Consider the following 57,671-nt stretch of genomic DNA (forward strand, 5'->3'; position numbering starts at 1 on the left):
CCGCCGATTAAGGTCCCCAAGTTATGGCTAAGTGGGAAAGGAAGTGGAAATCCCAAAACAACCAGGATGTTGGCTTAGAAGCAGCCATCATTTAAAGAAAGCGTAACAGCTCACTGGTCTAAATAAGGGTTTCTGCGCCGAAAATGTAACGGGGCTAAAGCCATACACCGAAGTCGCGGGCTCGCAAGAGCGGTAGCAGAGCGTTCCGCAAGTCAGTGAAGGGATACCCGCGAGGGATCCTGGAGATACCGGAAGTGCGAATGTTGACATGAGTAACGATAAAGGGGGTGAGAGACCCCCTCGCCGAAAGTCCAAGGGTTCCTGCTTAAAGTTAATCTGAGCAGGGTTAGTCGGCCCCTAAGGCGAGGCCGAAAGGCGTAGTCGATGGGAAGCAGGTTAATATTCCTGCACCCGGAGGTAGTGACGAATGCCGTAAATCGTCATCCCTTATCGGATTGGGATGGCGGTGATGGTGTTCCGGGAAATAGCTCCTCCGTACGGACCGTACCCGAAACCGACACAGGTGGACAGGTAGAGTATACCAAGGCGCTTGAGAGAACTATGTTGAAGGAACTCGGCAAATTGCACGCGTAACTTCGGAAGAAGCGTGACCCTTTTGCGGGCAACCGCGGGAGGGTGGCACAGACCAGGGGGTAGCGACTGTTTATCAAAAACACAGGGCTCTGCGAAGTCGCAAGACGACGTATAGGGTCTGACGCCTGCCCGGTGCCGGAAGGTTAAGAGGAGAGGTGCAAGCCTTGAATTGAAGCCCCGGTAAACGGCGGCCGTAACTATAACGGTCCTAAGGTAGCGAAATTCCTTGTCGGGTAAGTTCCGACCTGCACGAATGGCGTAACGACTTCCCCGCTGTCTCCAACATAGACTCAGTGAAATTGAATTCCCCGTGAAGATGCGGGGTTCCTGCGGTTAGACGGAAAGACCCCGTGCACCTTTACTATAGCTTCACACTGGTATTCGCCAAGGCATGTGTAGGATAGGTGGTAGGCTTTGAAACCCGGGCGCCAGCTCGGGTGGAGCCACCCTTGAAATACCACCCTTATCTTCGTGGATATCTAACCGCGGCCCGTTATCCGGGTCCGGGACCGTGTGTGGTGGGTAGTTTGACTGGGGCGGTCGCCTCCTAAAGAGTAACGGAGGCGCGCGATGGTGGGCTCAGAACGGTCGGAAATCGTTCGCTGAGTGCAATGGCATAAGCCTGCCTGACTGCGAGACTGACAAGTCGAGCAGAGACGAAAGTCGGTCATAGTGATCCGGTGGTCCCGCGTGGAAGGGCCATCGCTCAACGGATAAAAGGTACGCCGGGGATAACAGGCTGATGACCCCCAAGAGTCCATATCGACGGGGTTGTTTGGCACCTCGATGTCGACTCATCGCATCCTGGGGCTGGAGCAGGTCCCAAGGGTATGGCTGTTCGCCATTTAAAGCGGTACGTGAGTTGGGTTCAGAACGTCGTGAGACAGTTCGGTCCCTATCTGCCGTGGGTGTAGGAATATTGATTGGATCTGTCCCTAGTACGAGAGGACCGGGATGGACACACCGCTGGTGGACCTGTTGTCCTGCCAAGGGCATTGCAGGGTAGCTATGTGTGGAACGGATAACCGCTGAAGGCATCTAAGCGGGAAACCGGCCAAAAAACGAGTATTCCCTGAGAGTCGTGGAAGACGACCACGTTGATAGGCTGGGTGTGGAAGTGCGGCAACGCATGAAGCTTACCAGTACTAATAGCTCGATCGGCTTGATTCGTTCTCATTGCTCATGTCCATGGCTCACGCCGTGGCTTGGCGCCAGCTTCTCATCTGTTTTGCGTTTGGCCGACCTGGTGGTTATTGCGGGGCGGCTGCACCCGTTCCCATTCCGAACACGGCCGTGAAACGCCCCAGCGCCGATGGTACTTCGTCTTAAGACGCGGGAGAGTAGGTCGCTGCCAGGTCTGCCAAACGCAAAACAGCTTCTCGATCACGATGTTTCTTCGCTTCCCTGCCTTTCTCCGCACGGAGGCGTATGCCGTCCGCCCCATACGCTGGTTTTGCGATGGTCGGCCGGCTGCCAGCCGGGTCTTCTTGGAACCGGTACATCTTTGGCGCGGGGTGGAGCAGCCCGGTAGCTCGTCAGGCTCATAACCTGAAGGTCGCAGGTTCAAATCCTGCCCCCGCAACCAAACAAGTCATTGAATTTGAATGATATTTCGGCCCGCCCTTTCGGCGGGCTTTTTGCGTTTTGGCGCATGTCGCCACCATGTCGCCACGGTGAATCTGACCCGCTCCCCTTTGAGCCCGCGCTGATAGGTTAGCTCTGTTCAGGTTTTGAAGTGCTACTCTTTTTGGATCGCACCGAACCGGAACCTCCGGGGTTTATGTCTCATGCGGCGGAACTGAGAAGCACCTGTCGTTCGACCATCCGCATGCAAAAGGGATGGCGAGACGGTCGTTGAACCACAAGATATTTGTTCAAGCCGCATTTGGTCACGTTCCTTGTGGGGAATGAATTGTCGCAGCCTGCTCGCCAGTTAGCCCGGTTCGCTTGAATGGATTGCAGGCAAAGCATTTTCGGTCACCAGCCGCATGCCCAGATGCGGGGGCGGGGCGCCGACCGCGCAGCCGCCGCGCGCCGGATCGCGCACGAGGAACGGGATTACCGCCTCGTGTTCACCGCCGACATGGTAGGCAGGACACATCGGTGTCTTGGCGGTGTCCGAATCGTCGATGTAGCAATCCTGCGTCCATTCCCAGACACTGCCGTTCAGGTCGGCGATTCCCTCTTCGGTTGTCGACCATGAACCGCTGGGTTGGAGACGACGCCCCGTCCGTTGCTCCAGCAGATAGTCCGACGCCCATGACAGGGACGGATCGGTGAAGATCGGGTCGGGTTCTTCCGGCAGCACGGGTTCTGCCATCGCGTACCATTCCCGAGCGGTGGGCAGCCGGAAGCGGTGTCGGGACACGCGGTTGATCCAGTTCAGATATTCGTTCACATCGAGCCAGTTCAGGCCCGTCGCCGGCCATTGTTCCGCTTCACCGCCCCGAGGTGGCCTCAGCAAAAGCGTACACGCGCCATCGGCGTGACACCGGTTCCATTCGGCGATGGTGACTTCATGGGCTTGAACGTAGAGTGGTCCACCGCTTTCGGAGATCACTGGCCTTTCCGCCATCTGCGGGACGTAGTCCATATTCGGACCGCGCCCGGTCACCAATGCGGAGACGATGACGACGCACACAGCCAGCAGCAAAAGGGAAGCCGTTCCAAGCCGCTCCGATCGTGACATCGCCATCATCGCTCATGTCTCCGCCGTCAGCCCTCGAACGGCCTTGGCGCCACGACCTGCTCCATCAGATCGTTGTCCCAGGGACCCTCGACCACGAAGTGGGCCGTCGCGCCCTTGAGCGCCGCGATGATCAGATTGTGGTTGACGTAGGCGTAAACGCCCGGCTGTTCGAAAGTATACATCGCCGCCGCCGCGCAGCCGCCGCGGACAAACCATGTCTCGACGCCCGTCAGGGGCGGATCGGTGAACGAGGTCTCCCAGACGAAGTTGCCGTGCCCGCCGATCAGGTGTGGGCGGCTGTCCACATTGCAGGAGTTGTGCACCATGAGCACTGTCTGGCCGACCTGCGCTTTGAGGGCGTTTGCACCGGTCAGCGCGCCGACCGCACCGTTGAAGACCTGGTGCGTGGGAACGAGCGTCGCCATCGCCTCAAGGCTGTCGGTATAATCGTCGCCGGCGGTATCATAGAGCTTGAAGTCCCCATTCTCGTCGCGCGGGAGGTAGTAGTCCTGTTCACCGAAATAGGCGATCGAGTCATAGCGCAGAGGATTGCCCTCGGCATCCTTGAGGCCGTCGCGCGGCAGAACCATGATGGCGCCGTTCATGCCGTGGCAGACATGGTAGGGGATCATCGCGCCGCCAGGCGCGCAGTGATAGGTGAAGCAACCCGTCTTGGTCGCCTTCCAGCGCAGTACCGTTTCCTCACCCGGATAGATGTGGGTCAGCCCGCCTCCACCGAGCGCGCCTGTGGAGGCATGGAAGTCGATATTGTGCTCCATCGCGCTTTCGACCGGATTGCGCAGCGTCAGTTCCACGTAATCGTCCTGATGGACGATGATCAGCGGACCGGGAACCGAACCGTTGTAGGTCAGCGCCCAGATGCTCGCGCCGGTATCCTCGTCGATCGTCATCAGCCGCTCATGGGTCACCATTTCGATCTCGACGATCTTCGGCGGGCCGCTGGCGACCTGCTCGTGCTCGGGCGCGAAGGGCGGGTCAACCAGTTCCTGGCGAACCCGCTCGAGACCGGACAGATCGGCGGGCGCGGCCTCGGCCATTTCGCCCGACGCCGATTCCACCGTAATCACCGGGCTCGAGCGGTGCATCCGTGGCACGGATGGCACCGGACGCGGCATCATCGACGCATGAGCGACGCCGCCCGTCAGGGCCGCCGCTCCGGCAAGCGCCGTGCCGCGTAAGACGTTACGGCGGCTCGTGACGACTTTTTCGGCGTTGATGGATTTTTTCATTGCAGCCTCCTTGGCTAGTGCGTGCGTGACGCGGCGGGTTTAGGTGCCGCGCCGATCCGCGATCACAGGTTTGAGAGTTGGGCTTCGAAGCGCTTGCGCGCGCGTGGCGGGATGCGCCCTTCGAGATAGTTCTGCGGCGCCTCGCTCACCTCGCCGACGGCCAGCGTCATGACCATGCCCATGGCGTAGTGCGGCAGGCACTTGATGCCGTACAGACCTTCGGCATCGAAGGTGATCTCGATCTCCTCGTTGATCTTGCCCTTGAAGGGCTCGGCCCCTTCGGGGATCATTTCGAGAATGGATTCTGCGTTGTGAGCGGGATCGGTCGCGATGAACTTGACCGTGTCGCCGGGTTCGATCCGAAGAAGATCCGGCTCGAAAACCATCGCGCCGGCTTCCCCCCGGTTGAGCATCTGGACTTCATGCATTTCAGCAAAGGCCGATCCGGCCATCGCCACGCCAATAGCCAGAGCGGCTGTCATCACGCGCAACATCTGTCATTCCTTTCTTGACTTGCCCTTGTTTGATGCGACCTTATCGGCGAGCGCAGCTGAAACGTTGTGCTGCCACAAACAAATCACGGGCTCTTCAAGGAACGGCGAACCGACCGACAAGGAGGAGGCGTCGTCGCCACAAAACCTGACAAGGGGGCGTCTCGGGTGCGAGCGGTCGAAAGAGCAAAACACGCGCGGAGACTTGACGAGAGCCTGCTGGATCAGGTCGGACCGTTTGCGAGGCTGACCGCCGCCGAACGCCGCCAAATCCTCGATCGTGCCGTTTCCAGTCGTTTTGAGCAGGGGGCGCAGATTTTCGAGGAGGGTGCGGTCGCCGACCGGTTCTACCTGCTGCTGGACGGCTATGTGCGCGTCGTGCGTCAGACAAAAGACGGCGAACAGGTGATCATGCTGCACATTCCCAGCGGGCAGTTGATCGGGATCGCCCAGGCCTTTGACCGCGACACCTATCCGGCCACCGCCGTCGCCGCCAGCGAATGCGTGGCGCTTGCCTGGCCGGTGTCGTTCTGGAACGTCCTCGTCGAAGACTATCCGGGCTTTGCGGGCGCGGCGATGAAGACGATCGGCCTGCGGGTCAAGGAGTTCAACGAGCGGGTCGTGGAGATGGCGACGCTGCAGGTCGAACAGCGCATCGCGCACATGGTCCTGCGCCTGGTCAATCAGGCCGGCCGCAAGTCAGCCGATGGGATCGAGATCGCCATGCCCGTGACGAGACAGGATCTTTCGGAAATGACCGGCTCGACCCTGCATACGGTCAGCCGTCTGCTGAGCGCCTGGGAAAAGAAGGGTTGGGTCAAGAGCGGCCGCCGCCGCATCATCGTCAGGGAACCGCATCAGCTGGTTCTGTTGAGCGAAGGGCGAAGCTGAGCCCCAATGGCCCGGTGCAGGTCGGCGCGAAATGATTGCTCATCGACACCGTGCTCCCTGCAGGCGTCGATGACCGTATGAAAGGGCGCGATGAGGCAACCAACGCAGAGCAGCCGATAGTCGAGAAAGACCCGAATGGTTTCGGGCCATCGCGTCATCAGCTCGTCAAGTGGCAGATCGGGGTTTTCAATAGGATGTGACATCGCAATTGCCTTGACCTGGAACGACAAGCCTAATTCGGAAAGCGGACGCAACGTTGTGCGATCGCAAACTCGACGTAATCAGGCATTTGCGACGGGCACGTTCGCTCATCGGTCACGGCAGCGGGCTGACGCCGAAAAGGACTGGGTGGATTGCGACAAAAACCAGGTAGAGAACCATTGCGATCAAAAGGCGCGCGGCGAAACGAGGACCAAAACGCCTGAAGTCGAGCGATCGGCCGTGCCGCCGGGCGTGATCGAGTTCATCCCATCGCGCTCCGAGTTCACGCCGCTTGCGGCGATCGACGAGGCGTTGTCCAGCCAGCGCAAAAACCGCGAAGGTTCCGAAAAGGAGGACATGGGCCAGATCGCCATTGGGCACGATATGGGCGCCCGCCCACAAGCCGAGCGCCATGAGGAGCGGATGGCGGGTCCATCCGACAATGCCGGGGCGCGCCGGATCGAATGCGTCGTTGTTCGCGCCACCGAAGCAGAACGGGTTCGGACGGGCAACGGAGAGCGCGACGATCAGGCACACCGGCGCCATGACGATCAGCGGGACGTAGGGTTGCCACGGCGCCCAGGGCCAGAGCTGCAGATAGGGTGCGCGATCGGCCGCGACGATCAGCCATCCGAGGGCGGCCAGCGACAGCGCGGAATAGGCGAGGATGAAGCCGCGGCCGCCGATCCATCCGGCGATGCGCTCCCGGATCGGTCTTCTCACCGGCACCGAATGAGACACAAAGAAGAAGCCGGCGGCGGCGGCGAATTCGGTCCAGCCCATGGCTCATGACCTTGACCGTGGCGCGATCAGCAGCCGGCCATAGATCAGGGCGAACCCGAAGAAGGCGCAGAACCAGGCCAGCCCGGAAACCAGATGAAGGATGGCGGCCACATCGGCAAAGGCGCCCGAGGTGAGGCGCGCCAGCGTCGCCGCAACGACCAGCAGGTAGATCGCCGTCGTGGCGGGGCCTGCGGTGAGTTCCTGGCCGGTGTGGCCAAGCGTGGCGCGCGTCATAACGGCGAGCGTCATCAGCCCGATCCCGCCCGCCATCCACAGATGTTGCGCAGCCGTCACGCCAGCCAGATTGGTGGAAAGAACGGAAAAACCGACGACGATGGCGCCCAGGGGCACAAAGGCATAACCGGCGTGCAGCACCCAGACCAGCGGTTCGGCGCCGGTGCGGAAGCCAGCCCAACGGACGAGGCGCGCCGCATGCGCCAACCCGGCCAGAAGCAGCAAAGAGCCGGCGACCGAGGAATCCGGTCGCGCGATCCATACCAGGAGCGCCGCCAGAAGCGTCAGTAGCGCCACTTTGTCGAAACGCCCCATGGGCGGCGATGGCAGCTGCCCTGCGCCGCGCTTGACCAGCCAGTTTCGCGTGAACGAGGGAACGATGCGCCCGCCGATCAAGCCAATCAGCATAATGGCCGTCGCCAGGCCGATACGCAGGCCGTAACCTTGCGCTGCAAAATCACCCCGCGCGGCCTCCCAGTGGAAGGTGCCGTTGCCCGCGACCAGGGCGGCGAACAGCCCGAGCACCATCAGGTTGCGCCGGTTCTTACCGGCGACGATCTCACGTGCGATGACCAGCGCAAACAGGACCGGAAAGGCCAGATCGACGAAGGCGACCGTGGCCGGCGACCAGAATGCCGACGTCGCGATCGCCACGCGACCCGAGAGCCACAGCAGGAAAAGCCCGCCGAGCGGCCAGCCGGCGATTGGCAGACGGCCCGTCCAGTTGGGCACGGCGGTCAGAAGGAACCCGGCGATTATGGCGCCGAGATAGCCGAAGAGGAACTCATGGGCGTGCCACGATATCGGATCCAGCCGCGTCGGGAGCTCCACGGCCCCCGCCAGCATCGCCAGCCACAACACCATGGCAAGCGCCGCCCAGATCGCGCCGCCGAGGAAAAACGGCCTGAACCCGTAGCTCAATATTGCTGGGCCCCGCCAGGCGCGGGACCGTTCCATGGTGCCGACCGCATTCATGGCAGCACCCGTGTGCGGTCGGCAAGAATCGTGCGGCTGGTGTTGATGACGCGTCCTGCCGCATCGCAGGTCAGTCGAACCTGCCGTCCGGCGTGCCAAAAAGTGAGCCGATAGCGTCCCTCGTCTTCCCCGGCGCCTTTCTCAACCCGACCGGTTATCTCGCCGGCGCGCATGAGCGGTTGCACATCCTTGGGGTCTATGCCGAAGTGGCCGGCGAATAAGTCGACCGACACGGTTACGTCGCCGTCATCAATCTCCACGATCATCTGGCATCTCCCAAAGTCGGAAAGCTGAACGGCGCACGCGGCGAAAGCGCGCAGTCGGCCAGGGTGTGGGCGTTCAGATCGTCCAGGAACCGCGAACGCGCATCGGCCAGAATGCCTTTCAGGCGACAGCTCGGCGTGATGACACAGGCGCCACCATCGGCCTGGAAGCACTCCACCAGTGCCGACTTGCGTTCCAGAACCGCAACGATGTCGCCCAAACGCAATTGCTCTGGGGCAGAAGCAAGGACGGCACCGCCACCGGTGCCTCGCCGTGTCTCGACAATTCCCGCGGCGGCCAGTGCCTGAACGGCCTTGGTCAGATGGTGGCGCGAGATGCCGAACTCGGCCGCGATCTCGGCGGTCGAGTGCGCGCGGTCAGGCTCGCTGGCCATACGCATCAGCGCGCGCAGGCCGAAATCGGTGAAGCTGGTCAGGCGCATGTTAAAAGTCGTCTTCCGTAATCAGGTTTTATGGGCCTTGCGTAGCTTAGCAGCAATAAGCGGTATTTGAAATACTAATTGGAGCTGATCAAGGGGACCGCGAGCGTCAGCGAATGGATGTCAACTATGACCGCGAGGCGCAGCGTTCGGCTCGTGGTCGGGTGCGCGCCTGCACGATCTGCGCTTCACAGGTCCGGAAGGCGCCAAGGGCTTCGCAACGCTTCCGCTTCAAACCTGACAGGACGGAGGAGTTGGGTTCCATGCCCAACTCTCGCGGAAAGCGCGGATCAGGGATTCACCCTTATTGGTGCGATTGCCATATAAGGCTGCAAAAACAAAATCTTAGGCTTTTGCAGAAGCGGACATCTGTCGGTTGTCTTGCGACGCTCGGGACCGTTGGCCCTGTCTAAATCGACGGGCAGGAGAAGTCAGGCACGATGCCGCTGCGAGAGATGAACCTTTCCGTATCAAGCCCTGCAAACAATCCATGATCGCGCACCAATACGGTGCGGGTACCTGCCGCCCTGCCACCCAAAATGTCGGTGTGAAGCGTGTCGCCGACCATGGCGATACGGCGGGGCTCAATGGTTCCAAGCCGATCCATGGCATCGTTGAACGCATCGTTGAACGGCTTGCCAAACAAGACAGGGCTGTTGCCAACCGCATCGGCGATTTGATGCGCGTAATATCCCGGTTCTTGGCTCAGGCCATTCTCGCGCGGTGCCACCAGGTCCGGGTTGGCAACAATGAGTGGGCGAGGTCGGTCGTCCAAGGCCTCGCGAAGCGCCTGTACGTGCTGATCAGTCAGTGACACGCTTGAGAGAAACACAAACCCATCGACGTCCTGGCCGCGCCAATGGTCGATGGCCACATCAAAGTCCTCAAAGCGATCATCGGGCGATGCGAGTGCACCCCAACGACCATCGGGCAAGAACGCGCCAAGGCGCCGCGCGGCCACATCGCGGCTCGAGATGACCTCATCCGCTTCGAAATCAAATCCAAGGCGGCGGTAGCGCTCGACCGCTGTCGCGAGCGTGTAGCTCGCCGCATTGGTCAGGACGATGAGCTTCTTGCCCGCAGCCCTGAGCGAAGACAGACACGCCACCGCTCCGTCGATCGCGGTCTCGCCCACATTCAGGACGCCAAAGCTGTCGAGCAGAAACGCATCGAACTGGTCCGCGATCTCCAGCAGGCCAGCGCACGCCTGGGTTGCTTGCGGGAATGTCGCGCTTGGTAGCCGATGGCGTATCTGTTCGTAGCGGTCAATGGCCGCCGCAGCTGAAAGCGTCTGGGCGTAGGTCATCAGAGGGGGCGATGCCGATCCGATTTGGGGTCATCGGACCGGTGGTTTTCGCAGATGAGCGTTGGGGCGATGCCCTCCCAGCCGCGCAGCAGGGCCGCCATCGGTGTGTCACGGTTAGCCCCGATCATACGCTTGAATATCCGCCTTCAATCATCATCAAGGCCCCATTGACGAGGTCGGAGGCGGGCGAGGCGAGATAGAGCGCCATGTCGGCGATTTCGACCGGCTCGCCGAATCTGCCAAGCGGTGTCGCCGCGATCATGGGGCCAGATTTTTCCGGTGGGCTCCAGACCTTTTTGCCCATTTCGGTCATCACAACGGTTGGGCAGATCGCGTTCACCTGAATGTTGTGCGGCGCCAACTCAGTCATCAGCGATTTCGTCAGCGCGTTCAGCCCACCCTTGGACGAAGCGTAGGCTGCATGGTCGGCCAGCGCGATAACACCCGTCTGCGAGGAGATGTTGATGATCTTGCCTGCGCCTTGCGCGATCATAGGTGGCGCGAGCGACTGCGCGAGCAGAAACGGTGCCCGCAAATTGATGGCCATCGTGCGGTCCCAATCCTCGGCGGAGAAGGCAAGAGCGGGGCCAACAAGGGCGACGCCGGCAGAGTTGACGAGGATATCGATGCACGGGTGGATCGCCAGCGCCTCACGCGCCAACAGTCGGCACCCTTCAACGCTTGCAAGGTCGGCGACGATGGTGCGGCAGCCCGTCCTGTCGGCAAGTGCGTCCAGGCGCTCTGCGGATTGGCCCGCTCCTATGACCTTCGCGCCCGCTTCGGTGAACACCGAGACAATCTCAGCACCGATGCCCGAGGACGCGCCGGTGACCAGTGCCGTCTTGCCGGAGATTGAAAAGCGATCCTTCCAGCTCACCGGTTCACTCCAGATTTGTGTGATTGGCGCGCATCGTGTCCGGCGGGATCCTTAGCTTGTCACGCAAATGCAGGATGAGCAGTTCGAAGAAAATGAACTGGGTCGCTTCGAACAGCGAACCCATGGGCAAGATGGATGTCGGTGCGCCCCGATCGTTGGCCATGGTCTGGGCTGGCAGATGAACGAGGTGATCAGCCGACTGCGGCGCTGCACCAGCTGGTTCCGCGGTCACGCACATGGTCGCCGCGCCGGCACTCTTTGCGGCCGATAGAAGCGCTGAAACCGTCGAAAAATCGCCAGGTCCAGCGCTGACGATCAGCAGATCGCCTGCGCCTATCGGCGGCGTTGTCATGTCGCCAACGACATGGGCATCGAGGCCGAGATGAAACAGCCGCATGGCTAGAGACTTCATCATCAGCCCCTCGCGTCCGACACCGTACAGAGCGATGCGCTTTGTCTGCTCGATGGGACCGGCCATGACGTGCAATTGGTCGGGGAGCGCCGCATCCAGCACGTCTCCCACTTCGAACAAGGCCTGTCTGGCGGTTTCCTGTCCGATCATTCCGCCGCCTGCTGGTTGCCATAAGTGAGCTTTGGCATGACTGCAGCGAGAGCCGCGTCGGTCAGACCGGTGTCCTCTAGAAAATCGAAGATCGTGTAGCGGCGCCGGATGAAGGCGGCCGCGCGCATCGTTCGCATCAGATGACCGGCATCGACGCCGATATGCGCCCCGTGTGTTGGAGCACCAGCTCGTTGCAGCATGGTGACCATTGTATCAGCGCGAAGCAGATGATCCCTCAGTCGCGTGCGCAGGGCTGGCCATGTTGCTATGATGTGAAGAAGACGTTCTCGTTGCTGCGGTTGGCCAATGTGTTTCGCAGCAACCTCCACCATCGCCTTGTTGGCGATGGAGGGATCGGCGATAGCCTGTCTTGCGGCCACGTGCTTTCCTGAAAGATTGGATGATGATGCAAGCACCGCGTCAACATCAAGGCCCGTCAGATCCTGATCGAGAAGCCAGTCGAACAGTGCGAGCACCGCAACGCAGCCTACCGAAACCGCTGCACCATGGCTGACTTTCCTGCCTTCATACGTGTGGCCTTCCATTTCCCACATGTGGGCAATCTGGTGGTCTGCACCTGACGCCGGTCGTGACGAGCCATGGAATTCCATCGCGAAGCCCACGGCGGTCAACCCGACAAAAAGACGGGCAACCGCATCGGGGTCGCTGGCCGCGATTCCCTGAGAGCCCGAAAGCCAGAAGCGCAAATGATCTTGAACGAGTGGCCAGGCCAGATCGTCAATCGGTTCAACGCCCAGTGCGTCGGCAAGCAGCCAATCGCCGCCTGCCGGCACCTTTCCAGCCAGGTCGCCATAGCCCCAACCGTTCATTTCTGCGGGCGCCGCCGCAATCACCTCCAGATCAGCCACCATTGCGATTGGTGCGCGTGTCGGGATGGTCACCTTGAAGCCGTCCCGCGCCAACGGCGCTCCCGCGCTGGTGTAGCCATCCATTGAAGCCGCTGTCGCCACGGTCACATAGGGGCGATCGGTTTCCTTCGCCGCCCACTTGACCAGATCATTGATGACGCCAGAACCAACGGAAACTGGAAACATGCTCGAATCAGAGGCGAGACGCGCCCTGAAAGGCTCTGCCTCCTCGACTGAAGCGACGGGGAGCGGGTCGCTTGGCAAAACCAGCGTCTCCACGTCAAAGCCACTGGATTGCAGTGTCTCCACCACCGGGGCACCGGCAGCAGCGAAGCCGGCATCGTCCGCCATTACCAGCACGCGCGATGCGCCTCCGACCGTTGCCATTGCGCGCCTGACGACCTGGCCGGTCTCGGCAAGCGCACCGTGACCGATGATCACTTCATGCGTGACCTTCGATCTGGCCACTGCCGGGTCGATGAGTTCGGTGATCTGTGCGGACCAACTGGTCAAAGTTCACATGCCTTCGTCAGAGTGCTTGCCCATCGGCACCGAACCGATGAAGGCGCTCGGGTGGAAACGCGAGTCGTACTTGATCTCCCTGGTTCACCGCATCTTCGCCATCGGTCTTGATGACGATTTGCTCGCCATCTTCGGAGCGAGCGTAAAGATAGCTCTCTCCGCCAAGCTGTTCCTTCACCGTCACCTGCACAGGCAGTCCTGTTTCGGCGATGCGCACATGCTCGGGCCGAATGCCGATCTTGGCTGCTCCCGCACCGCCGACGACCTCGCCGAGCTTGCTCTGCGCCGCCATGATGTTCATCGCGGGCGATCCGATAAAGCCGGCGACGAACTCGCTTGCGGGCTTGTTGTACAACTCCAGAGGCGCACCAACCTGCTCAACCTTACCGCCGTTGAGCACCACGATCTGGTCGGCCATTGTCATCGCTTCGACCTGATCGTGGGTGACGTAGATCATCGTTGCACCGAGTTCCGTGTGCAGCGACTCAAGCTCGATGCGCATCTGCACCCGCAGCTTCGCATCGAGGTTGGAAAGCGGTTCGTCGAAAAGAAAAACCTTGGGGTGTTTGACGATTGATCGCCCAATGGCAACGCGCTGGCGCTGGCCGCCAGACAGCTGTCCCGGCTTCCGATCAAGCAACTCGGACAGCTGGAGAATGCGTGCGGCGTCCTGAACTCTGCGCGCTCGCTCATCGGCTGGTATGCCGTTGACCTTCATGCCGAATTCAATGTTCGCCCGAACCGTCATATGGGGATAAAGCGCGTAGGACTGGAAGACCATGGAGAGGTCGCGGTCTGCCGGATTGAGGTCCGTTACGTCGCGTCCATCGATAGTGATCGTGCCGCGGTCCACACCCTCCAGCCCAGCGATGCAGCGCAGAAGCGTCGACTTTCCGCATCCCGAGGGGCCCACAAAAACAACAAAAGCGCCATCGGAAATGTCGAGCGAAACGCCCGACAATGCCTGCAGCGATCCATAGAACTTGTCGATCGTTTCAAGATGCACAGTCGCCACGAATTCCTGATCCCCCGCTTCACGGCCAGAGATGCCCCTCCAAACGCCCATACATTTTTATGTTGACAGATACAACTGTTTTTACATTTGTATAGACAGAGCGACAAAAATATCGCCTCAATGAGTCACCAAGGGAGGAGACAACCATGAAACTGAAGAGCCTTCTTGCGACCACCGCGCTGTGCGCTGGCATCGCATCACCCACCATCGCAGGCGCCTGGAGCCTGGAGGAGGCCGCCGCCCCCTATGCTGGAACGACCGTTGATGTCGTTTTCCTGCTGCGCCCGGGCTACGAGGCCATCGAAGCGATGTTGCCGGCCTTCGAGGAAGCCACCGGCATTGATGTGAATATCATCAAACATCCCTATGAGAACGCGCTCGGTGAGCAGGTGCGTGATTTTGTTGCCGGTGGTGATCTCGATATCGCCCTGATCGATCTCGTTTGGATCGGCAACTTCGTCGAAAATGAGTGGGTCGTCTCCGTCGATGAAATCATGGAGACCTATCCGGACATCATCGATCCGGAACTCAACATGGACGACTTCTTCCCGCTCGTGCTGAACGCGTTCGGCGGCTGGAACGACACCATCTATGGCCTGCCTTTCGACAATTACTCCGGCCTGATGTTCTATAATCGCTGCATGCTTGAAGAGGCTGGTTTCGATGGCCCTCCCGAGACCTGGCAGCAGCTGATGGATGAGTATGGCCCGGCTCTGACCACCGGTGATCAATACGCCTACGCGCTGCAGTCCAAGCGCAATGAGACCCAGTCCGCAGACAGCTTCGCCCGCATGCTGTGGCCTTTCGGCGGCTCGTTCCTTGACGCCGACTTCCGCTCGAACTTGCTGAGTGAAGAGAGCCAGGCCGGTCTTCAGTTCCGCCAGGAACTGATGCAGTACATGCCAGACGGCATCGTCGCCTTTGACCATGCAGAGACGGTGAACGCGTTCGCCCAAGGCGAGGTCGCCATGATCACCGAATGGTCGGCATTCTACTCGACAGTTGTCGACCCTGACACGTCGCGTGTTGCTGATTGCGTCGGAATCGCGCCGGAGCCGATGGGACCGGCGGGCCGTAAGCCAGCCCTTGGCGGCTTCTCGCTGGCCGTCGCCTCTCAGGCCGACGAAAACGAGAAAGCGGCAGCTTGGCTTTTCATCCAGTGGGCAACCTCCGCAGCGAATGCGGTCGAGTACCTTGAGCGTGGCGGTGTTCCTGCTCGCCAGTCGGCCTATGCTGATCCGGCGCTGGCCGAGACCTACACATTCATCCCCGCGCTGGTGGAAAGCTGGCAGGATGGCGTGCCGGAGTTCCGCCCACGCTTCGCCGAATGGCCAGAAATCTCCGAAGTCGTTCAGGAGTGGGGTACCCGGATGATGCTTGGTGAGGTCTCCGTTGAGGAAGGCGCCGCCGAGATCGGCACCCGGATGGAAGACATCCTGGAATCGGCCGGCTACTACAGCGGCGACAAACCGCTCGCGCAGTAACCGATCTATCATCTGAGCTTGTCGGGGCGGCCTCGCGCCGCCCCGATTGTCGCATTCGCCTTTCTGAGGACCAACGCCTATGCGCGGCAAGGCTTCCCGCAAGACGATCTTTGGGTTTGTCGGCCCCGCGGTCATCGCGCTTGCCGTCATCGGCATTGCGCCGCTCCTCTACGCCGCCTGGACCTCCCTGCATTTCTTCAATCTGACGCGCCTTCGCCAGCTTCGATTTGTGGGCCTTGAAAACTACGGAACCGTACTGACCGATCCGGTGTTCTGGCAGGCCATGGGCCGCACGTTTTTCCTTCTGGTCACATCCCTGCCTCTACAGATCGCATTGGGTTTGGGCATTGCCCTTGTGCTGCATCAGCCGGGCCTTAGCCTCGTCAAGACGCTGTGCCGGTTGAGTCTCGTGCTCCCGATGGCCACGACCTATGCAGTTGTTGGCCTGCTTGGCCAAGTCATGTTCAACCAGCGCTTTGGCGTGGTGAATCAGCTGATGGGCGGCGCGGACATCAACTGGATCGGCGATCCGACCAATGCATTCATCATGATCGTCTTCTGGGACGTGTGGCAGTGGACGCCCTTCGTGGCACTGGTGCTGCTCGCCGGCCTCAGCATGGTGCCCGGAGAGATCGAGGAGGCGGCAAAGCTCGAAACCAAGAAGTGGTTCACCATTCTCCGTTACGTGCAACTCCCCTTCCTGATCCCGGGACTTGTGGCGGTGCTCATTTTGCGTACCGCCGATACGCTGAAGCTGTTCGACATGGTTTTCACGCTCACCCGAGGTGGCCCGGGCGCATCGACCGAGTTCATTTCGCTGATGATCCAGCGTGTCGGCTTCCGCGCTTTTGATCAGGGCCTTGCATCGGCGCAGGCAATTATCCTTCTGATCATCACCATCATTCTGGCGCAGATCTACATCCGCGTCTTCTACAAGGAGGTCTGAGGTAATGAATTTGTCTCAGCGCTCCGCTTTCATTCAGCTGTTGCTGTTGTTCGCAATCATCCTCGTGTGCGTATTCCCCTTTTACTGGATGGTGACCACGTCGCTGAAAACGCAGGTTGTCGCGCTTGAAGCGCCACCTGTCTGGCTCTTCGAGCCGACGCTCGACAATTACCGCGAGGCGCTGTTCGAGGACGGCGTTTTGCAAACGCTGATCAACTCGTTGATCATCGCGATTTCAACCACCGCGCTGGCGTTGGTGCTCGGGATACCGGCTGCCTTCGCGCTGGCCCGGTTTGAGTTCCGCGGCAAAAAGGACCTCTGGTTTTGGTTCATTACAAACCGGATGATCTCGCCCATTGTACTGGCGCTTCCATTCTTTCTGATCGCCCGCAATCTCAACCTGCTCGATCAGCACATCACGCTTATCCTGATCTATCTGACGTTCAACCTGCCCATTGTCATTTGGATCGTCACCGATCAGTTTCGCGGAATACCCATTGAACTCGATGAAGCCGCCCGTATGGAAGGTGCGTCACAGTTCACAATCATGAGCAAAATCTGCCTGCCGCTCGCCATGCCCGGCGTGGCGGTCTCCGCAATCTTTTCGTTCATCTTCTCATGGAACGAGTTGATGTTTGGCCTGGTGCTGACGCGAACCGACGCCAAAACCGCGCCAGCGATGGCGGTGTCCTTCATGGAGGGCTACAACCTGCCTTATGGGAAGATCATGGCGACGTCGACCCTCATCGTGATCCCCGTCTTGATCTTTGCGCTCATTGCTTCCAAGCAGCTTGTCCGAGGCCTCACGATGGGCGCCGTGAAGTGAGGATCAAACGTGTCCCGGAAGCCGAAAACTGAAATTCTCGATGCCGAGGAACAGTTGCTTGTCCGCCTTGCCTACGCCTGCGAAGTGCAGGGTCTGACACAGGGGCAGGCTGCCGAAACCTTCGGCATTACACGCCTTCGGGTCAACAAGGCCCTTGCGGAGGCGCGGGAACGCGGCCTGGTCCGGGTGTCGATCAACTCTCCGCTCGGCGCATGTGTCGAGCTGGAACACGAACTGTGCGATGCTTTCGATCTCGACAGCGCGACCGTTGCACCTGTCGCCGGCGAGAACTTCAATATTCATACCATTTTGGGTTCCGCGCTTGGGCAGTTTCTGACCCGGTTTCTGGCGCGCGAGGAGGTATGCCTGTTCGGTATGTCATGGGGTAACACCTTGAACATGGCCACCCGCTTCATTGAGCCTCTGGACCGCCCTGATCTGGAAATCACATCGGTGATGGGCGGCCTTGCCAAAGGCTCTGACGTCAACAGCTATGAAATCACCACGCGTCTCGCCGACCTTTGCAACGCGGCTCACAGCTACTTCACCGCGCCGGTCTACACTGCGAGCCTCGAAAGCCGGAACATCCTGCGGGCCCAGCAGGAGTTCCGCCGCTCAATCGAGAAAATCCGCGCGGCAGACGGTCTTGCTCTGGCCGCCGGCGACATGGCGAACTCCCTGCTACTCGCAGATGGTCTGCCTGATGATGTGACGATCGCCGAGCTGGTGGAAGCGGGGGCGGTGGGCGACATCATGGGCTATTTTCTCGACCAGTACGGCCAACCGATCGACCACGAGATCAATCAACGTATCCTCGGTCTCGACATTGAGGATCTTAATGACTTGCCCAACGTGATCGTCGCCGCCGGCGGGATCAACAAAGTTCCGATAATCCGCGCAATCTTGAAGCGTGGCTGCGTCAATCATCTTGTTATCGATGAACGCGCGGCGTTGTGCCTGCTGGAGCCTGTCCGGTGATTGTCGCCGGCATTGATCTGGGCACTTCCGGTATTAAGGTAGCCTTGGTTGATGAGGGCGGAACGTGCGTCGCAAGCGCGAGCCGTCCCTCTCCGGTGGACGCACCCCACCCGGGATGGAGCCAGCAGCACCCTGATCAATGGGTGCGGCTTACCTTTGAAATCCTTGATGAGCTGGCCACGGATCATGGGCCGTTGATGGCGCGTCTGCGAGCCGTATCGCTGTCCGGTCACATGCTCGGTCAGGTGCTTCTCGATACAAGCGACAGCCCCACAACGCCTTGTATTCTCTGGAACGATCAACGGTCGACCGCTGAATGCGCTGAGCTGCTGGAGCGCGTACCCGATATAGGTTGGCGCACCAATGGTCAACCCGATCCGGGGCTAACTGCGCCAAAGTTGCTGTGGCTGGCCAAACATAAACCTGACGCGTTGCGGACCGCAGACACGCTTATGCTGCCCAAGGACTATGTTCGCCTGCATTTGACAGGAGAGCGGGCAACGGAAGTCACTGATGCGTCTGGAACGATGCTACTCGACTGCGCATCGAGCAGTTGGGATGATCAGTTGCTGGCGGTTGTGGGCTGGGATCGCACACGACTGCCACCGCTTCTGAAATCCTGCGACTATGCAGGCCAGCTTCGCTCCGAGCTTTGTGCGCGTTGGGGGACACCGAACACCGTTATGTTCGCTGCGGGAAGCGGCGACAATTACGCTGGCGCTTTGGGCGTGGGGGCGGCAGTTCCCGGCCGTGCCGCCTTGAGCATAGGCACGTCGGGTGTCCTGAGCGCCGTCGATGGCAGTTTCCATCCGGCGCCGGACAAGGCGATCCTTACGACGCCCCATGCGGTGGATGGTACGTTCTTGTCCATGGGTGTGGTGATGGCGGCGACCCAGGCGCTGGACTGGCTGGCGCGGCTCACCGGTACGCCCGCTGGGGAGTTGGCGGGGCTGGCCGCACAGCTGACGCCGCATGAGATCGAGCGTTGCCCGGTATCCCGAGCATCGATCACCGGGGTCCGGACGCCGGACAACCGGCCAGACGCATCCGGATTCATCGGCGGGCTTAGAGGGGGGCACAGCAAAGCCGAACTCGCCTACAGCATCATGGAGGGCGTGGCGATGCAGTTTCTCGCCGCCTATCGCGCGCAACGCGCATCGAAAGTCCCCATTGCATCAATCCAGGCAGTGGGCGGCGGAACGCGTTCCGTATTCTGGACCGGCCTCATAGCCACCTTGCTCGAAACAACCTTGGCGGTGCCTAGACAAGGCGAACTCGCCGCATGTTTGGGCGCAGCCCGCATGGCTGCAGCCGCACTGGACCCGGCAAACGCCAAAAGCATCTTGGGCGCTGTGCCGGTCTCAACCAGGAAGATTGAGCCGAACCGGGTGCTGCACGAGGCGTTGCATGATCGCTTCGAGATGCACCTTAGGCTGCCGTTCGCGACATAGGGCGTGATGTTGGCAACCATCGACCCTGCTGACGCCCTTGGCTGTATTTGACGGCCGGAGCCGCTCTTTATTAGCCAAGCAGAACATTTGTGGGCTCCGGCGCGTCGATATCGCCAAGCTTCTGGGTTTCGGCTCTGAGTTGCGGCGGTACGGAGTTTGGCATGCGTGTTTCCTCTATGCTTGTGTCTTCGCAGACGTCATTCCGCACACTCAGCAAGTCTTAGTCCCCCCCCCCCGGCATTTTTCTTTTGTGGCAGAGCGGCTTGCATCCGCTTCGGGGGTGTCTAGAGCACGTCTGGTTCAGGTTGGTTCATATCCGGCGTTTTGAAGCAGTTGGCGCATTCGTGCGGTGACAGGGTTGGGACCAACCGGCCAACATGACGCCATGTGTCTTCAACGGATCGTTTTTGTGCCGTGCGCATCCAGTGCTTGATCTTGGAGAAGCTCTGCTCCATCGGGTTGAGGTCCGTCGAATATGGCGGCAGGTACGACAGCCGCGCGTCAGCGGCGTTGATGGCCGCGCGGACGGCCTTTGATTGGTGACTGCCCAGATTGTCCACAACGACGATGTCACCTGCATGAAGGGTGGGCACCAGATGCTGTTCGACCCAGGCCCGGAAGCATTCGCCATTGATCGGGCCGTCAAACACGCAAGGCGCGTTCCGAAGTTTCCGCAACGCCGCACCAAGATGAACGCTTCGTTAGCTCTGATCGGTACCCGGCGACACGGCCCCCGAACGCCTTTTCCGGCGAACAGGATACCAAGCCGCCAATAGGCGAGCCGGCCACGCGCATCGGCCGATCCGCGCAACTTCCTGCACAGGACAGCGTCGTCACGATCCGGTTGGTGGCGCTGAAAGACAGACCGACAAAGGTTCGCCAATTGGCGCGCTCGGCTCTCCGCGAGGCCATGCCGTTCAATCGGGGCCCGAGCATCGTGCTTCTGTCGACGTTCGGTTGCTCACATTCGGACATGTCCAAGCCATTGGGGGCTCAGCAACCGTGAGATACGATCGCCGCCAGACGGTCTCACAAGCACTCTTCGAATAGCTTGCGGGTGTTTTCCGCTGTCATCTTGACCGGGTTGCCGCCGACGCTCGGATCTTCGAGCGCCGCGGCGGTCAGCGTGTCGAGATCGGGGGCGGTGACGCCCAATTCGGTGAGCGTCGCCGGGATGCCCAACGCGGTGTTTTGCGCCGAGACGAAATCGCAGAAGCCCTCATAGCCGCCCGCAATGCCCATATAGGCCGCGGCGCGGGCAAGCGGTTCAGCGACCGCTTCACAGTTGAAGCGCAGCACCGCCGGCATCACCACGGCGTTCGTCGTTCCATGATGGGTGTGATGGTGGGCGCCGATCGGGTGGCTCAGCGCATGAATGGCGCCCAGACCCTTCTGAAATGCGGTCGCGCCCATGGCCGCGGCGGCCATCATGTGGCTCCGCGCTTCGATATCGGTGCCATCGGCATAGGCGCGCGGCAGATAGTCCTTGACCAGCCGCATGCCCTCGAGCGCGATGCCCTGGCTCATCGGATGGTAGTGCGGCGAACAATAGGCCTCCAGACAATGGGCGAACGCATCGAGCCCGGTGCCTGCGGTCACGTGCGGCGGCAGTCCGACGGTCAGTTCGGGATCGCAGATCACAACGGCCGGCAGCATTTTGGGATGGAAGATGATCTTCTTTTCCCTGGTGGCCGTGTTGGTCAGCACGCCGGCGCGGCCAACCTCGGAGCCGGTGCCCGCCGTGGTCGGAACCGCCACGATCGGATGGATGCCGCACGGGTCGGCACGCGTCCACCAGTCGCCGACATCCTCGAAATCCCAGACGTGTCGGCTCTGGCCCGCCATGAACGCCAGCACCTTGCCCAGATCGAGCCCGGAGCCGCCGCCAAAGGCCACCACGCCGTCGAACCCGCCCGCGCGATAGGTTTCGAGCGCTTCATCGAGATTCTCGCCGGTCGGATTGGGGTCGACGGCGGAAAAGAGCGCGTCGCCAAGCCCGGCATCTGCCATGTGTTGGCGCGTGGCATGCGTGATGTCGAGCTCGGCGAGCCCCCGGTCGGTCACCAGAAGCGGCCGCGAGATCCCCGCCGTCTGGCACGCCTCGCCAATTTCAGCGATCCGGCCCGCGCCGAAGCGGATGGTCGTGGGATAGGACCAGTTACCGTTGAGTTGCATCGGGTCAGACCTTCTTCAGATGGTAGGATTTGGGGCGTGTCAATGCGTGATAGGCCAGAACCGACAGGCCCGTGCCGCGACCGGTGTCCTTGCAGCCTGTCCAGCACAGCGCCGGGTCCAGATAGTCGCAACGGTTCATGAAGACGGTGCCGGTCTGCACCTTGGCGCCGATGTCCAATGCTGCCTGCACATCGCGCGTCCACAGCGAAACGGTCAGGCCGAAATCGCTGTCATTGATGCGTTGGATCGCCTCGGCATCGTCCTTGACGGCCATGATGCCGACAACGGGACCGAAGGTCTCATCGCGCATGACGCGCATGTCATGGGTCACTGCCGTCAGGATCTGCGGGGTCAGATAGGCGGCACCGTCATCCTCGGGAAACGGCGCGATATGGGCCATGGCACCAGCGGCAACCGCCTCGCTGATCTGGGCCCGCGCCTCGGCGGCAAAGCGCACATGCGCCATCGGGCCGATCGTCGTCTCCTCATCGAGCGGGTTGCCAAGCCTGTAACCCTTCACCAGCGCGACAGCCTTGTCGACAAAGGCGTCGTACAGGCTGTCATGCACGTAGATCCGTTCGATCCCGCAGCAGCACTGGCCCGAATTGAACATCGCCCCGTCGATCAGCGTGTCCACGGCCGCGTCGAGATCGGCATCGGCGCGAACATAGCCCGGATCCTTGCCGCCGAGTTCCGTTGCCACCTGCGTGAACGTGCCTGCCGCGGCCCGCTCCATGGCCCGGCCGCCGCCCACCGAGCCGGTGAAGTTGACGACGTCGAAGGCCCGTGCCGCGATCAGCTGCGCCGTCGTGTCATGGTCGAGAACGAGGTTCTGGAAGACGTCGGCCGGCACACCAACGGCATGAAACGCCTCGGCAAGCCGCTCGCCGACCAGAAGAGTCTGGGCGGCGTGCTTGAGCACCACGGTGTTGCCGGCGATCAGCGCGGGCGCAATCGTGTTGATTGCGGTCATATAGGGGTAGTTCCACGGTGCAACGACGAAGACCACGCCTTGCGGCTCGCGCAGAATCTGGCGCAGGAAGCTGTCGCTGTCCTCAATGACCAGTGGCGCAAGCCCTTCTTCGGCCAGTTCGGCCATCTTCCCGGCCCGCTCGGCAAACCCGCCGAATTCGCCGCCGTAGCGCACCGGGCGGCCCATCTGGTTCGCAAGTTCCACCGCCATGCGATCGGTGGTCTTGCCCACCTCTGCAACTGCCGCAAGCACAAGCGCGATCCGTTTGTCGAGCGGGCGCGCGGCCCATGCCGGCTGGGCGGCGCGCGCGCGCGAAGCGGCCGCATGGGCAAGATCGGCCGCCATCACCGGGCGCTCGAGATAGACCGATCCGTCGATCGGGGAAATCAGGCTTACTGTCGCTGACACGCTAGGTCCCTCAATGGTGTGGAGGTGGCAGTTCCGGCATCAGCGCCGGAGCGCTCATGCCCGCTCGAACCCGCGGGCGATCTCCCAATCGGTCACCACCCGGTCGAACTCTTCCTGCTCCCATTCGGCGCAGCGCACGTAATGGTCGATCACCTCGTCACCCATGGCCGTGCGCAACATGGCCGAGCCGCGCAGAGCCTCGGTCGCATGACGCAGGGTGCGCGGAATGTGATCGTCGTCGCCCGCTTCGTAGAGATCGCCCTTTGTTGCCGGGCCAAGGTCCAGCCCCTCCTCGATGCCGCGCAATCCGGCCGCAAGCAGTGCCGCCTCGGCAAGGTAGGGATTGAGATCGGAGCCGCCGATCCGGCACTCGATGCGCACGGCAGGCGTGTCTTCGCCACACAGACGGAAGCCGGCCGTGCGGTTGTCGACGGACCAGCCGGTCTTGGTCGGAGCAAAGCTGCCCTTCACGAAGCGCTTGTAGCTGTTGACGTAAGGCGCGAGGAACACTGTGCAGTCGCCGGCATATTTGATCTGGCCGGCGAGGAACTGGCGCATCGGCATCGACATGCCGTGCTGCGCGCCCTGCTCGAAGAAAAGCGGCTTGCCGTCATGCCACAGCGACATGTGCACATGGCTGGCGCTGCCGACCTTGTCATGATGCCATTTGGGCAGGAACGAGGCCGCCCGGCCAAGCATCCAGGCGATTTCCTTGACGGCATGTTTGGCGATGGTGTGGTGATCGGCACAGCTCAGCGCATCGGCATACCGGATGTTCAGCTCTTGCTGGCCGGTCTCCGCCTCGCCCTTGGAGTTTTCCACCGGGATACCGGAGGCGACCAGATGATTGCGCACCGGCCGCATCACCGGCTCCTCCTTGGTGGTCTGAAGAATGTGGTAATCCTCATTGTAGCCGGAGATCGGCTCCAGATCGCGAAAGCCGGATTTTCGGATATCGTCATAGCTCTTGGCGAACAGGAAGAATTCGAGCTCCGTGGCCATCATCGGCACAAAGCCCATCGCCTCTGCCCGTTCGATCTGCGTCTTGAGAATGGTGCGAGGGTCGTGGGGTACCGGTGTGTGGCCGTGATGGTCCAGCACGTCGCACAGCACCAAAGCCGTTCCTTCGAGCCAGTCCACTCGACGCAGTGTCGCCAGATCCGGGCGCATCATGTAATCGCCATAGCCCTGACGCCAGCTCGTTGCGGCATATCCGTCGGGCGTCGCCATCTCCAGATCGGTGGCCAGCAGGTAATTGCAGCAATGGGTCTCCGAATGTGCCTTTTCGACGAAATGGGTCGCGTGGAAGCGCTTGCCCATCAACCGCCCCTGCATGTCCACCAGGCAAACAAGCACCGTATCGATTGTGCCGCCGGCGACCTCGGCTTTCAGTGCCTCGAAACTCAGATTACCGCTCACTGCCATCCCCTCTCATGCTGATATCCCGTCCAATGGCCTGGCTTGGCATCGGTCTTCGCGCCGCCTCGGCCGATGCCAGGCAACGGCACACAGGGCGATGCTGACTGCATCGAGTCGGCCGTACCTGGTCTTGGCGGCTATCGCGCATCGGCACGTCCAGCCAACCCGATTCCGACCCTGTCCAGTCCGCGCGCAAGCGGCCGCGCAAGACCGTGCGCCGTGCGTGCAACGCCCGCGGGCATGGCGAGCAGATCGTTGCGCAATTCCAGCATCACGTTTGGCAGGCCACGCGGTATAGCATGTCGCTTGAGCGTATGCGTGACCCCGTCGGACGCGTCATATGGCGCGTTGAGCTGCGCGTTCAGCGTCAATGTGCCGGCCGCTTCCGTCAGCATTGCCCGAGCCAAGGTAGGGTCGGCGTCATGCAACAGCCCCAGTTCTACGCGCCGCGGCTCGCCGTGATAGATCGGCGTGAAGCTGTGAACCGTGACCAGCGCAACCGGGGCGCCCGCCAGCTTGTCCGTTTGGGCATCGAGCGCGCCCGACAGGCAATCACGGAAGGGCTCGTAAACCGCGCGTATGCGAGCCTCGCGGTCTGCTTCACTCAGGTCACGATTGCCCGGAACATCGAAAACCTCGCTGCGGGCAGGCATGGCATCGGGCGCATGTGGCGGGCGGTTGCAGTCGTAGACGAGGCGCGAAATGCGTGAGGCCACAAGGGGCGCGTCGAAAGCCGCGCTCAACTCCAGCGCCAGATCGAACGCGCCAATGTCCCAAGCCGCATGCGAGCGCGCCACGTCCGCGCTGATCCCCAAGCCATCCAAAGCTGAGGGGATGAAGCGGCTCGCATGGTCGCAAACGAAGACGATCGGCGCCCGCCCGCCGGCATTGTACACCCGTGCCGCCGGCCTCTCGAAATCGGCCAGGAACGGTGACACCGTCGGCCTTGCGCCGCCATTGGCGGCCAAAACGCCTCGGTCATCCGTCGGCTCGCCGCTGTCGTGTGCTTCGATCATGATGGCACGGATTCCGGTTCGGGCATTGCAGCGCCGTGCAGCAGGGCGGTCGCCCCCATTTCTTCTAGACCCTTGAAAGATGTTCGACCCAGCGCGGATCGTGCATGATCGCGCGGCCGCGGAGCAGCTTCCACGCGCCGTACTTGAAGAAATCGAAGTCGAGCTGCGAAACGCGCTGCTGCACATAGGACCAGAAGGCCCATTTGATGTCCGCCAACGCCTTGTGGACGATGACGCGCGCATAGGTCTGTTCGCTCACCGAACCGAAATAGGCCTCGAGCAGCTCCATCTCGATCTCGCGGGAGAAGAACATCTCGCCGAACCAGATGCCGAAATCGTAGCATCGATCGTTCATGGAGGCATATTCGTAGTCGATCAGCATGATCGAGCCGTCGGAACCGATCATGAAGTTGCCGGCCATGGGATCGTTGAAGCACGGCACCAGATCAAGCCCGGAAGCCTCCAGCGCCCGTCGCGCCATGCGGTACTGGTCCATCAGCCAGGGATAGTCCGGCGGGCGCCAGCCGCCGAGCTCGGTGATCTGACGATCGTGCTCCTCGATCATGTCGAAGACAGTCTTGGTCAGGGATAGCGGCGCCACCGCGTGGAAGGCACGATAGGCCTCAATCGCCGCCAGCCGCGGGCCGGGCTGTCCGAAATCGGTGTTGGTGCAGGAGCGCCGGTCGGACATGAAGTCGTTGATCTCGATTCCATCCTCGTAAAGATCGTCATAGACGCGCGGTCCCACGCCTTGCGCGGCCGCCTTGCGGCTGGCGTCAAAGGCGGCCGCCCGGTCGATGAACATCTCGGTGCCGGCGCCCGGTATCTTGACGAAGTAATGCTTGCCATCCTCCGCCGTGGTGACGCGGAAATTGGGGTTGCTGATGCCGCCCGCAACGGGCCGGTAGCTCAGCGTCTTGCCCTGGAACAGGGCGGCGCGCGCCAGCGCGGCTTCGAGCGTGTGTTCCGCCTCGCTGGCAGCTTGGCCGGGCGTCTTGTCGGTCATGAAAAGCCTCCTGCCTCCGAACCGGTCAGAGTTTGCGCAGACGTTCTTCGAACTGCGGCTGCAGCATTGCCTGCCGGCAGCGCAGAAGCCGCCACTCGGCATATTTGCGGAATTCGACATGCACGCGCGGCGAGGTTTCGGCGCTCAGCATCGCCCAGAGAGCCCACATCAAATCGTCGGCCGCGCCATAGACCACGGTCCGGTTGAGCAGCGCGGTGTCGGCCCGGCCGGCCCAGTGCTCGACATAGGGTTCGCGTTCGCTGGCAAAGGCGCAGACTTCGGTCAGGAGCACGGCCAGATCGTATGCCGGATCGTTCATGCCGGCACGGTCATAGTCGAGAAGCTTCACCGCGCCTTCCGGCCCGATCATGATGTTGGACGACACCCCGTCATTGCGACAGGGAACCAGATCATGGCCGGCGGCCGCGATCGCCTTCTCGATGGCGCTGCCCTGTTCCAGCATCCACCAGCCATCGGCGGGCAATGCAATATTGGCGGCTATGAGCCGGGCCTCAAGCGCGCGAATTTCGGCGAAGACGTCAAAACGCACGGGCAATGCGGCACCGGCCTGAAACGCGCGTGCGGCGTCCAGGGCCGCTTTCATCACCCGCGCCTCCTGCAGGTCGGCCAGACTGGCGGTGCGCCAGCCCTTTCCGAGATGTTCCATCGCGACGGCACCGCCGTCTGCATCGGCCCAGATGATGCCTGGCCCCGCGCCGGTCTCGCCGGCGAGTTGCGCGCCGGTGGCACCCGCAGCACGATCGAACAATCCGTCCATGTCCGGACGAGGCACTTTCAGCACGCCGGCGGCACCACCCTCAGGCTCGACCAGCCAAAGCGCGCCCGCCACCCCGCGATGCATCGGCGATACGACATCGGGGCACAGCTGCGCATAGGCGGAGGCAGACGTTGCCCATTGCGGCACCTGCGCGATCAGCGCCTCGACCGCCGCCTCCTCGTCGGTCCTTGCGCGTCCCAATGCGGTCATGTGGCACCCCTTCCTTCCGACCGGGCGGTTGCAGCGTCGAGATCCCCTTCGGCTTCGTGCAGCCGCCACAGCATCGCAGCCAGCACGTTCGCGCCGCGCTCGCAATCCTCTGGCGTCGTGTATTCGTCCGGATGATGCAGGATGCCGCCAACACTCGGCACGGCGATCACGATGCCCGGACAATACCGGCTTAGTGGCACCGCGTCGTGGCCGCCGATCGTTTCCAGGCGCATCGTCTCGAGCCCCTGTGCCGCCGCTTCGGCTTCGCACAGTGCCACAAGACGCGGGTCGAACCGGCCCGCCTGACGGCGGTCGATCGAAATCACCTCGTGGCCGACGCTCGCGCGTGCCGCGCTTTCCTCGAGGAGCACCATCAACTCCGCTTCGGCCTCTTCGAGCATGGGCTGTTCGGGCGCGCGCAGCTCGATGAACATGGTGGCGCGCTCGGGCACCATGTTGGGCGAATTGGGTTCGACCACCAGGCGGCCCACCGACGTGTAGAGCGCCCCGTCGCGCTTGTCCGACATGGCCCGCAGTCCGGCCATCACGTAGGCAGCGCCGAGACCGGCGTCCTTGCGTTCGGCCATGACGGTCGGCCCGGTATGGGCGCGCTCACCCAGCATGGCGGCCCGCACCTTCAGCGCGCCCCAATAGCGTTCGAACGGGCCGATATGGCGCCCGCTTTGCTCGAGCGCCGTATCGCCTTCGACATGGAACTCGATGTAGCAATCGGCCCTGGGCGCGGCATCGGTGCCGGCATAGCCGATGCGGGCCAGTTCCGCTCCCACCGAGACGCCGTCGCCGTCCTCGCGGGCGAGCGCGAAATCAAGATCGAGTTCCCCCGCATAGACGCCCGAACCCAGAAGGCTGGGCTGGAAGCGCGCCCCCTCTTCATTGGTCCAGTCGACCACCGCGAAATTGCAGCCGGGCGCTTCGCCGCGCGCGTCGAGATGGGCGCGTACCGCTTCGATGGCGGCAAGGGCGGCGACGACGCCATAGGCGCCGTCGAAACGCCCGCCATTGGGCTGGCTGTCCAGATGCGAGCCGACCAGGACCAGCGGCGCGTCCGGACCGGCCGTTTCGAGCACGCCGAACACGTTGCCGACCGGATCGACACGCACCTCGTACCCGCGGCGTTCCATCAGCGAACACAGCCAGTCGCGCGCCTTTCCATGCTCGGTGGTGGCGGCCATGCGGTTGAGCGCGCCCGGTTCGCCGGTGGCCCCGAATGCGGAAACCTCTTCCATCATGGCATCGAGCCAGGGGCGGTCGACGGCAAGGCGGTCATTGGCAAGCGTTTGGGTCATGAGGCGACGGGTTCCGGTTGAAGCAGATGGCATGCGGCGCGGTCATGGTCGCCGCGATAGACAGGCTGGGGGTTGATCTTGCGGCAGCGGTCAAAGGCCGAGGGGCAGCGTGAAGCGAATGCGCAGCCCGGCGGCAGGTCGATGGGACTGGGCGGTTCGCCCTCCAGCAGGCAGTCTTCCGGGCGGTATCGGCGGTCTTCCAGCGTCGGTGCCGCGCTCAACAGCGCCTTGGAGTAGGGGTGACCGGGATTGAAGAACAGGCGCTCGTTGGCGGCGAGCTCGACCACTTCGCCCAGATACATCACGGCGATGCGCGCGCACACGCGCCGCACCAGCGCGATGTCGTGTGAGATGAACAGATAGGTGAAGCCATGCTGTGCCTGCAGCCGCTCGAACAGATCGATCAGCCGGCTCTGCTCGGTCTGGTCGAGCGCAGACAGCGTCTCGTCCATTATCATCAGGCGCGGTTCGAGTATCATCGCACGCGCCACGTTCACGCGCTGGCGCTGGCCGGCTGTCAGTCTGGTGGGCAGCGATTCGTAGAGCGACCTGTCGAGGCCGACTTCGCCCATCATGTCGAGCGCGCGGGTGCGGCGCTGCCGGCGGTCGCCCTCGTTATGGATCACCAGCGGCTCGGAAATGATCTCACCGATTGAACTCTGCGGCGGCAGGGAACCGAAAGGGTCCTGAAGGACAAGTTGCACCTCGCGCCGAAAGCGCCGTGTGCCGGCACGCCCGCGGCCGAATATGTCCTCACCATCGAAGACGATATGGCCGGTGTCAGGCTTTTCGAGCGCCGTCAGAAGGCGCATGAGCGTGGACTTGCCGCAACCGGACTCGCCCACCACACCGAAATTCTCGCCCGCATGAATGTCGAAGCTGACATCCCGCACCGCCTGCAGCAGCTTCGGCTTGCCCAGACCCGACTTGCTCTTGATCGGGTAGACGCGGCTGACATTTTGCACCGAGAGCACGGTTTGCGCCTTGTCGGTTGCGGCAGCGGTCGTCATGCCGTCGCGGTGCCACAGCTTCGGCAGTTCATCGATCAGTTTCCGGGTGGCTGCGTGGCGCGGACGGGAGATCACGTCGTCGACCGCCGCGAATTCGGCCACGCGGCCGCCCTCCAGCACCAGAATCTCGTCGGCCACGTCCGCAACGGTCGGCAATGATGCGCTGATGAACAGGATCGCGGTGTCGAAGCGTTCGGACAGTTCGCGCATGAGTTTGAGGATCTGCGCGCCAACGGTCACGTCGAGCGGCTGCGTGATGCTGTCGGCGATCAAGAGCTCCGGATTGGCGATCAGCGCATCGACGATCATCGCACGCTGCATCATGCCTCCCGAATATTGGAAAGGATATTCGCCGAAGCGCTGCTCGGGCGACGGAATGCGCACGGCGCCCAAAAGCGCGACGGCGCGCTCCCTGGCTTCCTTGTAGGACACGCCAGGTTCGACCGCGCGCAGTTTCTCGACGATCTGCTCGCCGACATGCATTGTCGGGTTCATTGCGCCCTGCGGGTCGCCGCCCACATAGGCAATCGTCTTGCCGCGCAGTCGGGCCGAGCGATCGGACGGCATCGCCAAGATGTCCTCGCCGCGAAACCGGATTTCGCCGGAGGTCACCTCGAGCGGCGGGCGCAGCCAGTTGACGAGCGCGTGCGCCAGCGTGGTCTTGCCGGAACCGCCGGGACCGATGACACCGAGAATGCGTTTGGCCTGAAGGCTGAAGGACACATCATCAAGAATTCGAGGAGCGGCCTCGGCTCGGCCAGCCTCCACCGTCAGTCCACGGACGTCCAGAAGCGGTGTTTCGGTCATTCCAGACCTCCGTAGATGCGGTTGCGCGCCCGCTCGAGTGCCGCTCCCATCAGATTGAGGCTCAAAAGCGTGACGAGCAGGAAGATGCCCGGCATGGTCGCGATCCACCACGCGTTGACCAGATATTTGCGGCCGTCGGCGATGATGTTGCCGAAGGTCGGCGTGGGCGGCTGAACGCCAAGACCCAGAAAGCCGAGAACCGCCTCGAAGATCATCATCCGTGCGACGTCGAGCACCGCGACGAAGACGATGGGCGGCAGACAGATCGGCAGCAGCAGCAGGAACATGATGCGCAGATCCGACGCGCCGAGCACGGTGGCGCCGCGCACATACTCCTTGTTTCGCTCGGCGAGGATGACGCTGCGCATCACCCGGGCATAAACCGGCCAGCCGGACAGCCCCAGCACCAGGATGATCGCCGGGATCGTCGGCCGTGCGACTCCCAGAATGGCGATGGCAAGAATGATCATGGGGATCGAAAGCTGCGCGTCGGTGATGCGCATCAGAACCGTGTCGGTCAGTCCGCCGCGATAGCCGGCGAACAGGCCGACCATACAGCCAACTGCCAGCATCAGCAGCACCGTCGCCAGACCGATCAGCAGGGAATAGCGCAGGCCCACAAGGCAGCGCATCAACATGTCGCGGCCCAGCTGGTCGGTGCCCAGCGGGTGGCGCCAACTCCACCCTTCGCCCAGGAACAGGGGCGGCGTCATCCGTGCGCGCACATCCATCGCGATCGGGTCAATGGAACTGAACAGCGGATAGAACAGCGCGATCAGAACCATGAACACGAAGACGAAGAAGCCGATCCGGAACTCCGCCGAGCTCCAGGCGCCCGAAAGGATGCGCTGCGAGACGCTGTTTTCGACATCCGGCGTCGTGACGGCAGCGAGCGAGGTGGTCTGGTCTGTCATCAGTATTCGAGCCTCGGATCGATCATCGTTGCCAGCAGGTCGACAAAGATGTTGATCATCACGAACGCCACGCTGGTGACGATGGCGATGCCCTGGATGAGCGGGAAATCGCGTTGCAGGACGGCATTGATCGTCAGCAGGCCCAGCCCCGGATAGTCAAAGATGAACTCGACCACCAGGACACCGCCCAAAAGAAGGCTGAATTGGACGCCGAGAAGGTTCAGCAGCGGCACCGAAGCGTTCTTGAGCGCATGGGCCATGATGATCCGCGTCTGACCGAGCCCGCGCACCGCCGCCGCGCCAATGTAGCTTTCGCGCATGACCTGTGCGACCGAGACCGAGAGCGTGCGTATGATGAACGGCGCGATCTCCACGGCGAGCACGATGGCGGGCAGGATCGTATAGGCGAAATTCTCGTAGCCGATGGCCGGCAGCCATCCGAGCTGCACCGAGAAGACCAGCGCCAGAACAATGCCCAGCCAGAAGTTGGGAACCGAGACGAAGACCGATCCCAGATAAAGCGCCACGCGATCCGGCCATCGCCCCGGACTGAGGCCGGCAAAGACCCCGATGGGGACGGCCACCAGGAGCGCCAGCGCCATGGCCAAAAGAGCCAGTTGGATCGTGTAGGGCGCGGTTTCCGCGATCAGCGTCAAGACCTGTGCGCGTTCGCCGCGGGTCGCGTCATCGAACGCTGCGCCGCCAACCGCCGCGCCGCTGGCCGGGCGCACGAAGGACTGCCCCAGATCGCCTTGAACCACGCCTGACATATAGCGGGCGAACTGCACGGGGATGGGGTCGCGCAACCCCATCTCCTCGGCAATTTGCTCGACGAGCGTGTCGGGCGCCATGCCGCCGACCATGAGCCGCACCGGGTCGCCCGGGATCACGCGCAGAAGCGTGAAAATCAGGAAGGTCACCAGCAGGACGATGACCGCTCCCTGCGCCAGGCGCCGGGTCAGAAAGCCCAATAGAAACAAAGACGCGACTCCGTGGCGTTGGCAATGGCATCAGAAGGAAACAGCGCCGACCCTCGACGGGTGATGTACGGGGGCCGACGCCGCCGGTCAGATGGTCGCCACAGAGGCGTCCATGCTGCCGTCCGGGTAGAGGAAAAGGCCATCCAGATCGGCACTGATCGCATGCACCATCACCGATGTGAACAGTGACAGCGCCGGCGCCTTGTCCGCCAACATCGGCGTCAGCTCGGTCTGGAGCAGCCGCTCGCGCTCTTCCAGCGAGGATGCCGAACGTTGCCTATCCAGCGCCTCATCGATCTCGGCGTCGACTATGCCGGTGATCCGTTTGGAGCCCGAATGGAAGTGCGTGCGCAGCACCAGGTCAGGCTCCGGCGAACCGGTCGACCAGCCACAGTCGATCATGTGGCCGGGGCCGCCGCCGGGGCGGTCGTAGAGGTTCTCGTTCCAAGCGGCCACTTCCATGACGTTCAGGGTCACGGGGAAGCCCTGGGCCTGAAGCATCGCCGTGATGACCTCGCCATACTCCTTGGTCTTGGGATAGAAGCCCACAGAGGTGATGTATTCGAGATCTGGCAGGCCCTGACCGCCCGGGAAGCCCGCCTCGGCCAGCAGGCGCTGGCACTCATCGGGGTCATACTCGGGATAGTTGTCCAGATCGATATAGCCGAACTTGATCGGCGAGATGAAGTTGGCCGACGGATGGCCCGATTCGCCCAGCACCTCGTAGATCAGTTCGCGATCGATCGCGTGGCAGGCCGCGCGCCGCAGAAGCGGATTGTCGAAGGGCGGTTTGGAGCAACGGAACCAAAGATATTTGTTCTCGACCGAGACGAGCTTGGAGATGCGGATGTCGTCACGGCCCGACAGCGTTTCGATTTGCTCGGGCTCGAGCCGCTCGATGATCGAGGCCTGGCCGTTCATCATCGACAAGAGCCGGGTGGTGGCGTCGCCGACGAAGGAAATGGTGACGCCCGGAACCTTGGGCGCGCCCTTGAAGTAGCCGTCAAAGGCGGTCAGCACCGTATCGTTGCCGCTCTGCTCGGAAAAGCGGAACGGGCCGGTGCCGTTGAGGCGCTGGGTCAGCGCGCCACTGGGCCCTTCGGCGATGTCCTTGGCCGATATCATCGGCAGATATGCGGCTAGGAAAATGAAGAGGCTGGCCGAATAGCCGCCCTTGCTCGTGTCGACGATGACCGTCAGATCGTCGGGCGTCGTTACCTCGAAACTGTCGGTGGGGCCGGGATACCACTGCGCCGGACGGTCGGGCTGTGCGCCATATTCGAAGGTGGCCTTCACGTCGGCGGACGTGAACGGGTGACCGTCATGGAAGGTCACGCCGTCGCGCAGCTTGATCTGAAGCCTGCTGCCGTCCAGCAGTTCCATGGATTCGGCCAATTCATAGACCATCTCGCCCGGATCGTCGGGCCGCATCGGCGCACGGGCCAAAAAGCCCATCACGAACCCCTCGATGATCTTTTGCGACAGGGTCGTGTGCGCGGTCGGGTCCCAGTTGCCGGTGATGTTTTCCGCCGACAGGAACGTGATCGGCTTGCCGGTCTGGGCGAAGGCCGAAGAGATGAAGAAGTCCGGGTTGAGCTGTTGGAAACCGGCAAGCGCCCCCGCGCCTGCCAAGAAAGTTCTGCGCTTAATCATGTTGTAGCCTCCTGTCATTTGTCCGTTTCTGGGGTGCTGGATGGCATCTGCGCCGTTCGGCGCTCATCATGGGTTGGTGCCTTACGGCGCGCGCAACAAAGCGCAGATCTCCTCGTGCAGTTCGGTGCTGGCGGCGGCCACCACGTGACCCTCGGAATGCAGCGTCAGCGGCGCTCCCTGCCAGTCGGTCATCACGCCTCCGGCCGCTTCGATGATCGGCACGATGGGTACGAAATCATATGGCTTCAGACCGGTTTCGATCACCGCATCGAGATGGCCGGCTGCGACCAGTCCGTATGAGTAGCAATCTCCGCCCAGCCGGGTGATGGCGGCTCTTGCCGCCAACCGGTCAAAGGCCGCGCGCGCCTCGGGCGCATAGGCATTGATCGCCGTGGCGCCGATCGACGCCCGTGCAAGACGCGTGCACCCGCTTGTCCGGCAAGGTCTTTCGTTGAGCCAGGCTTCGCCGCCCGCGCACCCGATCCAGCGCTCGCCGGTAGCGCTTGCCTCGATGGCGCCGATCGACGGAACACCTTCGTTCAGCAACCCGAAGAGCGTACCGAAAAGCGGTGATCCGGTGGCAAAAGCGCCCGTGCCGTCGATGGGATCGATGACCCACAGGCGAGGCCGGTCGAGACCCGTCGGCGGCATTTCCTCGCCGAAGACGCCATCGTCGGGCGCGTGCAGGGCAAGCATCCGGCGCAGATGGTCTTCGATCTCCCGGTCAGCCCGCGTGACGGGAGAAGCGTCGCTTTTCATCGTCAAGCCGATGTCTTTTCGAAAGTAGCGAAGCGCGATGGCGCGCGCGGCGTCTGCCATGTCGTCCAGCAGCGTGAGATCGGCCTCCATTGCCCTGCCTGCCGACTTTCCCGCCGTCATCGTCACGACCGCATCTCCTAAAACACTCGTTATTCCACAATTGCCACAAAAATCCACTTGGTCAACAAAAATCATCACGGCCTTCAGTTTCGGCTTTGAATCGCCGCCAAACCCGACTAATCGGTGCAAAAAAACACAGCACCGGCCTGTGAAAATCTGCGCAACGCGGACCCCTGTTTGTGGTATGTGGGCTATGCAACCGCGCCAAATGCCCAATTATCGGGCAAGTTGCAGAAAGGAATTGCAGTTTTGTGGCATACTCAAAGGCGCGCAAAGATTCTCGCGATTCTGCGGGAATCGGCCAATGCGCGCACCGCCGCCATCGCCGAGGAACTGGGCGTTTCGCGCGAGACCATTCGGCGTGACCTGTTGGCCATGCAGGATGAGGGGCTGCTGGCACGCGTTCATGGCGGCGCCATTACGGCGGACCAGGATTCCGAGGCCGATTTTCAGAAGCGCAAGACACTCAACTGGGCGGAAAAAAGCGAGATCGGACGCAAGGCGCTGCAACTGGTCGAGCCGGGGATGACGGTCTTCGTGGATGCGGGCACGACAACCATGGCGTTTGCCCGCGCGCTGCGAGACGGCCCCGATGTGCAGGTGATCACCAATTCGGTCGACGTGGCCCAGACGCTGAGGCGGCACAGCATCCTGGTGGGCGGCACGATCTTGAGCGATGTGCCGGCCACCTTCGGTGAACTGACGCTGGCCGAGATCGGCCGTTTCATGGCCGACCTGGCGATCCTCTCGCCCACCGCCGTCCACCCCAAACACGGTGTGATGTATTATGAGTTGCATGAGGCGGAGGTGGCGCGCGCCATGGGCGCCAAGACCAGCAAGGTGGCGATCCTTGCAGACAGCAGCAAGCTCGACCGCACCAGCCGCGTTCTGATGAGCGAAGTCGGCAACATTGACTGGCTGGTGACCGACGCAAAGGCCGACCCCGGCGTTCGCCAAGCGCTGGCCGATCTCATTCCCGCCGTTCTTTAGCTGAGCTGGTAGTCGAGCCGGTTCAGTGCGATCAGTGGCTGCCGCCGGTCCGGCATGATGTCGGAAAAGAGCTGCAGCGAGAAGCTCAGAAGCGCCGTGTTGGCCGGCTGTGGCGAATGGGTCGAGAACCAGTCATCGACCGCATTGCCGGTGTCCGACGGGATCGTCCCGGCATAGGCGAACAGCGGACGATAGAACATCGGCACCAGCGACACGATGTCGTCCGGCGACAGAGGGCTCGACGGGCCGTTGGCGGCCGCCAGCCGATAGCCATAGCGGCCCGACAGCTTCTGCTGGGTCTCCGCGCCCGTCGGCGGCGTTCCCAGCACATCGGTGAACAGGGTCGTCAATCCTGCCGGCAGTTGCGCCGTGGTGCCGGTGCCGAACAGGATCGAGCGATCCCAGGTCAGTTCCGGCACGGCCAGATTGGTGAAGTTCAACTCCGGCGTGCTGTAGACGAAGGCGTCGGCTGTCTCCTTGCCCGGAACCAGATTCTGGTTGCGCCGGATCGACAGGCTGGCGCGGGCATTCTGGTAAACACTCACATCGAGATCGTCATACCAGATCACATAGGTGCGCCGGCCACGATCCGGCACGGGCTCCTGGAAATTGTAGAAGATGTCCTGCGGCGTGCCCGAACCGGACGTTTGCGGCTGCAGCGGCTTCACCTTCCCGTCCGTATCGATATAGCCGAGCGACGGTATCTGCCCGCCCGGTCCCCATGTGTTTGTGCCGGGCGCGCGGATCAGGACGATCGAATCGAGCAGCGATTCGCCGTCGGCGCCCGAGCGCGTCCGCTTCTGCAGGCGGAACCGGTAGCTCTCGTCGGGCACCAGACCGTCGCCGGCACCCGATCCGCCGCTGCCATCGTTCTGGACGAAACCCCAATTGTCGGCGACGTTCTTGGCGATGTCGGCGATGGCCGCCACCGCCGACCGGGCGGGCGACGCAGCAGCGCCGCCATCCGTCAAAAGCGTTGCGAGGTCCGCCTTGATCGCCGCTGCATTGGTCGCAAATTCTGCGAGCGCTTGGAACGGGTCGGGCGGACCGACATCGAACATTGCCATCATTGGCGGACGGCGGAAGTTGAGGCCAATCGTGATGTTCGCCGTATCTTGCGCGGCGAGCTGCATCTCCAACGAAGCATAGTAGGACCAAGCCTTGGCCTTGGTGATCTGCTCGTCAACCGGCAGGTTCGGATCGACATCGCCGGGCGTGTAGGTGGCAACCGCACGCTGGTTCACCAGCCGCGGGCTGGCCGGGTAGGCGCGCAGCGGGATCGGTATGTCGAGCTGTCCGATATCGGTGCTGATCACCGCCCCGCCCAAATCCGCAGGCGTCTCCGGAAGCGGGTCGAGAAAGTGCAGCCATTTGGAGGTCTCATAGCCGTCGACATAGGCGGCCTGCTCGACGGCGAATTCCAGCGCGGTGATGTCGAACGCCAGATTGAGGAACAGGCGCCGGTAGTGGGCCCGGTTCTTGACGCTCAGCAGCATGGTCAGCGCACCGTCGCCGGAGACGAGATCGATCTTGCCCGGTGTCAGGCTGTATTCGGGCACCCACCGCGCGGTGTGCATCACGGCGCCGTCGGCCAGCACCGCCTGTTCAGCGATAAGGCCGGCCAGTTCTTCGACCGACAGGGATTCGGCCGCCGCCAGAGCCGACAGGCTCGAAGTCTGCGGCGTCACCGTGACCGCCCGGCCCTTGAGATAGACGGTGCCGGTCAGAAGACCGTCCACATCCATGTTGGCAATCGCCAGATAGCGCAGGCTCACATCGAGCGCGTCCGCCATGGTGGTCAGCGTGTCGCCGAAACCGGCAATGGCGGAGTAACCATCGATGGTCAGCTTGACATCGTCGCGGAACAGCGGGGCCTGTGTCGCAAACGCTTCGGCAAAGCCTTCTGGCGTCGTCTGCAGCGTATCGATGCCGGTCGCCAGCGTGTCGTGCGCGCCGATCTGCCAGTCATGATTGTTCAGCGTCAGCGTCGTGCCGGTCGCCAGAATGTTCGGCGTGGCCGCCACCAGTTCGATGACGCCGACGACGGAAATGCCAAAGCCGGTGGCCAGCGCCTGAAGCGTCGTGGTGGTCGACAGGCTTTTGCCGGGCGCATTGGTCTTGCCGGTCAGCCGGTGGCCGCCCGCATCGCTTCCCGTGCTGGCGAAGTCCGCCTCGACATCGGTCGGAACCTGGACGACCGCATCGGTGCCGAAACCCTGCGACAGGTTCTGCCGCAATTGCTGGCCGAGCAGGGTCTGCGCCTCGGTCAGGTCGATCGCATTGTCCGACTTTTCGATCGGCGTCAGTTGCGCGGCGATTTTCTCGGCGAGACTTTCCTTGGCCGCCACCAACCGGTCGAAATCGACCGAGCCGCCGCCCGCGGCCGAAGTCGCCTGATAGGCAGGCGCGGCATAGTTGGGCGACAGCACCATGTCGACCGTCGCCAGGAAATCGACGGCCCAGTCCATCACGTCGACCGCCTGGAACATGGTCGGTGCTGTTTCCGAAAAGGGCGGCGTCGCTCCCGACTGGTAGGTGCGCACACTGGCTTCGCGCGAGACCAGCGCGTTGGCGAGCGGCGGCAGCGCCAGATAGCTCGGCGCGGTGGCCGACTGGCCGATCTCCACCTTGCGGATCGCATTGGTGCCGGGCGACTGCCCCGGCGCGTCGAACCGCACACCATACTGCCGCTGGTTGCCGAGGTTGGAGAGCGTGCGCTCGGCGGGTCCCGTGCCGCCCCAGAGCGCACCGGAATAGGCGGTGGCCAATGCCGAGCCGAACGCGGCGAGCGTGGCAGGCACGCCGCTCGAACGGGGCGGCACCGGGCTCGTGGCGCGCTGCACCTCGGGCACGCCCGCAAAGTTCGTGTCGATCTCGTTCGTTGGACGCGCGAGCGTGACGCTCGCTGAAAGCTGCGTGATCGTGTTGGTGACCGCCGGCGCTGCCGGCAGGGCGGCACCGAAGACGACGTCGGGCGGCGGCAGGATAATCCTGGCGGCGGGATCGACGATCGCCTCGCTCAGAATGGCCCTGAGGAAATCGTCATAGGCGAGCGGCGCATCAAGCACCGCATTGACCGGCGCGAGAGAGTTGGCAAGCGTCTGCGACGGGCCGACCGTGAAAGTGTGGCCGTCGACGGTGAACTGCGCGCCCGCTTTCAGGAACCCCGAAAGGGCGGCATTGGCCTTGCACAGGCGCAAGGCGTCGCTCTGCGACGTGCTCAGGAAGGCGGTGGCGACCGCGTTCGGTGCCACCGCGCCGGTCGAGCCGGCCGATGCCGCAGGCGCCGGGCAGATCAGCACCGCACCGGCAAGCAACAGGCCCTGCTGATCGCCGATGGCGGCGATCAGCGCCGCCAGGTCCGGCCGGCTCTGGGCCGGGAATTTCAGCCGAAGGCTCGCGATGGAGTCCTCAGCATCAGTCGTCACGCTGCCCGATCCGGAGACCGTCACCGTCTGGCCCGGAACGAAGATGCCGGGAATGTCCTGGTTCTGCGTGCCGAGCGTGTCGGCGGTCGTCGCAAACAGCGTGGCCACATCGTCCAGCGTCACGCCTGGCTGGATGCCGTAGGCCACCGCGGCAAGCGGCGAGGGGTCCAGAAGCGCCGGCAAGAGAAGCACCGCCCCCGTGGTCATCGCCGTTTGCTGATTGGCCGCGGCAAAATCGGCGATCGTGATGCCCGACAAATGGCTGAGGAAGCGGCGCAGGCTCTCGCCGTCCGGCACCGGTTCGCTGGAGCTTCCGGTCTGCATCCGCGTATTCTGAGTGATCAGGCCCGGAAGGGCGCCGTTCAGCGTGATCAGGCTGTCGACGTCGCCACCGAAGACCGCCGTGACGGTCTGCGCGACGGTCGCCGCCTCGGCCGTCAGGCGCCGGTCCACTGCATAGGTGGTGATCGTGCCGCCGACCGCGAAGAGATCGACGATCGACTGGTTGGCGACGGCGATCGCCTCGGGCGTCGTGGTCACGCCCGCATTGGCGAAATCGGCGACCAGCGAAACGAAGGTCGAGCCGTTCGTGTTGATGGTGACGCCGCCGGCGGCAAGCGTCAGATTGTCGGCGATCAGCCCCGGAACGTCCTGGTTGGCCCGACCGATGTCACCGGCCGTGCACTGCGATTCGGCGGCATAGGCGGCCAGCGTCTTGCCGGCGCTCAACGTGCCCGTGACCGGGGCGATGATAAGATTGGTTTGCGCGGGAACGATGGCGGTATCGGCATTGTGCCACTGCGTCAGAAGATCGTGCGCGCTGACGCCGACGCGCGTTGCGAAGGCGTTGAGCGTTTCATTGTGCTTGACCTGCGCAAAGGTCGGCACGGTGACCGGGCCCGGGAACAAGGCCGTTGCCGGGCGGTCGATATTGTCGCGCAGAAGATCGTCGGCGGGGACGGAATGCGCGCCGGTCACGTCCGACAATGTCTGCCCCGATGTCACCGAGTGGGTTGCGATGGGCAGCGCGGCGATCTGGCTGGTGAAGATGTAGGACGCCGACACATAGGCGATCAGCGGCGCGAGCGGCGGGCTCAGCGCACCGCTCGCGAGGCTCGTCTCGATGCTGACCGTAATGCCGGGCCGGCTGATCTGGTAGAAGGCACCGGCGAACTTGAGCGCATGGGCGCTGGCCGAACTGACCGCCTTTTCCGACGGCAGATCCGGTGCCGGCAGGTAGGAATTGATCTGCAAGGCACCGTCGATCTCGATCATCGCCGCCGGCGACGCGCCGCTGAGCGTGTAGGACCAGCTCGTTCCCGGCCAGTCGCCAATGGCGGACATGCGGTCGGTGTAGCGGTCGGCCAGCGTGACGTCCGACAGCGGATCGGAAACGGTCGCCTTGTTGCCGAAAATGTCATGCGCGGCAAAGCTCAGCGCCGCGCCCGAACCCGCCGAAACGCCCGCATAGGGGTCCTCGGCCGCGGCCGGCAGCCAGGGATTGTTTTGCGCGATCCGCCCGGCCGGCTCGGCGCGGGGAAAAAGGCTGAGCACCTGCTTGTAGAGGACGTCATCGCCGGTGCCGTGCACGTCGTCATCGGTCGGCGCCGGCCCCTGCGGCACCGCTTCGTTGCTGCCGGTGAAGCCGGAGCCGGCGCCGATCTTGTAGCCGATCAGGCCGTAGAGCATGCCCGAGAGCTGCGCAGGCGTCGGATCGGTCCCGGGCTGGGGCGAGGGATCGGTGCGTTCGATGGTGAAACCGGCGGTGCCGGGCGGAATGGTGGCAAGCCGCGTCGTCGGCGCGCCGGCGCCGGTCTGTTCGGCATAGATCTGGGTGGCGCTGGCATCGACATTGTCGCCGACGACGGCAATGTTGTTGAGCGCCAGCAGCGGCCCGCCGGAGGCCGCGCCGCTCGTCTGGCTGTTCAGAAGACAGACGATTTGGATGGTGCCGCGCCCGTTTTCGTCGAAGACGAAGTCGGGCAGACCGGCGCCGTCGGCGTCATAGTGCAGGTAAAAGCCGCCCTCGACGACGACGGAGGCCTCCCAGAGAAGCGTCAGGAAATCGGTCGCCTGCGAAAGGGGCGCGCTGTAGGTGGCCGCGCTCGGCGGACCGTCCTCATCGAGTTCGATGCCCTCGACAAAGACGTCCATCGTCAGCATCGGATCGCGGGTGACGGTCGACAGGTTCGTCTTCAGCAGCACGGTCTTGGTCGTGTCGACCGCATCGGACGCATAGCCCTTCGGCGTCGCACCCGTCGCATTGGGCGGATAAAGCAGATAAAGCGCGCCCGAGTCGCTGCCCGCCTGGACGGCCTGCGCCAGATAGGTCCAAAGATCGTAGAGCCGCTCGGTGTCGCCCGCATCGGTCCCCTTGCACAGATAGAGGCCATCGACCCAGTCGCTGCCCAGTTCCGAGCCACCGCCGGGCGTGTCCTCGGCGGCGGCAGGCGTCGGGTTGGCAACACGGTGCAAGACGATCGGAAGCTGGATGCCCCATGCATAGGAGACCAGCGGATCGCCCTCGGCGTCCGGCGGCGCGGTCAGCGCAACGCCCTTGAGCGCGAAGGGCTTGTCACCGCCGGCATCGGCCAGCTTCTGCAGGTTGGACGGCAACGGCCAGAGGCTCGGTTCACCGGGCGCGCCGCCTGCGTTGGAGGCGGCAGCCGGCAGCGCCGGGCGCGCGCCGGCCTGCCAGTGCTGGGTGACCTGCATGTTGTAGTGCACCGGCGTGTCTTCGAAGTTCGAAAGCACCGCAGGCGCCTGCGCATTGAGAGTCACCGTGGTCGAGGGCAGCGCGGTCCCGAAGGTCGCCTGATCGACCGTCAGCGTGATGTCGGTGATGGCGTTGGTCGCCACCAGCAGGCCCGGCGACGGCGCGGCGTTCGCGAAGAGGCGCGGATTGCGCGGTGCGTGCACGGCAAGTCCGGCGCCGTCGAGCGCTCCGGCGACGGTCGCATCGGTGAAGCTCAGCCAGCTCACCGCCGCATGGCTCAGCGTCACGTCGATCGGCGTGGTCTGCGGATCGGTCCATGGGAATTGCTGACCGGTCAGGTCGGCGATTCCGTAGAGGGTACCGGTGAAGTCGCCCGCCAGCACCTGCGCCGGCGTCAGCCCGGTGAAGCTGGTGTCGTCGGGTGCCGGCGCGCGCAGTCCGTGCGCCAGGAAATTCGAGACCTGGGTGGCGATCGTGTTGAGCTGTGCCGTCGCCTTGAGGTCGGTGACGAACTGGTCGACCGGCAAGGCGGGCACGTCGCGGATGGTCAGATCGGTTCCACCTACGAAGATCGCATCGATCCCGGCGACGATGTCGACGAGATCGGCCATGCCGAGATCGTAAGCCGACGCCAACGATTGAAGCGACTGCCCGGACGGAATCTTCGCGGTGAACGGCGCGATGTGCAGTGCGGTCAGCGGTGTCAAAACGTCCTTGTCGGTGTTGGCCGTGATCAGCGCATTCAGCGCCAGTCCCGGAAAGACGGTGCCGGCCAGTGCCGCGAACGTGTCGGTCGAGGTGATCGTGTGGTCCATCGCCGGGATCGGCGTTGGCGCGGTGACCGGCGGATCGTTGGAATTGTCCATCGCCTGATAGCGGGCGAAGGTTGCCGCGATCGTTGCCAGGCTGTCGCCGGTGTGGATCGTGTAGGTCGCGTTGGCGGCGCTGGAATTCAGATAGGCGGTCGGCACGCCGATCGGGGGCGAGGAGGGGCCGATCTGCGACCAGTCGACGGACGGATTGAGCGTCGAGATCGCCTGCTCGTACCAGTCGAGATTCGGCGCGCCCTCGATCCCCTCGTTGCGCACCTTGAAGAACGCGGTCAGGAAGTTCTGCGTATCGCCGGCGACCGGCGAATAGGTGAAAGCCGGGATCGACAGCGTCGTGCCCTGCCGCAGCAGGCTTTTGAGGTGCTGGCTGGCCGTGCCGATGGCAAGGCCGGTGAGCGGCGTCGACGCATCGACAAAAGGGATCGCCGCCGCGATCTCGTCGAGCGACTGGCCGGACCGGACCTGGTAGGCGAGCGCCGGCATGGCGATCGACAGATCGGTCGCGAGCGGCGCGGCGGGATTGTCCTCGGCGATCGACAGGGCCGTAACGCCGACCGGCACGTCCACGTCGCGGCTGTCGCCGCGCGCCGCCAGCGGGTTGGCGGCGGCCAGATGGCGCGGATGGTGGCCGGTCTGCAGTGCCAGATCGAACAGCGTTTGCCCGCGCGCCAGCGTGTGCCGGGCGGTCAGGACCGGGAACTGGCCGGCCAGCGTGTCGAGGCTCGGCCCGCCGGTCGCCGGATAGGTGTAGGGGTAGTTCTGCAGAAGCGCGAGCGCGCCCTGTACGGCGGCCTGCGTCATCAGCAGGAAGTATTCGCCGAAGATCAGTTCCGCCAGGCTGGCCGTGCCGCCGGGTGCGGACGGTGTGTTGTTCACCTGCTGCGCCGTCGTCGTCGGCATGTTGGCCACGTCGCGTGTCGCATTGGTCAGCAATTGCTGGAAATAGGCGGCAAGGTTGGTGGCGTAGGCGGCGCTGACCGGGTTGTAGCCGGCATAGTCCCGGTTGGTGGTGTCAGACCCCTGGACGATCTGCGCGGAGATGGCCGGGCAAACGGGCACGAAGGTGCCGCTGGTGGTGTCGATCTGCGACGGCGGCGTGCCCTGCGGATAGGCGGCGATCTCGAAATGCAGGCTCTCATGCAGGAAGTTCGACAGATTGTCGTAACCGAACGTTGCCTGCTGGAACGCCGGGTCGGCCATTTCGTTCAACAGGTCTTCGAGCTGCAGGCGCGTCAGCCGGTCGGTCCCGGTCTTGCCGGCGCCGGCCGCCGCCGCCCAACGGAAGAACGCCTCGGCCATCGTGGCAAGCGGCGGATCGCCGGCGGCGTTGACATGGTGCACATGGTCCGCCGTCGGGACCGCGCGTTCGGCATGGCCGTTCGCCTCTGGATCGACGGTGTTCTCGGCCATGAACCCCAGAACGAGCTGGGTCTGGTTGCCACTGCCGCTGCCGGTTGCGCCGTAAAGGCTCGCCGGATCGGCGACCGAGAACATCGGCAGGAACTGCAGTCGCGCGCTTTCCGGCGTGCCCGAACCGAAGACCGGGATCGGCGGCCAGCTTTGCGGTGTCTGGTCCAATCGGACCACGGCCGGATGCAGCGCGCGCATCTCGGCCATCCGCGTCACATGAAGGCTGCGATGGTCGGGGTGGGCTGTCAGGGACGGCAGGTGATGGCGGGCATGGCGCAACCGGGTCAGGCGCGTTTGCGGCCGCTGGCCGCGCTGCTGGCGCAAAAAGGGCTGAATTCCGCCGTCCGCCGGTCCGATCATGGCAAGGCGCGTCTCGGCGATCATCGCGCTCATATGGGCGTGCGGCACACGCTTTTCGCTGTTGCTGCCCTCGATCCACGGCGTCGCCGTCGCCGAACCGATGGTGAAGCTCTCCTCGATCGTCAGGCTGAAGCTGAAATGCACCCGAACGAACAGGATCTTGACGCTCGCCTTGGCGGTGACATCGACCTTCAGCTCGACTTCTGTCGGCTTGTGCGCCTCCAGAACCAGCGTCGCGCTGGCCCGCGCCACGATGCTGACCGACGCCTTGATGACGACGAAATCGACCGAGCCATAAAGCGTGCCGACGATCCCCGCCGTGCCCTGCACCCAGAAGTAGAAACCCGGCTCGACGGCCTTGTCATAGGGTTCGAACGGCGCAAACACGCCCTCGAAAATGCCGTAGACCTCGATCTTGAGCCCGGCCTTCAGGGGCCCAGCCTGAAAGTCCTTGCCCAGACCGACCGACAGGCCGATGCCGGCCTCGATCACCGGGTCGAAATCGCCATTGGTGATCTGCGGCACCCGGTCGGAAGTGGCGCCGGTCAAATAGGCGAAATAGAGCCCGCCCTCGCCGATGAACGGAAACACCTCGACGGCGAACGAGACCGAGAAGTCTTCATTGTGCGGAAAGCCCAGATCGACCCGGAAATTGCCGTTGGTGAAGATGTCGACATGGATCATGCCGAGCGTGACGCTCACCTCGCCGAACTCGAGATGGCGGAACATGTCGGGTATGCGCAGATCGACCGACAGTTCGCCGATATCGTCGCTGATCTTGCGGTAGAGGAGTTCGAAGCGCAGCCCGTTGAGCGCGCCGCCGCGCTCGCCGGAGACCGCGATCAAACCGCCATAGATGACCGGATCGAAGAACACCGCCGACAGGGAGAACGTGCTCAGAAGCGTGGCGTCGAGCCCGAACATCCAATTGCTGTTGCCGTCATAGCGCAGGCTCGCCGCCGCCGGATCGGTCAACGGATTGCCGCTGCCGGACACCGGCTTCATCGACGCCTTCAGCGCGGTGATGACCTTTTCGACGGTGTCGAGATCGGCGACCGGCACCGACAGCGCGATATGCTGGCCCATGCCGACGAACCGCAGATCGATCAGTTGCGGGCCTTTGCCGGGCACTTCGGGCGCGTCGTCGTTGAGCACGTCCCAGGCCAGTGGCTCGTCGTCGTCGCCGAAACTCTGGCCCAGGAACTCGCCTTCGAGTTCGACAAAGACGCGTCCCTCGCCATTCACGCTCTTGTAGATCAGGCCGATCTTGTCGAAGCGGGCAAACTTCAGATCGAGATCGAGCCGGTAGGCGACGGCCACGTCGGACGTCGTCAGGTTCACCTCCAGTTCGAGGTTCTTGAAATTGATCTGGTAGAGAATGTCCCAGGGCGCGCCGAGGCGCCGGTTCTCGCCCGGCAGCGCCAGATTGATCAGATATTCGAGGATCTCGCCGAACGACAGATCGCCCAGCCGCACGGTCAGGATGGTCTGCTTGTCGGCGCTGCCGGCGAGGGTCTTCTGCGTCACCGTCGCCTGGATGCCGCGCTCCTTGTACCAGATGCCGAAGCTGAGCGCCGAATTGTCGGGCGAGAACTCGTAACCAGCCGAGATCAGAAGGTTGAACAGGCTGAACGTGCCCTGCACGTCGCCGGAGATCACCCACTCGCCGGCGGCATTCTTGCCCGCCTCGACGACCGGTCGTCTCGCCGGAAGATGCAGACCGCCATGCACGCCCGGGCCGGCGAGCTGCCTCGGTTGGACGGCCTGACCGATGCCTTTGGTCCCTTTCAGAGAAAGAGTCGCCGTCAGTTTGAAGGTCGGGCTGCCCTGACCGTCGAAGACCTTGAAGTCCCAGGCGAGCGACATGCCGCCCTTGAAGGTGAACTCGACGGGATTGTTGGACGTGTCGGTGGCCAGCGTCGCCTGCAGGAGGTCGATCTGGAGCTGCGGAACGCCGTAGCTGCCGCCGGGAATGTTGCCGTCCGGGTACATGAAGGCGGTCAGGAGATTGGTGACGCTCAGCGTGCTGCCGCTCATCAGCCCGCCGCTGAAACCCCAGCCGGTATCGTTGCCGGGCGAGGAGCCAGAGAAGTACAGCATCGCCTCGTTGATATGGGTGAAGGCGGTCAGGTCGGCCTGCAAAAGCTGGCCGTCATAGTCGATGTCGAAACTGATGCCGTCAAAGCCCAGCGAGATCAGTGAACCGCCATTGGCGCTGCCAAGATCGATGCTCCAGTCGGTCAGGATGTCGGTGCCGAAGCCGAAGGTGCGATTGAGGATGTCGGCGGAGAATTCGAGCCGCGAAATGTCCATGTCGATCGGCGGCTCGTAGCGCTTGCCGGTCAGCTTCTCCATCACCGAAGCCATCAGCGCCGAGACCGAAACCGTCACGCCCGGCTGCAAATGGGTCGACAGGTTCAGCGTCGGGATCGACAGTTCGGCCAGCATCGGCACTTCTTCGACGATGTCGAAAGCGGTGTAGAGCGAGCCCTGCGCCGCCGGCACCAAGCCGTCGCCGAAGTTCAGCGTCATCAGGCTGCCGATCTCCGAGACCGTCAGAATGTCGTTGGGCAGCAGCGGCCAAGAGCCGACATCCATCGCCACGTTGAAGAAGATCGCGTCGACCCTGGGAAGGGCGGCGCTGTCGGGGAAATAGAGCGAAAAGCTCAACTGCTTGAGCACCAGCGATGTGGCCGCCGGCACGGTGTCGGGAACCAGGGTGCCAAGATCGATGCCGCCGGTCAGGCTGTCGAGCTCGTTCCAGGAGGCGAGCGGCACCGTCAGTTCGCCCACCGAAAGCGTATGGAACTCGCTGGCCGGCAGCAGCGTCAGCGACAGGTCGAGCGTCTGGCCGCCAAAGGCGAGCGTGGCGATCAGGTCCGCCCGCGAGAACGGCCGCTTGATCGTCGTTTCCGACGGGTTGGCGGGGTCGTAATAGGGCAGTTCCTCGTAGAAGCTTGCAAGCGAAGCGCCGAATTCGAGGGCAATGCCCGCAAGGGTGATCGGCGCGGCGCCGGCCGGCGCGAGCGCGATGACCGGCATGTCGCCTTCCGACAGGTCGATCGTTCCCGCCACCGTGCGGCTGTCCGGTGTCGGCAACAGCGTCGCCCCCACCGCAAACGGACCCGTCGCCGACAACTGACCCTTGAAGTTGGCGAAGGGTTCGGCGGTCCCCGGATAGTCGCTGATCGACACCGCCGCACTGGTCAGCAGGAAGAACCCGTTCTCGAACGCGACACCGGCAAGGTCCGTGCCCTCGAGACCGTGCAGGCTGTTGCCGAGCGTCCAGCCTCCCGCCGGGGATGGAACCTCCGCGCGGATGTAGAGTTGAGGACTGCCGCTGGAATCGACCGAGAAACTGGCGGTCACCGGCAGGACAGTCTGCTGGCCCGATCCCGACCAGGGAAACAGCGTCGCATTTCCCTGATAGCGGATGATGTTGGCGCTCGGCTGCGACGGAAAGCTCGTTATGCCGGTGAGCGTGAGCGTGTCGCTCGCCAGAACCTTGTTGAACAGGGTCGCAATGTCCGGCCAATCGAGGCCGGACGGGTTCGAGATCGACGCGACGGGGATCGTCAGCGTGCCGGCGCCCGTGTCCTGGAACTGCTGAAGATCGGCAAAGAGCTGTTGGATGTTCATGCCGCCCTCACGTCGGAATCGTCGCGACCAGCGGCAGGTGGTCGCTGATGAAGATGTGTGTGAATTCGGCGGCGCGCCTGGCGTCCGTCACCGCCCCCGCTCCGAACTGCGCGCGCGTGGTCGCCCAATTGGTGAAGGTGCCGCCCCAGGCGCCTGTGATGACGGGAAGCCACTTCTTGTACTTTGGCCGGTGCCTGGGCTTGAACTCGACATGTTGCTCGGGTCCCGTCGCCGCCATCCGCTGCGGCCAATAGTTGAACGGATTGGCGACCTGGGCCTCCATATGGGCAAGATACGCATCGGTCTGCTGCAGCGGGTCGCTGTAGACCCGGTTGGCCGGCAGCCGCGCGCCGTCGACCAGGAGCTCGTTCAGCAGATCGATCCGCTGCGCGGTGATCCCCGAGCCGGTCGGGTAGAAGACCAGATCGATCTTGTGGCGCAGATAGTCAGCCGTGTTCGGCCCGGTGATCGGCTGGTCGTGCGCGACACCTTCGACGATCTGAACGGTGGTGCGCCGCGCGGCGTCGCCTGCGGTGTGAAGCGGCCTCTCGGAGCACTGGGCGCCACCGCGATAGTTGCGGTTGCGATCTCGCGTGAAGTACTCGTACTCACCAGGCCAACTCGCCTGGGATTGCGACCAGTTGAAATCGCCACCGAAGACACATTTGGTCAACGCAACGAGTTGGTCGGCCTCCGGGATGTTGTGTGCGTCAATGCCGTTGACCGCATAGAGCTCGCGCGCCAGCCCGCTCATGAACGCGCCCCATGACGACCGGACCTGGTTGCTCGGCGCGTGATAGACCCCGACCGGGCACAGCGTGTCGTGCGCATCGGCGAGTTTGAGCACCACATAGGCGGGACGCCGCGCCTTCTCCCACTGGATCCCCATGGCGTCGTACTTCGAAGTCGCCGGATAGTTCAGCTTCGGCCATGCCGCCATGAGTTGGTAATCGTCGGTGCCATCGTCATAGTCGTAGGGAAGCGTATGGACGCGGCGAAAACCGCCGGTTGCGCTGAACTTCTCGCGGCCGCCGCCGATGCGATTGTTGCCGGTCGGCCGGCCGCGCTGACTGATGTTCAAGGGAGAGCGGACGTTGGAGGGCGTCGTGCCGTCCGCAATAGGATAAAGCCCCCTTATCATCCGGAAAGTGGCGCGGGCCGCCCGCCACACCACGGCATAGCCCTCGGTGCGTGCACCGGTCCGGTAGATGATATCGGCGGCGGTTGTCGCCTCGTCGGTATCGCGGTGGGCGATGGCCGATCCGCACCAGCTCACCCGCCAGTCGCGCTGGCCGGCGGCATAGAGCGCATTGAGCTGCGTGCGCAGATCCTTGAGCGCCGTTTCCGGTGCTTGGTTCACCTCCTGAATCAAGAGAACGTCAATCGCATTGGCGTGCACGAACCGGGCGATGAACCGGTTGCGCAACGCATTGCCCACAGCAAGGCCCGCGCCATTGTACCGCCCCGATTCCTGGCCGTAATTCTGGATGTTCCACAGACAGACTTTGACGTTTGGCATCGCGCGGCCTCCTAGGTCGGGACCGTCGCGACCAACGGCAGATGGTCGCTGACAAAGATGTGCAGATATTCGGCGGCGCGCCGTGCATCGGTCACGTCGCCCGCGGCGAACTGGGTCTTGCTTTCGTCCCAATCGGTGAACGTGCCGCCCCAGGCGCCCGAGATGATCGGCACCCAGACCTGAACCCTCTTCTTCTTGCGTCTCTTGGTGACCTGGACCTGCGGCCCCGTCTCGGCATGAAGCCGTTCCGGCCGATCGTCGGGCGCATCGTCAATGCCGTCCTCGACCTCATCCATGTAATCGGCCACCGACTCCAACGGATCGGAATAGGTGCCGCCCGCCGCATCGCCGATCAGCTCGGTCAGGAGGTTGACGCGTTCCGCCCGCACTCCGGTTGCGGACGTATAAAAGATCAGGTCGATCTTCCATTTCAGGTAGGCGTTGGGGTCGGCGCTGTCGATCGGCGTGCGGTGATTGTCACCGAGAATCTGGATCGTCGTGCGCCGGGCATTGTCGCCTTCGTTCTCGCGCGGCGCAGCCCTGCGGCTGGCGCCGCCGTCATAGGACCTTGAGAACGGTGCGGTGAAGTACTGGTAATCGCCCGGCCAATCGTCCTGGTTCACCGACAGGTTGAAGTCGCCGCCGAAGACGCCCTTGCGCACGTAGACCAGATCGTCAGCCTCCGGCGCATCCGCGCCGTCGACCGTGTTGATCGCATAGATCTCGCGGGCGAGACCTGACATGTACGCGCCCCATGACGCGCGCGTCTGCTTGCTCGGTGCGTGATAGACGCACACCGGGCAGAGCAGCGTTTCGGCGTCGGCAAGCTTGAGCACCACATAGACCGGACGCCGAGCTTTCGCCCATTGGATGCCAAGCCGGTCGGCGCGCGCCGTCGGCGGGTAGCTGAGCCTGGGCCAGTTGTCCATCAAGTCGTAACCAGGCGGCGGATCGCGCGGCTGATACGGGTACTTCTGGTGGGTCATGAAGCCGCCGGTCGCACCGAATTCACCGTCCGTTTCCCCGGTCGGCCGGCCGCGCTGGCTCATGTTCAGCGGCGATGCCACCGCCGCGCCGCCCGGCCCGTTCGTGCCGGCGGCAATGTCGTAAAGACCGCGGATCATGGTGAAGCGCGCAGCCTGCGCATTGCGCCACAGAACGGCATAGCCCTCGGTGCGCGCACCGGTCCGGAATGCGACCTGCCGGGGCTGCTGGACCTCGTCCACATTGCCGCGGGCGATCGCCGATCCGCACCAGCTGAAGCACCAGTCCTGCGTCCCGCCCGCGTTCAGCGCGTTGAGCTGGCCCTGCAGGTCGGTGAGCGCGGCCGTTGCCGAACTGCTCACCTCCTGGATCAGCAGGACATCGATGGCGTTGGCGTGAACGAAACGCGCGACGAACGCATTGCGCATCGTGTTGGCACGATCGGTCACGTCGTAACCGTTGTACTTCTCCGAGTTCTGGCCGAAATTCTGGATGTTCCACAGACACACCTTGACGCTCGGCATCGCCTATTCCTTCTTGGCGTAAGCGGCATACCAGCCCAGCGCCCCCCGGTCGGTGGCGATATCCTGGGTGGCGGCATCGGGATTGCCGAAAAGGGCGATCGTGTTCTGGCCGGGCGGGAACTTCCAGCCCAGAAAGCGCAGATAGAAGTCGCGGAACCGCAGCACATAGGCCGGATCGGGCGGATCGGCCGTCGCGCCGTCCGCCGTCACATCAATCGCGTTGAACCCCAGATCGATCACCCCCTGGATCGGCATCAGCGACTTGACGCTCTCGACCCCCGGCAGCTTCAGGCCGACATTGACATCGGCGCCCGTCGCGGTCGGCGACCAGGCCACGAGTATGCCGGCACCGAGCGCCGGCGCCGACGACAGGGCGCCCAAAGTGCCCAGATCGACATTGAAGACCAGACCATACCAGGCGCCGCTGAACCCGGGCTGCGACAGCGGCGTTTCGAGCCCCAGATAGCCCAGATCCCTGGGCTTGCTGCCGGGCTGCCCCTCGATCAGCCCGCCGACCTGCAGCGGGAAGCGCTGGAAGAAGCTGGTCGGCCGCGCCTTGCTCGATGCGGGATCGAAGGAGATTTCATCGAGATTGAACCGGAACGTGCGCTGGTCGGGCGCACTGACCGGAAAATCCATGTCGACGGAAACGCCCGAAAAGGACAGATATCCGTCGGCCACCCGAACGCCGTTCCGGTCGAGAACCGGCCCGAACGAGAAGGCGTCGAACCGCGGCAGATCGGCGAACCGCAGCTTGCCCTGCAGCAGAAAACGGGTGCGCGTCGTCGCGCTGGTCGCCGTGTCGGCGGTCGCGGTGACGAATTGCGCCTGGTCGAATTCGGTTTGCGTCAGAACCGAACTGTTGTCCGATCCGCCTTGCCCCACGCTGTCGGCGCCGAAGACGTTGGCGGCACCGGTGGCGAAGACATAGTGCCCGGACGTGCCCTGGCGCTGATAGCTGCCTTCGAGCAGGATGTTGTTGTAGTGCTCGCTTTCGTAGAGCGTCACAAGTTGGCTGAAGAGCCGGTTGACGAACAGTTCGATCCGCCCGGCAAAATTGGCGATCGCCGAGTTGATAAACAGCACCTGCAGCAACAGCACCTTGAAGTCGAAATCGCCCTCGATATGGGCGATGTCCTCGGGCTGGTCGTAGTCGATGAGCCCGAAGACGGCGCTGTCGCCCTGCGAAAGCGTGCGGTTGCCGGCATCGATATCGATCGGCGTTACAGAGATGCCGACATGGTGGGCGCGGAACTCCTCTGGCGAAATGCCGGCGGCCAAACCCGACAGTTCCGGAGGAACCGAACTGAACGGCACGTTGGCGTTCAGGAACAGAACGCCCATCCATCCCGGATTGTTGACGATGCCGGTGACGAAGTTCGACAGCATGCTGGCGCCGCCATTGGTTTCAACGTCGGCGACGGCGTCGGAAATGATGCGATTGAGCAGCTCTTTCGTGTTCGCAAGTGACCCGTTCAGCTTGCCCACGTCCGGCCATGCCCATGCATCGGTGTTCTGCACGAAGTCATACAGACTGCCGGCGGCGAACTTGAAGATCATGATCGGCGGATGGGCTTGCTGGTCGGCCCAAAGCGTCGGCGACAGTCGGAAGCGCCAGCCCTCCACGTCGAGCTGGCAATAGACCGAGTATTTCGTCACGGTCGGAATGTACTGCGCATTGCCGCCGGTCAGGATGCCCTGCAGCATGGCCGTGAACGCGCTCAGCGAGGTCTGCGGCGTGCGGCCCTGCTGCTGAAGCAGCGTGACCACATCGGCCGGCACGGCCTCCGCGCCGCTCAGCCGGGTCAGGTCGCCGAGCACATCCTCGGTGATCCAGTAGTTCAGATCGATGTTCTGCAGCAACAGGGCGCCGTCGCAGGCGACCATGAAGAGCTGGTTGCTCTGGAGTGCGCCGCGAAACGTATCGCTGGGCTGGTTGAACGCGAGCTGCGGCAACTGCCCGGCCACCGGCGCCTTGCTGAGAATCAGCGACGTCATCGTGCCCGACTGGAACCGCGCGAGAATGCCCTGCGGCGTCACCGCCTCGAAGTCTGTTTGCGCCAGCATTGCCTCGGGGTGCGCGGCCAATGGCGCCTGATGCGCCTGAACGCCGAGTGCCGCCCGGCGCAGCGGACTGAGAATTTGCGCTTCGAGCGCCTGGACGATCGCCAGATCGTCATCCTCGACGCCGGCATAGGGCACCAGCGGATATGCATCGGGCTGGCTTGCGCCGACATCCTTGGTCACCAGTTCAAGAAACGTCAGATAGGGCAACAGCGCATCGGCGGGCGGTCCTCCCCCATCGGGCCGGATATGAAAGAACGCGCCATCGCTGGGCTGCGCATAATACCAGGCCTCGCCGCCGGACGGCGGCGCAACGACCGCGTTTGCCGTGGTGGCGCGGTGCGACAGCGGCGTATCTTCCGGCACCACCGGCGCGCCAGTGGCTTCGTCCGTCTTCTGCGGCGGGAAATCGGGGGCGAAGGCGGGCTTGGCCGGATGAAACGAAACCGGCACCGAACCAGCGTCCGAAAAGCCGAAATATTCGATCCCGGAAATGCCGCCGGTAAGCCGCGCGGCGGGGGTCGCTGCGCCGCCGGGCGGCGTGCCGACATCCATGGTGAAGGCGCCGATCGGTGACAGATAGAGCGGGTCGTCCGCATCGAGCGCGGTGCGTGAACCGGGCCGCCTGTGAAAGGCAAATCCGGCCGGAAGGCCGGTCGCCGCGTCGATGCCGTTGGGGGTCAGCGTGATGCCATAGCCAAGCTGGGAGGTGTAGTGCGTGTCGTGGGCGGGGATCGAACTCCCGCGATAGGAAAGCTGGGTGCGCGCCGGGTCGAGAACCCCGGCCGGGTCGCACAGGAACGAGATCGGGATCGCCGCACCGGTGCCCTTGAACAACGGATAGCGCAGCGAAACCAGATGAAAGCCGCTCGGGTCGCTCTGGTCCGGCACGCCGTAGCGAAACCCGACATCGAGCAGGTCGAGATCGGCAACGCCGCCATCGAGGCTGCCGTCGACGCGGAACGTTCCGGCTGTCGCTCCGTCGACCGACAGGACAACGGCGCCCTGCGAGACAGGAGCCAGGGGCCACGCCTTGGCATCGGTCACCAGCTGGAACGCGGGCGGCGCCGGGCTATCGAAGGAAAAACCATCGCCCCATTGGCCGATTGTCTGCCCGCCCGAAACCGTGAAACGGTAGGCGCCGAGCGCGAAGACGCTCGGCCGGTTGATCGTGCCGTCGGTCGCCCCGTCCGCCTGCGTGACGTAGAGCACCCGTTCGCCCCAGCCCCGGACGCCGGCATCGGACGTTTCCAGCCAGACGAAGCGGGCCCCGCCGCCGAGGCGCTCGGCCAGCGCGAGCACGGCATCGGCGAAGGCCGTCTCTTTGCTTGCGTCGGGCTTGATCGTGACCGTCACGTAGAACCCGCGATGGGTCAGCCACGTGTCGGCGAGCGACAGCGAAGCGGGCACGGATGCCGGATCGCCGAACAGCACCATGCCGAACGCACCCGCCGTCTCCCACGTGCCGCCATCGAGCCAGTAAAGCCGGGGTTCGTTGGCCGATTGTGTGAATTGGGCGTTGGTCACACGTCTCTCGCTCGTTGCTCGCCGCCCCGGTCGGCAGCATCGCCGGCCGCGGAAGAGCCGCGCCGGAGACCGACCCGGTTCAGGACTGCCTCAGCGACACTTGGTCTCCGCCGACGACCGGCATGTCCAATGGCCACATTGACGGCACCACGCCGCCCAGGGCCGTGTCGGTCAGATCGACGGGATCGAGGGAAAGGCCCGGAGCGGCAACGGGATAGGCAAAAAGGTTTGCCGTCGCGCGGCTCATCGTCAGGGCGCTCCCGCTCTCACCGCCGGCGAACGCGGCGAGCCCTTGCGTCGCAAGCGCCTGCCGCACCGTCGTGCCAAGCGGCGCCCACCGGTTTTCACCCTGCACCGCGAAGGCGACCAGCGGTGTGACGGCCGAACGGCCCCGGAAATAGGTCGCAAAATAGTCGGTGCCGGTCGGGAACGTGCCTGTGGAGGCATACTGGTCGGTGATCGTCGACAGCGTCTTCCAGCTGGTCGTGCCGATCAGCGTGACGTTGCTGGTCAGCGACGTCGAGCCATTGCTGCCTGAACCGGTGAACTGCGCCGGATAGAAAAGGCGGTAATAGGCCTGGCGGTTCTGGTCGTCGAAAAAGTCGATCGCGCCGGCGGCGACAGGCCGGCCATTGTTCGCGTTGCCGCCACCCGGATAGACAAGGGACAGGAACGCATCGACCGAAAGGCTGCGCGCGGCACCCGTCGCCAGCGCGCCGCCGCCGCCTTGCGGGATCACATCGGCGAGATCGAACATTTCGGTTCCGAGTGCGAGGAAGCCGTTCTTCTCGCTGCTGCCGCCGACCACCGCCTGATAGAGCGCGTTCGACAGTTGCAGCCGTGTTCCCGGCGTCAGGTCGGCGACACGGATGCTGTCGTCGCGCCACAGGCCGTAGCGGTAGTAGAGCACTTCTTCGAAGGTCTGCGGCATGGCCTGCGCGATGATCTGGCGGATCAGGGCGATCGCCCACGGGAAGACGCCGGTATCCTCGACATCGTTGAGAAACGAGACATAGTCGGTGCGCAATGCGGCGCGCACACCGCTCGATCCCAACGTGGTCCAGACATCGTCGCTCAGCGTCAGCTTGTAGGGCAGCGTCGAGCCGCTGGGCGCCGGCTCGAGCTTGAAGGTCGGCGAAGCGCTCGACGGCACGGTCGGCGTGCCGGTGGTGAACGGCGAGGGCAGATAGAGCTCGATCGCATTGCCGTGCACGTCGGCCAGCGCCTGATAGGCGCCGCGCCGGAACACATAAGGCGGATCGCCCGCCGCTGGCACGCCGGCGCCATAGGCGTAACCGGCAAGCACCGGCGGCCTGGACGCTCCGGGCTCGCCGCTGACCGAAGCGGCGCCCGACGTCTTGCCGGACGCGGCACGCACGCTGACCGCGACACCGGCGCCGAAGGGATAGGAAATGCTCGTCCCCACATCGATTGTCGCCGTTGCGCTGTCGCCGCCGGCGACGAACGTATCGTCGATGGCCGGGCTGCCGCCGGCCACCGAGACGAGATAACCGCCGATGCCGGGACCGGGCTTGGGTTGCCAGCGGACATGCAGCTTCGTGCCTTCATAGGCCGCTTCGTCAAGCACCGGCACACCCGACGGCACGGACATGCGCGCGCTCGCCGGCGTCAAGCTCTTGGGACCGACGCCGGCCATCACCACGGCCACGTTGGCGCCATCGGGCACGCCGACGTCGATGGTGAAGGGTTGGGTGAACGCGGTCCCGGTCGCCGTGAACACCTCGCGTGCCAGAAGCCCGCCATCGGCCAGAACGTCGAGCCAGTAGATGTCCCCGCTCGTCTCGGTGCCAAGCGTGACGTTCACCGACAGCGTGCCGTCCTCGTAGTCACCGCCGGTGACCACGGCGGCCCCCTTGATCGGAACGCTCACCGCCGGCCCCGTGCAGAAGGCGTTGCGCGCTGCGATCGTCAGCGCCCCGGCTTCGAAGAACGCGTCCGGCGCCGGCCCGTCATAGGCGGACCCGGCAACGGTCAGGCTGGCGGCCGAGCCGGACGTCGGCGTTGCGGTGACGACAAAGCTGTCGGCCGCGAACGGGCCGCCCAACTCCCAGACCAGATCGGCGCGGCCTTCGCCAAGGCGCCCGGACAGAAGCTGCGGTGCCGTCAAAAGGAGATCCGCCCGCGCCGAGACCGGGCCCATCGCGACGCCATCGGTGCTGACCATGCGCGCCTGCAGGCGGTAGGGCTGGGAAGTATCGCTCGGCACGGCAAAGCTGACGCCCGTCGTCGAGGCATTGGCGAGGACCGATGTCGCCGTGTCTCCCGTCAGCAGTTCGGCCTGGACGGTGGGCGAACCCGGGACGGTCCAGGCCGCTGTCACGGTCGATCCCGAAACGCTCACCGCGCCCATTTCGACGGCATCGGTCAGAATATTGACTGCGGTGGAGGCAGCGGTGTTGCGAAGCGGCGAGACGCCGACCAGCGCCACCGTGGCGCCGACTGCCGTCGCCGGATCGAGTGGAAAGGACAGGCTGGTT

37 protein-coding genes, 1 tRNA gene, 2 rRNA genes and 1 pseudogene (2 of these 41 running past the window's edge) are annotated in these 57,671 nt (G+C 63.5%); 10 read left to right on the forward strand and 31 right to left on the reverse strand.

Annotated elements, in window-relative coordinates; all coding sequences use genetic code 11:
• From DEM25_RS07630 to DEM25_RS07640, 3 genes are all read left to right on the forward strand, one after another.
• Nucleotides 1-1,764 (forward strand): 23S ribosomal RNA (locus DEM25_RS07630) (it extends 1,046 nt beyond the left edge of the window).
• Nucleotides 1,765-1,836: 72 nt separating this feature from the next.
• Nucleotides 1,837-1,951, forward strand: a 5S ribosomal RNA gene (gene rrf / locus DEM25_RS07635).
• A 151-nt stretch (nucleotides 1,952-2,102) separates the two neighbouring features.
• Nucleotides 2,103-2,179, forward strand: a tRNA-Met gene (locus tag DEM25_RS07640).
• 348 nt (nucleotides 2,180-2,527) lie between these two features.
• Here DEM25_RS07640 and DEM25_RS07645 read toward each other — a convergent pair.
• The 3 genes from DEM25_RS07645 to DEM25_RS07655 form a co-directional block, all read right to left on the reverse strand.
• Nucleotides 2,528-3,289, reverse strand: a complete 762-nt coding sequence (locus tag DEM25_RS07645) for a formylglycine-generating enzyme family protein (protein ID WP_196780298.1) — start codon at nucleotides 3,287-3,289, stop codon at nucleotides 2,528-2,530.
• 20 nt (nucleotides 3,290-3,309) lie between these two features.
• Nucleotides 3,310-4,533, reverse strand: coding sequence for a copper-containing nitrite reductase (gene nirK / locus DEM25_RS07650; protein ID WP_109765569.1), 1,224 nt, complete (start codon nucleotides 4,531-4,533; stop codon nucleotides 3,310-3,312).
• A 62-nt stretch (nucleotides 4,534-4,595) separates the two neighbouring features.
• A complete protein-coding gene (locus DEM25_RS07655; RefSeq protein ID WP_109765568.1) occupies nucleotides 4,596-5,027 on the reverse strand; it encodes a pseudoazurin in 432 nt (143 codons plus the stop codon).
• Nucleotides 5,028-5,192: 165 nt separating this feature from the next.
• Here DEM25_RS07655 and DEM25_RS07660 point away from each other — a divergent pair, with 165 nt between their 5' ends.
• Entirely contained in the window at nucleotides 5,193-5,915 is a 723-nt protein-coding gene (locus DEM25_RS07660; RefSeq protein ID WP_109765566.1) for a Crp/Fnr family transcriptional regulator, read from the forward strand.
• Here the strand turns inward: DEM25_RS07660 and DEM25_RS07665 are convergent.
• From DEM25_RS07665 to DEM25_RS07710, 10 genes are all read right to left on the reverse strand, one after another.
• Nucleotides 5,882-6,145 carry a DUF1858 domain-containing protein gene (locus DEM25_RS07665; protein ID WP_375566150.1) on the reverse strand — a complete coding sequence of 88 codons (264 nt, stop codon included), beginning with the start codon at nucleotides 6,143-6,145 and terminating at the stop codon, nucleotides 5,882-5,884. The two genes, DEM25_RS07660 and DEM25_RS07665, sit on opposite strands and share 34 nt — an antisense overlap.
• An 85-nt stretch (nucleotides 6,146-6,230) precedes the next feature.
• Entirely contained in the window at nucleotides 6,231-6,899 is a 669-nt protein-coding gene (locus DEM25_RS07670) for an NnrU family protein (RefSeq protein ID WP_109765564.1), read from the reverse strand.
• Nucleotides 6,900-6,902: 3 nt separating this feature from the next.
• Complete coding sequence (locus DEM25_RS07675; RefSeq protein WP_245412791.1) at nucleotides 6,903-8,090, reverse strand: NnrS family protein; 1,188 nt, start codon at nucleotides 8,088-8,090, stop codon at nucleotides 6,903-6,905.
• A 14-nt stretch (nucleotides 8,091-8,104) separates the two neighbouring features.
• On the reverse strand, nucleotides 8,105-8,374 hold the full coding sequence (locus DEM25_RS07680; protein ID WP_109765560.1) for a DUF6522 family protein: 270 nt from the start codon (nucleotides 8,372-8,374) through the stop codon (nucleotides 8,105-8,107).
• On the reverse strand, nucleotides 8,371-8,814 hold the full coding sequence (locus tag DEM25_RS07685; RefSeq protein WP_109765558.1) for an Rrf2 family transcriptional regulator: 444 nt from the start codon (nucleotides 8,812-8,814) through the stop codon (nucleotides 8,371-8,373). The genes DEM25_RS07680 and DEM25_RS07685 overlap by 4 nt, the downstream gene beginning before the upstream one ends.
• Nucleotides 8,815-9,220: 406 nt before the next feature.
• A complete protein-coding gene (locus tag DEM25_RS07690) occupies nucleotides 9,221-10,117 on the reverse strand; it encodes an HAD-IIA family hydrolase (RefSeq protein WP_109765557.1) in 897 nt (298 codons plus the stop codon).
• A gap of 124 nt (nucleotides 10,118-10,241) precedes the next feature.
• Nucleotides 10,242-10,994 carry an SDR family NAD(P)-dependent oxidoreductase gene (locus DEM25_RS07695; RefSeq protein WP_109765555.1) on the reverse strand — a complete coding sequence of 251 codons (753 nt, stop codon included), beginning with the start codon at nucleotides 10,992-10,994 and terminating at the stop codon, nucleotides 10,242-10,244.
• Nucleotides 10,995-10,998: 4 nt separating this feature from the next.
• Nucleotides 10,999-11,508, reverse strand: coding sequence for an SIS domain-containing protein (locus tag DEM25_RS07700; RefSeq protein ID WP_245412792.1), 510 nt, complete (start codon nucleotides 11,506-11,508; stop codon nucleotides 10,999-11,001).
• Nucleotides 11,509-11,552: 44 nt separating this feature from the next.
• The gene (locus tag DEM25_RS07705) at nucleotides 11,553-12,938 is read right to left on the reverse strand and encodes a sn-glycerol-1-phosphate dehydrogenase (protein ID WP_109765551.1); all 1,386 of its coding nucleotides are present in this window, start codon (nucleotides 12,936-12,938) and stop codon (nucleotides 11,553-11,555) included.
• Between the two features lie 16 nt (nucleotides 12,939-12,954).
• Complete coding sequence (locus DEM25_RS07710) at nucleotides 12,955-13,962, reverse strand: ABC transporter ATP-binding protein (protein ID WP_109765778.1); 1,008 nt, start codon at nucleotides 13,960-13,962, stop codon at nucleotides 12,955-12,957.
• Between the two features lie 146 nt (nucleotides 13,963-14,108).
• On the opposite strand from DEM25_RS07710, the gene DEM25_RS07715 reads away from it, so the two are divergent.
• The 5 genes from DEM25_RS07715 to xylB all read left to right on the forward strand — a co-directional run bounded on the left by DEM25_RS07715 (nucleotide 14,109) and on the right by xylB (nucleotide 19,647).
• Nucleotides 14,109-15,446 (forward strand): ABC transporter substrate-binding protein, encoded by a 1,338-nt coding sequence (locus DEM25_RS07715; RefSeq protein ID WP_109765549.1) that lies wholly within the window; start codon nucleotides 14,109-14,111, stop codon nucleotides 15,444-15,446.
• A gap of 79 nt (nucleotides 15,447-15,525) precedes the next feature.
• The gene (locus tag DEM25_RS07720; protein WP_109765547.1) at nucleotides 15,526-16,392 is read left to right on the forward strand and encodes a carbohydrate ABC transporter permease; all 867 of its coding nucleotides are present in this window, start codon (nucleotides 15,526-15,528) and stop codon (nucleotides 16,390-16,392) included.
• A 4-nt stretch (nucleotides 16,393-16,396) separates the two neighbouring features.
• The gene (locus DEM25_RS07725; RefSeq protein WP_109765545.1) at nucleotides 16,397-17,218 is read left to right on the forward strand and encodes a carbohydrate ABC transporter permease; all 822 of its coding nucleotides are present in this window, start codon (nucleotides 16,397-16,399) and stop codon (nucleotides 17,216-17,218) included.
• Between the two features lie 9 nt (nucleotides 17,219-17,227).
• Entirely contained in the window at nucleotides 17,228-18,196 is a 969-nt protein-coding gene (locus tag DEM25_RS07730) for a sugar-binding transcriptional regulator (protein ID WP_109765543.1), read from the forward strand.
• A complete protein-coding gene (gene xylB, locus DEM25_RS07735; RefSeq protein ID WP_158585201.1) occupies nucleotides 18,193-19,647 on the forward strand; it encodes a xylulokinase in 1,455 nt (484 codons plus the stop codon). The genes DEM25_RS07730 and xylB overlap by 4 nt, the downstream gene beginning before the upstream one ends.
• Before the next feature lie 284 nt (nucleotides 19,648-19,931).
• Here xylB and DEM25_RS07740 read toward each other — a convergent pair.
• The 13 genes and pseudogenes from DEM25_RS07740 to DEM25_RS07800 form a co-directional block, all read right to left on the reverse strand.
• Nucleotides 19,932-20,336, reverse strand: a pseudogene (locus DEM25_RS07740) (transposase); the annotation flags it as partial.
• Between the two features lie 340 nt (nucleotides 20,337-20,676).
• The gene (locus DEM25_RS07745; protein ID WP_109765540.1) at nucleotides 20,677-21,822 is read right to left on the reverse strand and encodes an iron-containing alcohol dehydrogenase; all 1,146 of its coding nucleotides are present in this window, start codon (nucleotides 21,820-21,822) and stop codon (nucleotides 20,677-20,679) included.
• A gap of 4 nt (nucleotides 21,823-21,826) precedes the next feature.
• Complete coding sequence (locus DEM25_RS07750) at nucleotides 21,827-23,203, reverse strand: aldehyde dehydrogenase family protein (protein WP_109765538.1); 1,377 nt, start codon at nucleotides 23,201-23,203, stop codon at nucleotides 21,827-21,829.
• 54 nt (nucleotides 23,204-23,257) lie between these two features.
• Entirely contained in the window at nucleotides 23,258-24,622 is a 1,365-nt protein-coding gene (locus DEM25_RS07755; protein WP_109765777.1) for a glutamine synthetase family protein, read from the reverse strand.
• 137 nt (nucleotides 24,623-24,759) lie between these two features.
• The gene (locus DEM25_RS07760; RefSeq protein WP_245412793.1) at nucleotides 24,760-25,590 is read right to left on the reverse strand and encodes an N-formylglutamate amidohydrolase; all 831 of its coding nucleotides are present in this window, start codon (nucleotides 25,588-25,590) and stop codon (nucleotides 24,760-24,762) included.
• Between the two features lie 112 nt (nucleotides 25,591-25,702).
• Nucleotides 25,703-26,644 carry a choline kinase family protein gene (locus tag DEM25_RS07765; protein ID WP_109765534.1) on the reverse strand — a complete coding sequence of 314 codons (942 nt, stop codon included), beginning with the start codon at nucleotides 26,642-26,644 and terminating at the stop codon, nucleotides 25,703-25,705.
• Between the two features lie 25 nt (nucleotides 26,645-26,669).
• Entirely contained in the window at nucleotides 26,670-27,632 is a 963-nt protein-coding gene (locus DEM25_RS07770) for a phosphotransferase family protein (RefSeq protein WP_109765532.1), read from the reverse strand.
• Entirely contained in the window at nucleotides 27,629-28,939 is a 1,311-nt protein-coding gene (locus DEM25_RS07775) for a Zn-dependent hydrolase (protein ID WP_109765530.1), read from the reverse strand. The genes DEM25_RS07770 and DEM25_RS07775 overlap by 4 nt, the downstream gene beginning before the upstream one ends.
• The gene (locus DEM25_RS18290; protein ID WP_109765528.1) at nucleotides 28,936-30,756 is read right to left on the reverse strand and encodes a dipeptide ABC transporter ATP-binding protein; all 1,821 of its coding nucleotides are present in this window, start codon (nucleotides 30,754-30,756) and stop codon (nucleotides 28,936-28,938) included. Before DEM25_RS18290 ends, DEM25_RS07775 begins: the two co-directional genes overlap by 4 nt.
• Nucleotides 30,753-31,670 carry an ABC transporter permease gene (locus DEM25_RS07785; RefSeq protein WP_109765526.1) on the reverse strand — a complete coding sequence of 306 codons (918 nt, stop codon included), beginning with the start codon at nucleotides 31,668-31,670 and terminating at the stop codon, nucleotides 30,753-30,755. Before DEM25_RS07785 ends, DEM25_RS18290 begins: the two co-directional genes overlap by 4 nt.
• The gene (locus DEM25_RS07790) at nucleotides 31,670-32,650 is read right to left on the reverse strand and encodes an ABC transporter permease (RefSeq protein WP_109765524.1); all 981 of its coding nucleotides are present in this window, start codon (nucleotides 32,648-32,650) and stop codon (nucleotides 31,670-31,672) included. Before DEM25_RS07790 ends, DEM25_RS07785 begins: the two co-directional genes overlap by 1 nt.
• A gap of 87 nt (nucleotides 32,651-32,737) precedes the next feature.
• Nucleotides 32,738-34,303 (reverse strand): ABC transporter substrate-binding protein, encoded by a 1,566-nt coding sequence (locus DEM25_RS07795; RefSeq protein WP_109765523.1) that lies wholly within the window; start codon nucleotides 34,301-34,303, stop codon nucleotides 32,738-32,740.
• An 81-nt stretch (nucleotides 34,304-34,384) separates the two neighbouring features.
• The gene (locus tag DEM25_RS07800) at nucleotides 34,385-35,182 is read right to left on the reverse strand and encodes an inositol monophosphatase family protein (RefSeq protein WP_245412832.1); all 798 of its coding nucleotides are present in this window, start codon (nucleotides 35,180-35,182) and stop codon (nucleotides 34,385-34,387) included.
• A gap of 186 nt (nucleotides 35,183-35,368) precedes the next feature.
• On the opposite strand from DEM25_RS07800, the gene DEM25_RS07805 reads away from it, so the two are divergent.
• The gene (locus tag DEM25_RS07805; protein WP_439650656.1) at nucleotides 35,369-36,172 is read left to right on the forward strand and encodes a DeoR/GlpR family DNA-binding transcription regulator; all 804 of its coding nucleotides are present in this window, start codon (nucleotides 35,369-35,371) and stop codon (nucleotides 36,170-36,172) included.
• Here DEM25_RS07805 and DEM25_RS07810 read toward each other — a convergent pair.
• The 5 genes from DEM25_RS07810 to DEM25_RS07830 form a co-directional block, all read right to left on the reverse strand.
• Nucleotides 36,169-48,555, reverse strand: a complete 12,387-nt coding sequence (locus DEM25_RS07810; RefSeq protein ID WP_109765517.1) for a hypothetical protein — start codon at nucleotides 48,553-48,555, stop codon at nucleotides 36,169-36,171. The genes DEM25_RS07805 and DEM25_RS07810 overlap by 4 nt on opposite strands.
• A 7-nt stretch (nucleotides 48,556-48,562) precedes the next feature.
• Nucleotides 48,563-50,074 (reverse strand): endonuclease/exonuclease/phosphatase family protein, encoded by a 1,512-nt coding sequence (locus DEM25_RS07815; protein ID WP_109765515.1) that lies wholly within the window; start codon nucleotides 50,072-50,074, stop codon nucleotides 48,563-48,565.
• A gap of 11 nt (nucleotides 50,075-50,085) precedes the next feature.
• On the reverse strand, nucleotides 50,086-51,582 hold the full coding sequence (locus DEM25_RS07820; protein WP_109765513.1) for an endonuclease/exonuclease/phosphatase family protein: 1,497 nt from the start codon (nucleotides 51,580-51,582) through the stop codon (nucleotides 50,086-50,088).
• 3 nt (nucleotides 51,583-51,585) lie between these two features.
• A complete protein-coding gene (locus DEM25_RS17760) occupies nucleotides 51,586-55,173 on the reverse strand; it encodes a hypothetical protein (protein WP_158585203.1) in 3,588 nt (1,195 codons plus the stop codon).
• 79 nt (nucleotides 55,174-55,252) lie between these two features.
• On the reverse strand, nucleotides 55,253-57,671 hold the 3' portion of the coding sequence (locus DEM25_RS07830) for a hypothetical protein (protein ID WP_109765511.1). It continues 1,634 nt past the right edge of the window; the window shows 2,419 of its 4,053 coding nt (coding positions 1,635-4,053); the start codon falls outside the window, past its right edge; the stop codon is at nucleotides 55,253-55,255.

The sequence above is a fragment of the Oceaniradius stylonematis genome, from assembly GCF_003149475.2.
Lineage (GTDB): Bacteria > Pseudomonadota > Alphaproteobacteria > Rhizobiales > Rhizobiaceae > Roseitalea > Roseitalea stylonematis.

Coding starts and splice junctions, on each gene's coding strand:
- DEM25_RS07815 (WP_109765515.1), bottom strand. CDS start 50,074: ATGCCAAACGTCAAAGTCTGTCTGTGGAACATCCAGAATTACGGCCAG.
- DEM25_RS07800 (WP_245412832.1), bottom strand. CDS start 35,182: ATGACGGCGGGAAAGTCGGCAGGCAGGGCAATGGAGGCCGATCTCACG.
- DEM25_RS07820 (WP_109765513.1), bottom strand. CDS start 51,582: ATGCCGAGCGTCAAGGTGTGTCTGTGGAACATCCAGAATTTCGGCCAG.
- DEM25_RS18290 (WP_109765528.1), bottom strand. CDS start 30,756: ATGACCGAAACACCGCTTCTGGACGTCCGTGGACTGACGGTGGAGGCT.
- DEM25_RS07690 (WP_109765557.1), bottom strand. CDS start 10,117: ATGACCTACGCCCAGACGCTTTCAGCTGCGGCGGCCATTGACCGCTAC.
- DEM25_RS07785 (WP_109765526.1), bottom strand. CDS start 31,670: ATGACAGACCAGACCACCTCGCTCGCTGCCGTCACGACGCCGGATGTC.
- DEM25_RS07720 (WP_109765547.1), top strand. CDS start 15,526: ATGCGCGGCAAGGCTTCCCGCAAGACGATCTTTGGGTTTGTCGGCCCC.
- DEM25_RS07675 (WP_245412791.1), bottom strand. CDS start 8,090: ATGGAACGGTCCCGCGCCTGGCGGGGCCCAGCAATATTGAGCTACGGG.
- DEM25_RS07765 (WP_109765534.1), bottom strand. CDS start 26,644: ATGACCGACAAGACGCCCGGCCAAGCTGCCAGCGAGGCGGAACACACG.
- nirK (WP_109765569.1), bottom strand. CDS start 4,533: ATGAAAAAATCCATCAACGCCGAAAAAGTCGTCACGAGCCGCCGTAAC.
- DEM25_RS07810 (WP_109765517.1), bottom strand. CDS start 48,555: ATGAACATCCAACAGCTCTTTGCCGATCTTCAGCAGTTCCAGGACACG.
- DEM25_RS07645 (WP_196780298.1), bottom strand. CDS start 3,289: ATGGCGATGTCACGATCGGAGCGGCTTGGAACGGCTTCCCTTTTGCTG.
- DEM25_RS07655 (WP_109765568.1), bottom strand. CDS start 5,027: ATGTTGCGCGTGATGACAGCCGCTCTGGCTATTGGCGTGGCGATGGCC.
- DEM25_RS07680 (WP_109765560.1), bottom strand. CDS start 8,374: ATGATCGTGGAGATTGATGACGGCGACGTAACCGTGTCGGTCGACTTA.
- DEM25_RS07770 (WP_109765532.1), bottom strand. CDS start 27,632: ATGACCGCATTGGGACGCGCAAGGACCGACGAGGAGGCGGCGGTCGAG.
- DEM25_RS07715 (WP_109765549.1), top strand. CDS start 14,109: ATGAAACTGAAGAGCCTTCTTGCGACCACCGCGCTGTGCGCTGGCATC.
- DEM25_RS07775 (WP_109765530.1), bottom strand. CDS start 28,939: ATGACCCAAACGCTTGCCAATGACCGCCTTGCCGTCGACCGCCCCTGG.
- DEM25_RS07685 (WP_109765558.1), bottom strand. CDS start 8,814: ATGCGCCTGACCAGCTTCACCGATTTCGGCCTGCGCGCGCTGATGCGT.
- DEM25_RS07670 (WP_109765564.1), bottom strand. CDS start 6,899: ATGGGCTGGACCGAATTCGCCGCCGCCGCCGGCTTCTTCTTTGTGTCT.
- DEM25_RS07795 (WP_109765523.1), bottom strand. CDS start 34,303: ATGATTAAGCGCAGAACTTTCTTGGCAGGCGCGGGGGCGCTTGCCGGT.
- DEM25_RS07745 (WP_109765540.1), bottom strand. CDS start 21,822: ATGCAACTCAACGGTAACTGGTCCTATCCCACGACCATCCGCTTCGGC.
- DEM25_RS07725 (WP_109765545.1), top strand. CDS start 16,397: ATGAATTTGTCTCAGCGCTCCGCTTTCATTCAGCTGTTGCTGTTGTTC.